Annotated in this window: 55 protein-coding genes and 2 pseudogenes (1 of these 57 only partly in view); 21 read left to right on the forward strand and 36 right to left on the reverse strand. The window is 69.9% G+C overall.

From position 1 onward, the window contains the following. Positions 1–129: 129 nt before the first annotated feature. Positions 130–567, forward strand: coding sequence for an Lrp/AsnC family transcriptional regulator (locus tag AC5P09_RS27375; RefSeq protein ID WP_493876472.1), 438 nt, complete (start codon positions 130–132; stop codon positions 565–567). Between the two features lie 70 nt (positions 568–637). On the opposite strand, the gene AC5P09_RS27380 is transcribed toward AC5P09_RS27375, so the two are convergent. Together AC5P09_RS27380 and AC5P09_RS27385 are read right to left on the reverse strand one after the other, a co-directional pair. Continuing rightward, entirely contained in the window at positions 638–934 is a 297-nt protein-coding gene (locus AC5P09_RS27380) for an MTH1187 family thiamine-binding protein (RefSeq protein ID WP_493876431.1), read from the reverse strand. After that, positions 931–1,275 (reverse strand): DUF3817 domain-containing protein, encoded by a 345-nt coding sequence (locus AC5P09_RS27385; RefSeq protein ID WP_266433701.1) that lies wholly within the window; start codon positions 1,273–1,275, stop codon positions 931–933. The genes AC5P09_RS27380 and AC5P09_RS27385 overlap by 4 nt, the downstream gene beginning before the upstream one ends. Positions 1,276–1,373: 98 nt before the next feature. Between AC5P09_RS27385 and AC5P09_RS27390 the strand changes: the two genes are divergently transcribed. The 5 genes from AC5P09_RS27390 to AC5P09_RS27410 all read left to right on the forward strand — a co-directional run bounded on the left by AC5P09_RS27390 (position 1,374) and on the right by AC5P09_RS27410 (position 4,258). After that, complete coding sequence (locus AC5P09_RS27390) at positions 1,374–1,514, forward strand: hypothetical protein (RefSeq protein ID WP_493876479.1); 141 nt, start codon at positions 1,374–1,376, stop codon at positions 1,512–1,514. A gap of 86 nt (positions 1,515–1,600) precedes the next feature. Continuing rightward, the gene (locus AC5P09_RS27395) at positions 1,601–2,233 is read left to right on the forward strand and encodes an AIM24 family protein (RefSeq protein WP_493876473.1); all 633 of its coding nucleotides are present in this window, start codon (positions 1,601–1,603) and stop codon (positions 2,231–2,233) included. A gap of 1 nt (position 2,234) precedes the next feature. Beyond that, the gene (locus AC5P09_RS27400) at positions 2,235–2,885 is read left to right on the forward strand and encodes an AIM24 family protein (protein ID WP_493876432.1); all 651 of its coding nucleotides are present in this window, start codon (positions 2,235–2,237) and stop codon (positions 2,883–2,885) included. Positions 2,886–2,887: 2 nt separating this feature from the next. Further along, the gene (locus AC5P09_RS27405; RefSeq protein WP_493876474.1) at positions 2,888–3,685 is read left to right on the forward strand and encodes an AIM24 family protein; all 798 of its coding nucleotides are present in this window, start codon (positions 2,888–2,890) and stop codon (positions 3,683–3,685) included. 96 nt (positions 3,686–3,781) lie between these two features. Continuing rightward, the gene (locus AC5P09_RS27410) at positions 3,782–4,258 is read left to right on the forward strand and encodes a MarR family winged helix-turn-helix transcriptional regulator (RefSeq protein ID WP_266433707.1); all 477 of its coding nucleotides are present in this window, start codon (positions 3,782–3,784) and stop codon (positions 4,256–4,258) included. A 52-nt stretch (positions 4,259–4,310) separates the two neighbouring features. Here the strand turns inward: AC5P09_RS27410 and AC5P09_RS27415 are convergent, their stop codons facing one another. Beyond that, complete coding sequence (locus AC5P09_RS27415; protein WP_493876433.1) at positions 4,311–5,750, reverse strand: sensor histidine kinase; 1,440 nt, start codon at positions 5,748–5,750, stop codon at positions 4,311–4,313. Next, complete coding sequence (locus AC5P09_RS27420) at positions 5,747–6,418, reverse strand: response regulator transcription factor (RefSeq protein WP_493876434.1); 672 nt, start codon at positions 6,416–6,418, stop codon at positions 5,747–5,749. The genes AC5P09_RS27415 and AC5P09_RS27420 overlap by 4 nt, the downstream gene beginning before the upstream one ends. 135 nt (positions 6,419–6,553) lie before the next feature. On the opposite strand from AC5P09_RS27420, the gene AC5P09_RS27425 reads away from it, so the two are divergent. Beyond that, on the forward strand, positions 6,554–7,204 hold the full coding sequence (locus AC5P09_RS27425) for a PepSY domain-containing protein (RefSeq protein ID WP_493876435.1): 651 nt from the start codon (positions 6,554–6,556) through the stop codon (positions 7,202–7,204). Between the two features lie 157 nt (positions 7,205–7,361). On the opposite strand, the gene AC5P09_RS27430 is transcribed toward AC5P09_RS27425, so the two are convergent. The 3 genes from AC5P09_RS27430 to AC5P09_RS27440 all read right to left on the reverse strand — a co-directional run bounded on the left by AC5P09_RS27430 (position 7,362) and on the right by AC5P09_RS27440 (position 10,942). Then, positions 7,362–8,570, reverse strand: coding sequence for an MFS transporter (locus AC5P09_RS27430; protein WP_493876436.1), 1,209 nt, complete (start codon positions 8,568–8,570; stop codon positions 7,362–7,364). 160 nt (positions 8,571–8,730) lie between these two features. Next, complete coding sequence (meaB, locus tag AC5P09_RS27435) at positions 8,731–9,687, reverse strand: methylmalonyl Co-A mutase-associated GTPase MeaB (RefSeq protein WP_493876437.1); 957 nt, start codon at positions 9,685–9,687, stop codon at positions 8,731–8,733. A 52-nt stretch (positions 9,688–9,739) separates the two neighbouring features. Beyond that, on the reverse strand, positions 9,740–10,942 hold the full coding sequence (locus tag AC5P09_RS27440) for an acetyl-CoA C-acetyltransferase (protein WP_493876438.1): 1,203 nt from the start codon (positions 10,940–10,942) through the stop codon (positions 9,740–9,742). Positions 10,943–11,093: 151 nt separating this feature from the next. Here AC5P09_RS27440 and mce point away from each other — a divergent pair, with 151 nt between their 5' ends. The 7 genes from mce to AC5P09_RS27475 all read left to right on the forward strand — a co-directional run bounded on the left by mce (position 11,094) and on the right by AC5P09_RS27475 (position 21,079). Continuing rightward, positions 11,094–11,534 (forward strand): methylmalonyl-CoA epimerase, encoded by a 441-nt coding sequence (mce, locus tag AC5P09_RS27445; RefSeq protein WP_266433721.1) that lies wholly within the window; start codon positions 11,094–11,096, stop codon positions 11,532–11,534. A gap of 233 nt (positions 11,535–11,767) precedes the next feature. Beyond that, positions 11,768–15,679, forward strand: coding sequence for a polarized growth protein Scy (gene scy / locus AC5P09_RS27450; protein WP_493876439.1), 3,912 nt, complete (start codon positions 11,768–11,770; stop codon positions 15,677–15,679). Between the two features lie 195 nt (positions 15,680–15,874). After that, positions 15,875–16,810: a coiled-coil domain-containing protein gene (locus AC5P09_RS27455; RefSeq protein WP_266433725.1), complete on the forward strand. Its 936-nt coding sequence runs from the start codon at positions 15,875–15,877 to the stop codon at positions 16,808–16,810. A gap of 151 nt (positions 16,811–16,961) precedes the next feature. Continuing rightward, positions 16,962–17,915, forward strand: coding sequence for an ABC transporter ATP-binding protein (locus AC5P09_RS27460; RefSeq protein ID WP_493876440.1), 954 nt, complete (start codon positions 16,962–16,964; stop codon positions 17,913–17,915). Positions 17,916–17,917: 2 nt separating this feature from the next. Then, positions 17,918–18,688: an ABC transporter permease gene (locus AC5P09_RS27465; protein ID WP_493876441.1), complete on the forward strand. Its 771-nt coding sequence runs from the start codon at positions 17,918–17,920 to the stop codon at positions 18,686–18,688. A 193-nt stretch (positions 18,689–18,881) separates the two neighbouring features. Next, positions 18,882–20,210 (forward strand): ABC transporter ATP-binding protein, encoded by a 1,329-nt coding sequence (locus AC5P09_RS27470; RefSeq protein ID WP_493876442.1) that lies wholly within the window; start codon positions 18,882–18,884, stop codon positions 20,208–20,210. Then, entirely contained in the window at positions 20,207–21,079 is an 873-nt protein-coding gene (locus tag AC5P09_RS27475) for an ABC transporter permease (RefSeq protein ID WP_493876443.1), read from the forward strand. Before AC5P09_RS27470 ends, AC5P09_RS27475 begins: the two co-directional genes overlap by 4 nt. 21 nt (positions 21,080–21,100) lie before the next feature. Here AC5P09_RS27475 and AC5P09_RS27480 read toward each other — a convergent pair whose 3' ends face one another. After that, on the reverse strand, positions 21,101–21,442 hold the full coding sequence (locus AC5P09_RS27480) for an Rv1322 family protein (protein WP_493876444.1): 342 nt from the start codon (positions 21,440–21,442) through the stop codon (positions 21,101–21,103). A gap of 222 nt (positions 21,443–21,664) precedes the next feature. Here AC5P09_RS27480 and AC5P09_RS27485 point away from each other — a divergent pair, with 222 nt between their 5' ends. Beyond that, on the forward strand, positions 21,665–22,693 hold the full coding sequence (locus tag AC5P09_RS27485; RefSeq protein WP_493876445.1) for an LLM class flavin-dependent oxidoreductase: 1,029 nt from the start codon (positions 21,665–21,667) through the stop codon (positions 22,691–22,693). A 98-nt stretch (positions 22,694–22,791) separates the two neighbouring features. On the opposite strand, the gene AC5P09_RS27490 is transcribed toward AC5P09_RS27485, so the two are convergent. After that, complete coding sequence (locus AC5P09_RS27490) at positions 22,792–23,184, reverse strand: SCO5389 family protein (protein WP_266433739.1); 393 nt, start codon at positions 23,182–23,184, stop codon at positions 22,792–22,794. 245 nt (positions 23,185–23,429) lie between these two features. Between AC5P09_RS27490 and nucS the strand changes: the two genes are divergently transcribed. Next, the gene (gene nucS, locus AC5P09_RS27495; RefSeq protein ID WP_493876446.1) at positions 23,430–24,101 is read left to right on the forward strand and encodes an endonuclease NucS; all 672 of its coding nucleotides are present in this window, start codon (positions 23,430–23,432) and stop codon (positions 24,099–24,101) included. An 89-nt stretch (positions 24,102–24,190) separates the two neighbouring features. Here nucS and AC5P09_RS27500 read toward each other — a convergent pair whose 3' ends face one another. The 5 genes and pseudogenes from AC5P09_RS27500 to AC5P09_RS27520 all read right to left on the reverse strand — a co-directional run bounded on the left by AC5P09_RS27500 (position 24,191) and on the right by AC5P09_RS27520 (position 30,281). Further along, positions 24,191–26,800: an ATP-binding protein gene (locus tag AC5P09_RS27500; RefSeq protein WP_493876447.1), complete on the reverse strand. Its 2,610-nt coding sequence runs from the start codon at positions 26,798–26,800 to the stop codon at positions 24,191–24,193. A 255-nt stretch (positions 26,801–27,055) separates the two neighbouring features. After that, positions 27,056–27,379, reverse strand: a complete 324-nt coding sequence (locus tag AC5P09_RS27505) for an STAS domain-containing protein (protein ID WP_266433745.1) — start codon at positions 27,377–27,379, stop codon at positions 27,056–27,058. A 151-nt stretch (positions 27,380–27,530) separates the two neighbouring features. Continuing rightward, on the reverse strand, positions 27,531–28,379 hold the full coding sequence (locus AC5P09_RS27510) for a 3-hydroxyacyl-CoA dehydrogenase family protein (protein WP_493876448.1): 849 nt from the start codon (positions 28,377–28,379) through the stop codon (positions 27,531–27,533). Positions 28,380–28,523: 144 nt separating this feature from the next. After that, positions 28,524–28,949: pseudogene (locus AC5P09_RS27515) on the reverse strand (TetR/AcrR family transcriptional regulator); the annotation flags it as partial. Between the two features lie 42 nt (positions 28,950–28,991). Beyond that, entirely contained in the window at positions 28,992–30,281 is a 1,290-nt protein-coding gene (locus AC5P09_RS27520; protein WP_493876449.1) for an RNA-guided endonuclease InsQ/TnpB family protein, read from the reverse strand. A 253-nt stretch (positions 30,282–30,534) separates the two neighbouring features. Between AC5P09_RS27520 and AC5P09_RS27525 the strand changes: the two are divergent. Both AC5P09_RS27525 and AC5P09_RS27530 read left to right on the forward strand, forming a co-directional pair. Further along, positions 30,535–30,669 (forward strand): annotated as a pseudogene (locus AC5P09_RS27525) (ABC transporter permease); the annotation flags it as partial. A 13-nt stretch (positions 30,670–30,682) separates the two neighbouring features. Next, positions 30,683–31,255 (forward strand): cob(I)yrinic acid a,c-diamide adenosyltransferase, encoded by a 573-nt coding sequence (locus AC5P09_RS27530; protein WP_493876450.1) that lies wholly within the window; start codon positions 30,683–30,685, stop codon positions 31,253–31,255. 112 nt (positions 31,256–31,367) lie between these two features. Here the strand turns inward: AC5P09_RS27530 and AC5P09_RS27535 are convergent, their stop codons facing one another. Together AC5P09_RS27535 and AC5P09_RS27540 are read right to left on the reverse strand one after the other, a co-directional pair. After that, positions 31,368–31,559 (reverse strand): DUF5708 family protein, encoded by a 192-nt coding sequence (locus AC5P09_RS27535; RefSeq protein ID WP_493876451.1) that lies wholly within the window; start codon positions 31,557–31,559, stop codon positions 31,368–31,370. Further along, positions 31,556–32,143 (reverse strand): hypothetical protein, encoded by a 588-nt coding sequence (locus AC5P09_RS27540; protein ID WP_493876452.1) that lies wholly within the window; start codon positions 32,141–32,143, stop codon positions 31,556–31,558. The genes AC5P09_RS27535 and AC5P09_RS27540 overlap by 4 nt, the downstream gene beginning before the upstream one ends. Positions 32,144–32,295: 152 nt before the next feature. Between AC5P09_RS27540 and AC5P09_RS27545 the strand changes: the two genes are divergently transcribed. The 3 genes from AC5P09_RS27545 (at position 32,296) to AC5P09_RS27555 (ending at position 36,058) form a co-directional block, all read left to right on the forward strand. Further along, on the forward strand, positions 32,296–33,471 hold the full coding sequence (locus AC5P09_RS27545; protein WP_493876453.1) for a sensor histidine kinase: 1,176 nt from the start codon (positions 32,296–32,298) through the stop codon (positions 33,469–33,471). Beyond that, entirely contained in the window at positions 33,468–34,118 is a 651-nt protein-coding gene (locus AC5P09_RS27550) for a response regulator (protein WP_493876454.1), read from the forward strand. The genes AC5P09_RS27545 and AC5P09_RS27550 overlap by 4 nt, the downstream gene beginning before the upstream one ends. A 116-nt stretch (positions 34,119–34,234) precedes the next feature. Further along, entirely contained in the window at positions 34,235–36,058 is a 1,824-nt protein-coding gene (locus AC5P09_RS27555; protein WP_493876455.1) for a glycosyl hydrolase family 18 protein, read from the forward strand. 5 nt (positions 36,059–36,063) lie between these two features. Here the strand turns inward: AC5P09_RS27555 and AC5P09_RS27560 are convergent, their stop codons facing one another. From AC5P09_RS27560 to rho, 20 genes are all read right to left on the reverse strand, one after another. After that, positions 36,064–36,510, reverse strand: coding sequence for a DUF2550 domain-containing protein (locus tag AC5P09_RS27560; protein WP_266433768.1), 447 nt, complete (start codon positions 36,508–36,510; stop codon positions 36,064–36,066). A gap of 142 nt (positions 36,511–36,652) precedes the next feature. Then, the gene (locus tag AC5P09_RS27565) at positions 36,653–37,027 is read right to left on the reverse strand and encodes a F0F1 ATP synthase subunit epsilon (protein WP_266433771.1); all 375 of its coding nucleotides are present in this window, start codon (positions 37,025–37,027) and stop codon (positions 36,653–36,655) included. A 116-nt stretch (positions 37,028–37,143) separates the two neighbouring features. Then, a complete protein-coding gene (gene atpD / locus AC5P09_RS27570) occupies positions 37,144–38,580 on the reverse strand; it encodes a F0F1 ATP synthase subunit beta (protein WP_493876456.1) in 1,437 nt (478 codons plus the stop codon). Continuing rightward, positions 38,580–39,497 carry a F0F1 ATP synthase subunit gamma gene (locus AC5P09_RS27575; RefSeq protein ID WP_493876457.1) on the reverse strand — a complete coding sequence of 306 codons (918 nt, stop codon included), beginning with the start codon at positions 39,495–39,497 and terminating at the stop codon, positions 38,580–38,582. Before AC5P09_RS27575 ends, atpD begins: the two co-directional genes overlap by 1 nt. A 20-nt stretch (positions 39,498–39,517) precedes the next feature. Further along, complete coding sequence (atpA, locus tag AC5P09_RS27580) at positions 39,518–41,110, reverse strand: F0F1 ATP synthase subunit alpha (RefSeq protein ID WP_493876458.1); 1,593 nt, start codon at positions 41,108–41,110, stop codon at positions 39,518–39,520. A gap of 123 nt (positions 41,111–41,233) precedes the next feature. Further along, complete coding sequence (locus tag AC5P09_RS27585; RefSeq protein ID WP_406495508.1) at positions 41,234–42,049, reverse strand: F0F1 ATP synthase subunit delta; 816 nt, start codon at positions 42,047–42,049, stop codon at positions 41,234–41,236. Continuing rightward, positions 42,046–42,597, reverse strand: coding sequence for a F0F1 ATP synthase subunit B (locus AC5P09_RS27590; RefSeq protein WP_266433783.1), 552 nt, complete (start codon positions 42,595–42,597; stop codon positions 42,046–42,048). Before AC5P09_RS27590 ends, AC5P09_RS27585 begins: the two co-directional genes overlap by 4 nt. A gap of 42 nt (positions 42,598–42,639) precedes the next feature. After that, a complete protein-coding gene (gene atpE, locus AC5P09_RS27595) occupies positions 42,640–42,864 on the reverse strand; it encodes an ATP synthase F0 subunit C (RefSeq protein ID WP_018521144.1) in 225 nt (74 codons plus the stop codon). A 78-nt stretch (positions 42,865–42,942) separates the two neighbouring features. Further along, complete coding sequence (gene atpB / locus AC5P09_RS27600) at positions 42,943–43,767, reverse strand: F0F1 ATP synthase subunit A (RefSeq protein ID WP_307677328.1); 825 nt, start codon at positions 43,765–43,767, stop codon at positions 42,943–42,945. A 225-nt stretch (positions 43,768–43,992) separates the two neighbouring features. Continuing rightward, positions 43,993–44,427, reverse strand: coding sequence for a Cg1360 family ATP-synthase-associated protein (locus AC5P09_RS27605; protein WP_266433786.1), 435 nt, complete (start codon positions 44,425–44,427; stop codon positions 43,993–43,995). Positions 44,428–44,726: 299 nt separating this feature from the next. Continuing rightward, positions 44,727–46,046, reverse strand: a complete 1,320-nt coding sequence (locus tag AC5P09_RS27610; RefSeq protein ID WP_493876459.1) for an MraY family glycosyltransferase — start codon at positions 46,044–46,046, stop codon at positions 44,727–44,729. A 129-nt stretch (positions 46,047–46,175) separates the two neighbouring features. Continuing rightward, complete coding sequence (gene glyA, locus AC5P09_RS27615; RefSeq protein ID WP_493876460.1) at positions 46,176–47,420, reverse strand: serine hydroxymethyltransferase; 1,245 nt, start codon at positions 47,418–47,420, stop codon at positions 46,176–46,178. A gap of 165 nt (positions 47,421–47,585) precedes the next feature. Continuing rightward, entirely contained in the window at positions 47,586–48,263 is a 678-nt protein-coding gene (locus tag AC5P09_RS27620) for an arsenate reductase/protein-tyrosine-phosphatase family protein (RefSeq protein WP_266433789.1), read from the reverse strand. After that, the gene (locus tag AC5P09_RS27625) at positions 48,260–48,907 is read right to left on the reverse strand and encodes an L-threonylcarbamoyladenylate synthase (RefSeq protein WP_069765550.1); all 648 of its coding nucleotides are present in this window, start codon (positions 48,905–48,907) and stop codon (positions 48,260–48,262) included. The genes AC5P09_RS27620 and AC5P09_RS27625 overlap by 4 nt, the downstream gene beginning before the upstream one ends. Before the next feature lie 52 nt (positions 48,908–48,959). Beyond that, positions 48,960–49,799 (reverse strand): peptide chain release factor N(5)-glutamine methyltransferase, encoded by an 840-nt coding sequence (gene prmC / locus AC5P09_RS27630; RefSeq protein ID WP_266433793.1) that lies wholly within the window; start codon positions 49,797–49,799, stop codon positions 48,960–48,962. An 82-nt stretch (positions 49,800–49,881) separates the two neighbouring features. Continuing rightward, the gene (gene prfA / locus AC5P09_RS27635; RefSeq protein ID WP_493876461.1) at positions 49,882–50,958 is read right to left on the reverse strand and encodes a peptide chain release factor 1; all 1,077 of its coding nucleotides are present in this window, start codon (positions 50,956–50,958) and stop codon (positions 49,882–49,884) included. Between the two features lie 107 nt (positions 50,959–51,065). Then, positions 51,066–51,287, reverse strand: a complete 222-nt coding sequence (gene rpmE, locus AC5P09_RS27640) for a 50S ribosomal protein L31 (protein WP_030042685.1) — start codon at positions 51,285–51,287, stop codon at positions 51,066–51,068. 151 nt (positions 51,288–51,438) lie between these two features. Then, complete coding sequence (locus AC5P09_RS27645; RefSeq protein ID WP_493876462.1) at positions 51,439–52,575, reverse strand: LCP family protein; 1,137 nt, start codon at positions 52,573–52,575, stop codon at positions 51,439–51,441. A gap of 206 nt (positions 52,576–52,781) precedes the next feature. Next, a complete protein-coding gene (locus AC5P09_RS27650; protein ID WP_493876475.1) occupies positions 52,782–54,581 on the reverse strand; it encodes a trypsin-like serine protease in 1,800 nt (599 codons plus the stop codon). Between the two features lie 139 nt (positions 54,582–54,720). Further along, positions 54,721–56,000, reverse strand: the 3' portion of a protein-coding gene (gene rho / locus AC5P09_RS27655; RefSeq protein ID WP_493876463.1) for a transcription termination factor Rho. It continues 802 nt past the right edge of the window; only the last 1,280 of its 2,082 coding nucleotides appear in the window; its start codon lies off the right edge, out of view; its stop codon occupies positions 54,721–54,723.

A 56,000-nucleotide genomic window follows, 5' to 3' on the forward strand; every position in this document is an offset into this window, starting at 1 on the left:
TCTGGATCTGGATCTGGATCTGGATCTGGATCTGGATCTGGATCTGGATCTGGATCTGGATCTGGATCTGGATCTGGTTCAACATAATAGAGAGATCACCGAATCAGGTATGGTCAGTGCATGAAATCAGTGGATGACATCGACCGTCGGCTGATCGCGCTGCTCCAGCGGGACGCCACCCGGTCGTACGCCGCGCTCGGCACGGCGGTCGGCCTGTCGGCGGGTGCCGCGCACGAGCGCGTGCGCAAGCTGCGCGAGCAGGGGGTCATCCGGGCCACGACGGTCGACGTCGATCCCGCGGCGCTCGACCGCGGGGTCCTCGCCTTCGTCCTGGTCGACTCGACGGCGTGGATGGGCGACCGGGCCGAGGACTTCGCCGCCGTACCGGAGATCCAGGAGGCGCACGTCATCGCGGGCAGCGCGGCCGTCCTGGTGAAGGTGCGCACCGCTACCACGGAACGGCTCCAGGACGTACTGCGCCGCCTGTACGCGATCGACGGGGTCAGCGGAACGCAGGCGACGGTGGTCCTGGAGACCTTCTTCGAGCGGCCGCTGAACGCCGGATAGCACCGGGCGACCTGGCCTGTCATGAGAAAACCCCGGTCCGCGCGGGACCGGGGTTTCTCCTGCTGTGGGACTACTGCTCGGCGAGGTGCCGCTCGACCGTCTCCACCTTGGAGGTGAGACCGTCCGTCACTCCGGGGCGGATGTCCGCCTTGAGGACCAGCGACACGCGCGGCGCCCGCGCCTCCACGGCGGCCACGGCTCGCTTGACGACGTCCATCACCGCGTCCCACTCGCCCTCGATCGAGGTGAACATCGCGTCCGTACGGTTGGGCAGGCCCGACTCCCGGACGACCTTCACGGCGTCGGCGACGTACTCCCCCACATCCTCGCCGACCCCCAGCGGCGTCACGGAGAAGGCGACGATCATGCCTTCACGGCCTTTTCCTGGCGGGCCCGGGAGGCGATGACCGCGTCCTCGGTCTCACGCCTGAGCTTGCGCTCGGCGAAGAAGCCGCCGGTGGGCAGCACGGAGAGGACGAAGTAGAGGGCGGCGGTCTTCAGGGGCCACTTCGTACGGTTCCAGGCGTCCGCCCAGAAGATCACGTACAGGATGAAGAGGACGCCGTGGATCATCCCCATCACGGGGACCGCGTTGAAGTCCGTCGTCCGCTTCAGCACCGAGCAGACGAGCAGGAGAAGGAACGAGATCGCCTCGGGGGCCGAGACCAGGCGGAGGCGGCGGAGGGCGGTGGCGGTCTTGATGTCCACGGGTCACCTTCGGTGGGAGAGACGTCGGACGGTTTGTGAATCCAGGCACAAACGTTCGCCCCATTGTGGCAAACGGCTGGGCGGCGGACGGCCGGGGGGTGGAAGCTGGTGCCGACGATCCGGGGAGCGCGTATGCAGTTCACCTCGGGCGGGCCGGCGTGCTGCCCTGGCGCAACGCGGGGCGGCAGGGCCAGATCTCCGCGACCGGGTTCGAGCAACTGGCCCTGATCGGCCCTTAGTGGCCCTTAGGGGCGCGATCAGGGTCTTTCTCCACCCACAGGCTCTGTTGGCGGAGCCTCCCGGCGGTTACCTTCGCTGCGTGGCGATGTTCCGACTTCAAGGCAGCAAGGTGCTCGCCGTCGACATGACCGGGGACGCCGTGAAGGCGAAGAACGGCTCGATGGTCGCATACGACGGGCAGATGGACTTCAAGAAGCTCAGCGGCGGCGGTGAGGGCATCCGGGGCATGGTGACCCGGCGGATCACCGGCGAGCAGATGACACTGATGGAGGTGAAGGGGCACGGCACGTGCTGGTTCGCGGACCGGGCCTCGGAGATCAACCTCGTCGCCCTCCAGGGGGACAAGCTGTACGTGGAGTCGAGCAACCTGCTCGCGACCGACTCCGGGCTGCGGACCGGCACGTCGTTCACGGGCACGCGCGGGGCCTCGCAGGGCAACGGGCTGTTCACGACGACGATCGAGGGCCACGGACAGGCCGCGATCATGTCGGACGGGCCGGCGGTCGTGCTGCGGGTCAGCGCGCAGTACCCGCTGACCGTCGACCCGGGCGCCTACATCGCGCACCAGGGCAACCTGCGGCAGTCCTTCCAGTCCGGTGTGACGTTCCGCACGCTCATGGGCGAGGGCGGCGGCGAGGCCTTCCAGCTCCGCTTCGAGGGCGACGGCCTGGTCTACGTCCAGCCGAGCGAGCGGAACACGATCGCGGGGGAGGTGTGACATGGCCTTCAGCGAGATCAACTCGAAGATGGTCGAGGCGACCGTCCAGCCCGGGCAGCGGCTGTTCAGTCAGCGCGGGGCGATGCTCGCCTACAAGGGCGAGGTGTCCTTCACGCCCAACGTCCAGGGCGGCCAGGGCGGCGTCATGTCGATGCTCGGCCGCCGGGCGGCGGGCGAGGCGGCGCCCCTGATGACCGTCGAGGGCAGCGGCACCGTGCTGTTCGGGCACGGCGGCCACCACGTCCAGGTCATCAACCTCACCGGCGACACCCTGTTCGTGGAGGCGGACCGCCTGCTCGCCTTCGAGGGCACCCTGGAGCAGGGCACCATGTTCATGGGCTCCCAGGGCGGCGTCATGGGCATGGTCCGCGGCCAGGTCAGCGGCCAGGGGCTGTTCACGACCACCCTCCGCGGGCACGGCTCGGTCGCGGTCATGGCGCACGGCGGCGTCATCGAGGTCCCCATCACCCCGCAGCGCCCGGTCCATGTCGACCCGCAGGCGTACGTCGCCCACCACGGCGACGTACGCAACAAGCTGTCCACCGCGCTGGGCTGGCGGGACATGGTGGGCCGCGGCTCCGGAGAGGCGTTCCAGCTGGAGCTCAGCGGCAACGGCGCGGTGTACGTCCAGGCCTCGGAGGAGAAGCTGTGAGCATGTACGGGGCTCCGGGCGGCGGCCCGACGGTCTACGACCCCATGACACTGCCGGTCGACGACAACGTCAACAACTACACCTTCTGCGTGGAGCTCAAAGGGAGCCAGTGGTTCCTGCAGAAGGGGAAGATGATCGCCTACTACGGCTCGATGGAGTTCAACGGCATCGGACACGGCCGGCTGGACCGCCTCGTGCGTACGTCGTTCCATTCGCCTCTGCACGCGAGCGACTGGGTCGTGGCGGAGGGCTCGGGCAAGATGCTCCTCGCCGACCGGGCCTTCGACGTGAACTCCTACGACCTCGAGAACGGCAATCTGACCATTCGCTCGGGCAACTTGCTCGCTTTTCAGCCAAGTCTCGCCCTCAAGCAGTCGATCGTGCCGGGTTTTCTGACACTCATCGGAAGCGGAAAGTTCGTGGCGGCCTCCAACGGGCCGGTGGTGTTCATGGAGCCTCCGATCCGGGTGGACCCGCAGGCGCTCGTCGGCTGGGCCGACTGCCCCTCTCCGTGCCATCACTACGACCACGGGTACATGACCGGCCTGATGGGCGGCCTACGTGCGATGACGGGCCTGGGCGGGGCCTCCGGGGAGGAGCACCAGTTCGAGTTCGTAGGGGCCGGCACGGTGCTGCTCCAGTCGTCGGAGGCGCTGATGGCGGAGCAGGCGACGGGGGCGGTTCCGCACGAGCCCGGGGTGCCCGGTGGCGGCGGGGTTCCCGCAGGCCCCGGACAGCAAGCCGGCGCACCGCGCCTTCCCGGACAGCTGGGGGACCTCCAGCGTCGCTTCGGGCTGTGAGCGGTAGTCTGCGGAGTGTGACGTCGAACGTGTGCGCGCCCGACATCACACCACCCTCACTAGTTCGCCTTTCAACCTTTTAGGTAGACTTCATTCATGGAGACCGAGACGGCCACGCGCTGGCTGACCGATGCGGAGCAGTGCGCCTGGCGCACCCACCTGGAGGTCAACAGGCTGTTGACGTACCAGCTCGAAAGGGACCTGCAGCCGTTCGGCCTGACAATGAACGACTACGAGATCCTGGTGAATCTGTCCGAGTCGGAGGGCGTACGGATGCGGATGAGCGACCTCGCGTCCGCCACCCTCCAGTCCAAGAGCCGCCTCTCCCACCAGATCACCCGCATGGAGAACGCGGACCTCGTGCGGCGCGAGAACTGCGAGTCGGACCGCCGCGGTCTGTACGCGGTGCTCACCGAGCACGGCATGGAGACGATGCAGAAGGTCGCGCCGCATCATGTGGCGTCTGTGCGGAGACACTTCATCGACCTGCTGCCCCCCGAGTCCCTGGTGGAACTCGAGAAGTCCCTGAGGCCCGTCGCGGACCACCTCCGGGGACAACGCGGCCGTCCGTGACCCGGACCCCGGCCGTCCACCGGCCCCCGGCAGTCCACCGGCCCCCGGCCGGCTAGACGAGCGGCAGGCGGAGTTCGAACAGAGCTCCGCCTTCCGGCGCTTTGCGGACCGTGAGCGTGCCGCCGTGGCGTACGGCGACGTCCCGGGCGATCGCGAGTCCGAGCCCGGCACCGCCGTCGTCGCGGCTGCGGGCGTCGTCGAGCCGTACGAACCGCTCGAAGATCCGCTCCCGGTCGCCGTCCGGCACCCCGTCACCGTCGTCGGCGACCCCGGCCACGGCCCACTCCCCCTCCCGCCGTACGGTCACCGTGACCGTCGAGCGGGCGTGCCGCCGCGCGTTGTCCAGCAGATTGGTGAGCACCCGCTCCAGCTGCCCCCGGGACCCGGCCACCGGCACCGCCTCGGGCGCCTCCACGCGCACGCCCGTCCGCCCCTCGGCCTCCTCCCGCGCCAGTGCCGCGAGGTCGAGCCGGGCACCGACGGCGGGCCGCTCCCCCGCGTCCAGCCGGGCGAGCAGCAGCAGATCGGTGGCGAGGCGCTGGAGTCGTACGGTGTCCTCGACCGCCCCTGAAACGTCCAGCAGCTCGGGGTGTGCGGCGCCCACTTCGAGCTGGGTGCGCAAGGACGCGATCGGGCTGCGCAGCTCGTGCGAGGCGTCGGCGACGAACCGGCGCTGGCGCTCCACGGAGGTCTCCAGGGCGGCCAGCGTCTCGTTCGTGGTGCGGGCCAGGCGGGCCACCTCGTCGTGTGTGTCCGGCACCGGGACCCGGCGGGCGAGGTCCTCGGAGGCGGTGATCGCGGCCATCTCGCTGCGGATGCCCTCCACCGGGTGCAGCGCGCGCCGGGTGACCAGCCAGGTCACGACCGCGACGACGGCGAGCAGCAGCGGGAAACCGATCAGCATGACGGTCAGCGCGGTGCGCACCGCGCTCTGCTCCGCGGACAGGGGGGCACCGGCGTAGACGGTGAGCGTGCCCTGTTTCTCGGTCTCCACCCGGACGGCGGCGAAGCGGTAGTCGGCACTGTGCTGGTCGATCGTCGCGGAGCCGTCGGTGAAGACGGTGTTCTCCTCGATCTTGCCGGGTTCGAGGGAGGCGTCGTCGTCCGCGTCGTCGTCGGCGTCCTCGTCGCCGCCGCCGTCCGTGGGCGTTGGCGTGGGCGTGGGCGTGGGTGCCTGCGGGCGCACGGCGCCGGTGCCGGTGCCGCTGATCCGCTCCAGGTCCTCGGTCGCGGCGACGAGCCTGCCGCGCTCGTCGACGACCTGGACGGGCTGGTCCTCGTCGTCCAAGGACAGCTGCTCGTACGTCTTCCCGCCGGCCAGGTGGGTGGCCACCGTCCGCGCGGAACGGTCCGCCGCCGTACCGGCCTGGTCGATCAGGTTGGAGCGCAGGGACAGCAGTACGGCGGTCCCGGCCGCGACCAGCGCCACCGCGACGACGAGGGTGGCGGCCAGGGTCGCCCGGGACCGTACAGAGCCGAACAGCCGTTTCATCGTTGCTCCGTCTCCAGCCGGTAGCCGACGCCGCGGACCGTCCGGATGAGCTCGGCGCGCAGCTTGCGGCGCAGGGTGCTGATGTACACCTCGACGATGTTCGGATCGCCCTCGTACGCGAAGTCCCAGACGTGCTCCAGCATCTGGGCCTTGGACACCACCTCGCCGGCCCGCACCGCGAGCTGCTCCAGGACGGCGAACTCCTTGGCGGTCAGCGCGATCTCGTCATCCGCGAGGAAGACGCGGCGGGCGGCGGTGTCGATCTTCAGGTCGCCGTGGATCTGCACGGGCGAGGCCCCGCCGCCCTGTGCGCGGCGCCGCAGCAGGGCCTTGATCCGGGCGACGAGAACGACGTACGAGAACGGCTTGGTCAGGTAGTCGTCGGCGCCCGTGTCCAGGCCCTCCGCCTCGTCGTACTCGCCGTCCTTGGCGGTGAGCATCAGGATCGGCACGTCGTGGCCCGCGGCGCGCAGAGCGGCGCAGACGCGGTAGCCGTTGAGGCCGGGCAGCATGATGTCCAGGATCACGAGGTCGTACGTCCCCTCGGTGGCCCGGTGCAGTCCCTCCCGCCCGTCGTGGACCACGTCCACGGCATACCCCTCGGCCGTCAGGCCCTTGGCGAGCGACAGGGCAAGCCGCTTCTCGTCCTCCACGATCAACAGGCGCATGCGTAAAGGTTCGCAAAGCCAAGCTGAAGATCTCTTCAGGGGGCTTCAGGTTCCTCTCAGCGTCGGTCGGCGATGGTTGTTGACGTCGAAAGCGAAGCAAAGCGACCGAAGCATCAGGATTCTGGAGGAAACCTCATGAAGCGCAACATCGTGATCGCCGCCGTTACGGCCGCCGCTCTGATCGGGGGCGGTACGGCCACGGCTCTCGCGGTGACGGGGGACGGTGCGGACGGTGAGGGGACGGCGACGGCGCGGCAGGCGGATGTCCGGGGGACCGGGAGCGGTGTCCAGGACGACGACGCGCGGGACGACGACGCGCGGGACGACGACGGGGCTCGGGTGTCCGGTGACGTGACGGCCGCCGAGGCCGTCGCCTCCGCACTGCGGCACTCGTCGGGTACCGCCGTCTCCGTCGAACTGGACGATCAGGACGACTCCGGGCCGGTCGTCTGGGACGTCGACGTGCTCGGCGGCGGCAACACCTGGCACAGCGTGCGCATCGACCCCGGCACCGGCAAGGTTCTCGGCTCCCACACCGAGCGTGAGGACGACACCGCCGAGGTGCGGGCCGCGCTGAAGGGGGCGACGGTGACGGCTGCGGAGGCGGCCGAGGCCGCGGCCGGCAAGGGCACCGTGACGTCGGTGGACCTGGACGAGGACGGCACGTCCAAGGCCTGGGAGGTCGAGACGTACAAGTCCGGCAACGCCGAGCAGGACTGGCGCGTCGACCTCACGACGGGCAAGGTCACGGCGGACGCGTCGGACGACGACGGCGACGACGACTGACGTGAGGTAAGGGCGCTGCCCTAAGAGTGGCCCTCGCCCTGCCGACTCGGTCGGACGAGAAGTGCCCCTGACCTCCGCCCCTGACCTGCGCCTCTCGACCGACCGAGACGGGTGGCCGGGTGCGCAAAGGCCGGAGGTCTGGGGGCGGAGCCCCCAGCTACGTCCGCGCCGGCGCCGGTGCGCTCACCCCCGCGATCACCGCCGCCCCCACCGACACCCCGCCCGCCACCACGAAGCACACCCCCAGCGGAAGTCGCTCCACCAGTACTCCCATCGTCGCCGCCCCGGCCGAACTCCCCGCGTTGACGGACGTGTTGACCCACGCCCCCGCCTGCGTCCGGAACCCGGCCGGGGCGGCGTCGTCGGCGATCAGGTACGCCGTCGTCAGGGCCGGTGCGACGAACAGCCCCGCACAGGCCGCCGCCCCGGCAAGCGTGGCCACGCCGGGCGCGAGACCAGCGGCGCCGAGCGTCACGCCCACGCCCGCAGCCAGGAACGAGAGCCGGCCCCGGGCCGGCGTACGCCAGTCCACCGTCCCGTTCAGCAGACCGCCCACCGCACTGCCCGCCGACAGCGCCGCGAGCACCCACGCGACGGTCTCGTCCCCGAGCTCCCGCTGCCCGGCGAAGGCGACGACGAGGAGGTCGACGGCGCTGAGGGACAGGCCCACACCGCCCGCGACGACGATCGGTGGCAACAGCTCCCGTCCCGGCGTCAGTGACGCGCCCCGGCCCTTGCGAACGGCCCCGCTCCCGCGCACCGAACGGACCGCCGGTGAGATCACGAAGGCCTGCGTCCCCACTGCCATGAGCAGCGCGCCCAGCACCACGCCCGCAGCAGGGGGCGCGAAGCCGACCAGCACGCCGACCAACAGCGGGCCGGTGACGTAGAGGAGTTCCTCCGCGACCCCGTCCAGGCTGTACGCGCGTTGCAGCAGGAGCCGGTCCTCGGCGAGTTCGCCCCACACCCTGCGCATGGTGGGACCAAGCGGCGGCGCGCAGGCGCCCGTGCCGGCGGCGATCAGGCCGAGCAGCAGCGGGGGCGCCCCGGGACGCCAGCAGGCCGCCGCCAGCGCGCAGAGCAGCCCCGCGTGCAGCAGGGCCATCGGCGGCAGGGCCCGGCGCGGGCCGTGGCGGTCGACCAGGGCCGCCCGGTACGGCGACAGGAAGACGACCGTGGCGCCGAACACGGCCATGACGACACCGGCGACGGCGTACGACCCGGTTGCCCGGGTCACGCTGAGCATCACGGCGATCGGGGCCATGCCGTACGACAGCCGGGCGGCGAGGGCGGCCGCGAAGGTGCGGCGGGCATGGGGAATGCGGAGTACCGCGGCATACGAGGGCCGCGGGGACACAGCGGACACGACAAAGTTCCTCTACTGGAGGCAGGGAAGGGACGCCGAAGTGCCGCGACGGCCACGGCGTGCTGCCGGGTGCGGTCGCGGGCTCGGGCGGGCCCTATGCCAAGAGAAGGAACATGTGGGTCAACGTACCAGCGGGGCCGGTGAGTTCACCGTGGGCCGGTCAGCCCTCCGTGAGCCCCGCCACCAGTTCGTCCGCGGCCCGGTAGGGGTCCAGCTCCCCGGCGACGATCTTCTCGGCGAGTGTGCTCAGCCGACGGTCGCCGTGCAGGTCGCCGATGCGCTCGCGCAGGGCGGTGACGGCGATGGCTTCCACCTCGTGGGCGGCGCGGGCGCGCCGGCGTTCGGCCAGGACGCCCTGCTCCTCCATCCAGGCGCGGTGCTTCTCCAGCGCCTCGACGACCTCGTCGATGCCCTCCGCGCGCGCGGCGACCGTCTTGACGATGGGCGGGCGCCAGTCGCCGGGGCCGCGGGACTCGCCGAGGCCGAGCATGTGGTTCAGCTCGCGGGCGGTGGCGTCCGCGCCGTCGCGGTCGGCCTTGTTGACGACGTACACGTCGCCGATCTCCAGGATGCCCGCCTTCGCCGCCTGGATTCCGTCCCCCATGCCGGGGGCCAGCAGCACCACCGACGTGTCCGCCTGGGAGGCGATCTCGACCTCCGACTGGCCGACCCCGACCGTCTCGACCAGGATCACATCGCAGCCCGCCGCGTCCAGGACACGGATCGCCTGCGGGGCGGCCCAGGCGAGACCGCCGAGGTGGCCGCGCGTGGCCATCGACCGGATGTAGACACCCGGGTCGGAGGCGTGCTCCGACATCCGGACCCGGTCGCCGAGCAGCGCGCCCCCGGAGAACGGGGACGACGGGTCGACGGCCAGGACGCCGACCCGCCTGCCCTGCTTGCGGTACGCGGTCACCAGGGCGGACGTGGACGTCGACTTGCCGACGCCCGGCGAACCCGTCAGGCCCACCACGTACGCCCCTCCGGTCAGCGGGGCCAGTGCCGCCATGACCTCCCTGAGCTGCGGGGACGCCCCCTCCACCAGGGAGATCAGCCGGGCCACGGCCCGCGGCCGGCCCTCCCTGGCCTGGGCGACCAGTGTGGAGACGTCCTGCATCACAGCTCCGTTCAGCGAGATCAGAGAGATCAGAGAGACACGTACAGCGAACTCAGGCCTTCGGCACCCGCACCACCAGCGCGTCACCCTGACCGCCGCCACCGCACAGCGCCGCCGCGCCCACGCCGCCGCCGCGCCGCTTGAGCTCCAGCGCCAGGTGCAGGACGAGGCGGGCGCCGGACATGCCGATCGGGTGGCCGAGGGCGATGGCGCCGCCGTTGACGTTCACCCTTTCCGGGGACACCTCGAGGTCCTTCATTGACTGGACCGCGACCGCCGCGAAGGCCTCGTTGATCTCGATCAGGTCGAGGTCGGCGACCTGAAGGCCCTCCTTCTTGAGGGCGTGCAGGATGGCGTTCGACGGCTGGGACTGGAGGGAGTTGTCCGGGCCCGCCACATTGCCGTGGGCGCCGATCTCGGCGATCCACTCCAGGCCGAGCTCCTGCGCCTTGGCCTTGCTCATCACCACGACCGCGGCCGCACCGTCGGAGATCTGCGAGGCCGACCCCGCGGTGATCGTGCCGTCCTTCGTGAACGCCGGGCGCAGCTTGCCGAGCGACTCGGCGGTGGTCTCCGCGCGGATGCCCTCGTCCTTGCTGAAGACGACCGGCTCGCCCTTGCGCTGCGGGATCTCCACGGGGGTGATCTCAGCCTCGAACAGGCCGTTCTTCTGGGCGGCGGCGGCGCGCTGGTGGGACAGGGCCGAGAACTCGTCCTGCTCGGGGCGCTGGATGCCGAGGCGGGTGTTGTGCTTCTCCGTCGACTCGCCCATGGCGATGTTCTCGAAGGCGTCGGTGAGACCGTCGTACGCCATGGCGTCGAGCATCTCGATCGCCCCGTACTTGAAGCCCTCGCGGGACTTCGGCAGCAGGTGGGGGGCGTTGGTCATGGACTCCTGGCCGCCGGCGACGACGATGTCGAACTCGCCGGCGCGGATGAGCTGGTCGGCGAGCGCGATGGCGTCGAGGCCGGACAGACACACCTTGTTGACGGTGAGCGCCGGGACGCTCATCGGGATGCCGGCCTTGACCGCGGCCTGGCGGGCCGGGATCTGCCCCGCCCCGGCCTGGAGCACCTGGCCCATGATCACGTACTGCACCTGGTCGCCGCCGATACCCGCACGGTCGAGGGCGGCCTTGATCGCGAAGCCGCCGAGGTCGGCTCCCGAGAAGGACTTCAGCGAGCCCAGCAGCCGTCCCATGGGCGTGCGGGCGCCCGCGACGATCACCGAGGTCGTGCTGTTCGATCCAGTCATGAGCTGCGATCCCCTTATCCGGCCTGCACTGGCCGAGGAGTGAACGAGGGTTTACTTCGAATGTACTGAGCGGTAGTCCACGCCGTCATCGGGCTGTCAGTGTGATCGCGCGCACGTTGCGTAACCACCTCCGTCGCGCTGCACTGAAACCATGCTGACGCGAATCGACCACATCGGGATCGCCTGTTTCGACCTCGACAAGACCGTCGAGTTCTATCGGGCCACGTACGGCTTCGAGGTGTTCCACTCCGAGGTCAACGAGGAGCAGGGCGTACGCGAGGCCATGCTCAAGATCAACGATACGTCCGACGGCGGAGCTTCGTACCTGCAGCTCCTGGAGCCGACCCGGGAGGATTCCGCCGTGGGCAAGTGGCTCGCGAAGAACGGGGAGGGCGTACATCACATCGCCTTCGGTACGGCGGACGTGGACGCGGATGCCGCGGCCATCGGGCAGAAGGGCGTACGCGTTCTGTACGAAGAGCCGCGAATCGGTTCCATGGGGTCACGGATCACCTTCCTGCACCCCAAGGATTGCCACGGCGTACTGACAGAACTGGTCACTTCGGCGTCTGTTGAGTCACCTGAGCACTGACCCCCGTACATATGGGCCGGTAGGGTTGGGGGCGGTCGCCGCTCCACCCAGGGCGACCAGGGTCCTGCCATGACGGCGGGACCTGGCCGGGGTCCGGGTTTCGGGGGACGAGCGTCGGGGCAGCAGCCCGTGCTCCGCCGTTGATCTGACACCATTCCCCGGGAGCCCCGTTCGGCAGACGGCCGGGGCTCGTACCGAGAGACTTGCGACCAGGGGACGGATGGGACCGCGCAGTGCGGGGCTACGAGAGCCAGGAGCGGGAACCGGCGGCTGACGTCGACCACCTCACTCGTTTCGAAGCCGAGATGAAGCGGCTGAAGACCGAGCGGGAAAAGGCGATCCAGCACGCCGAGGACCTCGGCTACCAGGTCGAGGTGCTGCGCGCCAAGTTGCACGAGGCGCGGCGCACCATCATGTCCCGGCCCGCCTTCGACGGCGGCGACATCGGCTACCAGGCCGAGCAGTTGCTGCGCAACGCGCAGGTCCAGGCCGACCAGTTGCGCCTGGAGGCCGAACGCGAGCTGAGCCAGGCCCGGGCGCAGACCCAGCGCATCCTCCAGGAGCACGCCGAGCAGGCCGCACGGCTCCAGGCGGAGCTGCACCAGGAGGCGGTCACCCGCCGCCAGCAGCTCGACCAGGAGCTCGCCGAGCGCCGGCAGACCGTCGAGTCGCACGTCAACGAGAACGTGGCCTGGGCGGAGCAGCTGCGCGCCCGGACCGAGCAGCAGGCGCGCCGGCTCCTGGACGAGTCCCGTGCCGAGGCCGAGCAGGCCATGGCGGCGGCCCGCGCGGAGGCCGAGCGGGTGACCTCCGAGGCCCGTCAGCGGCTGCAGAGCGAGGCCGAGTCGGCCCGCGCCGAGGCCGAGCAGCTGCTGCGCCGCGCCCGCGCGGACGCCGAGCGGCTGCTGAACGCCGCCTCCACGCAGGCCCAGGAGGCCACCGAGCACGCCGAGCAGCTGCGTACCTCCACCAGCTCGGAGTCGGAGGCGGCCCGCCGCGAGGCCCTGGAGCTGAGCCGGACCGCCGAGCAGCGCATCGCGGAGGCCGACACGGCCCTGCGGGAGGCGCGCGCCGAGGCGGAGAAGGTGGTCGCCGACGCCAAGGCGGCCGCCGAGAAGGCGCTGTCGAGCGCGGAGTCGACCAACGAGCAGCGCACGCGTACCGCGAAGGAGCAGGTCGCCCGGCTGGTCAGCGAGGCCACCAAGGAGGCCGAGGCCACCAGGTCGGACGCCGAGCAGATCGTCGCGGACGCCCGCGCCGAGGCCGAGAAGCTGCTCGACGAGGCCGCCGAGAAGGCCCGCACCCTCACGGCCGAGGAGAGCGCGACCCAGCTGTCGAAGGCGGCCAAGACGGCCGAGGACGTCCTCAACAAGGCGCAGGAGGACGCGCGCAGCACCACCAAGGCCGCCGCCGAGGAGGCCGAGCGGATCCGCAGCGAGGCCGAGGCCGAGGCGGACCGGCTGCGCGCCGAGGCGCACGACATCGCCGAGCAGCTCAAGGGCGCGGCGAAGGACGACACCAAGGAGTACCGCGCCAAGACGGTCGAGCTGCAGGAGGAGGCCCGCCGGCTGCGCGGCGAGGCCGAGCAGCTGCGCTCCGACGCCGTCGCCGAGGGCGAGAAGATCCGCGCGGAGGCCCGCAAGGAGGCCGTCCAGCAGATCGAGGAGGCGGCCAGGACCGCCGAGGAACTGCTGGCGAAGACCCGGCAGGACGCGGACGAGCTGCGCCAGAAGGCCACCACGGACAGCGAGAAGGTCCGTACGGAGGCCATCGAGCGGGCGACGACCCTGCGCCGGCAGGCCGAGGAGACCCTGGAGCGCACCCGCAAGGAGGCCGAGCGGCACCGCGCGGAGGTCGTCGAGCAGTCCGAGGGCATCAAGGCGGACGCCGAGCGGGCCGCGCGCGAGCTGCACGAGGCGACCGAGCGGGCCATAGAGGCCCGCCGCGCGGACGCCGCCGAGGAACTGACCCGGCTGCACACCGAGGCCGAGGAACGTCTCGCCGCCGCCGAGCAGGCGCTCACGGACGCCCGTGAGGAGGCCGTGCGGCTCCGCCGCGAGGCCGCCGAGGAGATCGACCGGCTGCGCGCCGAGGCCGCCGAGCGGATCCGTACGCTCCAGCAGCAGGCCGAGACGGAGGCCGAGCGGCTGCGCACCGAGGCCGCCTCGGACGCCTCCGCCTCCCGCGCGGAGGGCGAGGCCATCGCCGTACGCCTGCGGTCGGAGGCCGCGGCCGAGGCCGAGCGGCTGAAGTCGGAGGCGCAGGACACCGCCGACCGCGTGCGGGCGGAGGCGCAGGCCGCCGCCGAGCGGCTGGCGACGGAGGCGTCTCAGGCGCTGGCCGCCGCGCAGGAGGAGGCCAACCGGCGTCGCCGCGAGGCCGAGGAGTACCTCGGCACGGCACGGCAGGAGGCCGACCAGGAGCGCCAGCGCGCCCGCGAGCAGAGCGAGGAACTGCTGGCCTCGGCGCGCAAGCGCGTCGAGGAGGCGCAGACCGAGGCCGTACGCCTGATCGAGGAAGCCGACCGGCGGGCCACCGAGATGGTGTCGGCCGCCGAGCAGCACGCCCAGCAGGTACGGGACTCGGTCGCCGGGCTGCACGAGCAGGCCCAGGAGGAGATCGCCGGGCTGCGTTCGGCCGCCGAGCACGCGGCGGACCGTACGCGCCGCGAGGCCCAGGAGGAGTCGGACCGGGTCCGCGCCGACGCCTACGCCGAGCGGGAGCGGGCCGGCGAGGACGCGAGCCGGGTCCGTCGCGAGGCGACCGAGGAGACGGACGCCGCCAAGGCGCTCGCCGAGCGCACGGTTTCGGACGCGATCGCGGAGTCGGAGCGGCTGCGGTCGGACGCGGCCGAGTACGCCCAGCGGGCGCGTACGGAGGCGTCGGACGCCATCGCCGAGGCCGACCAGGCGGCCTCGCGTACCCGGGCGGACGCCCGCGAGGACGCCAACCGCATCCGGTCGGACGCGGCGAATCAGGCCGACACCCTCATCACGGAGGCGCGCAACGAGGCCGAGCGGCTCACCACCGAGACGATCACGGACACCGACCGGCTGCGCCAGGAGACGGTCGCCGAGGCGGAGCGGCTCAGGTCGGAGACGGTCGCGGAGGCCGAGCGGGTACGGTCCGAGGCGCTCGCCCAGGCCGAGCAGCTGCTCGGGGAGGCCACCGGCGAGGCGGAGCGGCTGCGCGCAGAGGCCGCCGACACGGTCGGGGCGGCCCAGCAGCACGCCGAGCGGATCCGCAGCGAATCGGAGCGGGTCAAGGCCGAGGCGCTGTCGGAGGCCGAGCGGGTCACCACGGCCGCGCGCGAAGAGGCCGAGCGCACGCTCGACGAGTCCCGCAAGGAAGCCAACAAGCGGCGTTCCGAGGCGGCGGAGCAGGTCGACAAGCTCATCACGGAGACCGCCGCGGAGGCCGACAAGCTGCTCACCGAGGCGCAGCAGCAGGCGCAGAAGGCCACCGCGGACGCGGAGGCCCAGGCCGACAGCATGGTCGGCGCCGCCCGCACCGAGGCCGACCGGCTGGTGTCCGAGGCGACGGTCGAGGGCAACGCCCGGGTGGAGAAGGCCCGTACGGACGCGGACGAACTGCTCGTCGGCGCCCGCCGGGACGCCACCGCGATAAGGGAGCGGGCCGAGGAGCTGCGCGACCGCATCACGACCGAGATCGAGAACCTGCACGAGCGGGCCCGCCGCGAGGCCGCCGAGACGATGAAGTCGACCGGCGACCGCTGCGACGCGCTCATCAAGGCCTCCGAGGAACAGCTGCAGAAGGCGCAGGCGAAGGCCAAGGAGCTGGTGTCGGAGGCCAACTCCGAGGCCGGCAAGGTGCGCATCGCCGCCGTCAAGAAGGCCGAGGGGCTCCTGAAGGAGGCCGAGCAGAAGAAGGCGGCGCTCGTGCGGGAGGCCGAGGAGCTCAAGGCCGAGGCGATCCGCGAGGCCAAGCGCACGGTCGAGGAGGGCAAGCGCGAGCTGGAGATCCTGGTGCGTCGCCGCGAGGACATCAACGCCGAGATCTCCCGTGTCCAGGACGTCCTGGAGGCGTTGGAATCCTTCGAGGCCCCCACGAGTGGCAAGGACGGCGTCAAGGCGGGTGCCACGGTCGGCGCCCCTCGATCGGGTGGCAAGTCGTCGGACAGCTAGAACACGGTGGGAACAAAGGATCAAATATCGGCGGCTTCTGGGGCCTTTGACCAAGTCTTTGGCAAGTGGTCCGCGAGTTAGCCACCCAAAAGGGGTGTCATTCTCCAGATCAAACACGCATCCGCTCGATGACACACCGCTTCGGCCCCTAGGATTCCCCCTATCACCTCACCGGTCTCATTCGACAGGAACCCCATGAGCGACACTTCCCCCTACGGCTTCGAGCTTGTGCGGCGTGGGTACGACCGCGCTCAGGTGGACGAACGCATCTCGAAGCTCGTCTCCGACCGTGACAGCGCTCTGGCCCGTATCACTGCTCTGGAAAAGCGCATCGAGGAGCTTCACCTCGAGACGCAGAACGCCCAGGCACAGGTGACCGACGCCGAGCCGTCGTACGCCGGCCTCGGCGCGCGTGTCGAGAAGATCCTCCGCCTCGCCGAGGAAGAGGCCAAGGATCTGCGCGAGGAGGCCCGGCGCGCTGCCGAGCAGCACCGCGAACTCGCCGAATCCGCGGCCCAGCAGGTTCGCAACGACGCAGAATCGTTCGCTGCGGAGCGCAAGTCCAAGGCCGAGGACGAGGGCGTCCGGATCGTCGAGAAGGCCAAGAGCGACGCTTCGCAGCTGCGTTCGGAGGCTCAGAAGGACGCGCAGTCGAAGCGCGAGGAGGCCGACGCCCTCTTCGAGGAGACCCGCGCCAAGGCCGCGCAGGCCGCCGCCGACTTCGAGACGAACCTCGCCAAGCGCCGCGAGCAGTCCGAGCGTGACCTGGCGTCGCGTCAGCAGAAGGCGGAGAAGCGCCTCGCGGAGATCGAGCACCGCGCGGAGCAGCTGCGCCTGGAGGCGGAGAAGCTGCGCACGGACGCCGAGCGCCGCGCCCGCCAGACCGTCGAGACAGCGCAGCGCCAGGCCGAGGACATCGTGGCCGACGCCAACGCCAAGGCGGACCGGATCCGTTCGGAATCCGAGCGGGAGCTGGCGGCTCTCACCAACCGCCGCGACTCCATCAACGCCCAGCTGACGAACGTGCGCGAGATGCTCGCCACGCTCACGGGCGCCGCGGTGGCCGCCGCCGGCACGCCGGCCGACGACGAGCCGATCTCCCGGGGTGTCCCGGCTCAGCAGTCCCGGTAAGCGTGTGACGTAGTACGGCTGTGACGTAGTAAGGCCAAGGCCCGCATCCTCCGCGAGGGGGGTGCGGGCTTTCGCCTTTCTTGCCCCGCTCGTCGGTCTCCGTTTGCCCACACGATTGGCATCCGCCGAACCCCGCCCCTAGCGTGGTCGCATGATCGAGCTCGAGGGACTGACCAAGCGGTACGGCGAGAAGGTGGCGGTCAACAACCTGACCTTCACCGTCAGACCGGGCATCGTGACAGGCTTCCTCGGGCCCAACGGCGCCGGCAAGTCGACCACCATGCGGATGATGCTGGGGCTCGACCGGCCGACGGCCGGGGACGTCCGTATCGACGGCAAGCACTACGACCAGCTGAAGGACCCGTTCACGTACATCGGCGCCCTGCTGGACGCGAAGGCGATGCACGGCGGGCGCAGCGCCTTCAACCACCTGCTGTGCCTCGCGCAGAGCAACGGCATCCCGAAGAAGCGGGTGCACGAGGTGTTGGACACCGTCGGGCTCACGGCCGTGGCGAAGAAGAAGGCCAAGGGCTTCTCGCTCGGCATGGGGCAGCGGCTCGGCATCGCGGGGGCGCTGCTGGGCGATCCGCGGATCCTGATGTTCGACGAGCCGGTCAACGGCCTCGACCCCGAGGGCATCCACTGGATCCGCAACCTGATGAAGTCGCTGGCGGCGCAGGGCCGTACGGTCTTCGTCTCCTCCCACCTGATGAGCGAGATGGCGCTGACCGCCGACCACCTGGTCGTCATCGGGCAGGGGCGGCTGCTCGCCGACACCTCCATGGCCGACTTCATCGCGCGGAACTCGCGGTCGTACGTCCGGATCCGCTCGCCGCACCGCGAGCGGCTGCTGGACGTGCTGCACAGCGCCGGCATCACCGCCGTGGAGACCGGCAACGGCACGCTGGAGGTCGACGGCTCCAAGCCCGAGTACATCGGCGAACTGGCCGCCCAGTACCAGATCGTGCTGCACGAGCTGAGCCCTCAGCAGGCCTCTCTGGAGGAGGCGTTCATGCAGCTGACCGCGGAGTCGGTCGAGTACCACGCACACGCCGACACGCCCGCCGCGCCACCGCAGTGGGGCGACGGCTGGAAGGGGAACTGACGATGGCGGCGATCCAGGTCGTCCGGTCCGAGTGGACCAAGATCCGGTCGGTGGCCTCCACCGTGTGGACGCTCTCCCTGGCGGTGGTCGTCACCATCGCCCTCGGCATGCTGATCTCGGCGCTGTCGAGGAACGAGTTCGACACCATGAACCGCGACGACCGGCTCTCCTTCGACCCGACGTTCATCAGCTTCGCGGGCATGAGCCTCGGTCAGCTCGCGATGATCGTGTTCGGGGTGCTCGTCGTGTCGAACGAGTACAGCACCGGCATGATCCGCACCTCGCTGGCCGCCGTACCGCAGCGCGGCACCTTCCTCTTCAGCAAGATCGCGGTCGCGACCGCGCTCTCGCTGGCCGTCGGCCTGGCCACCAGCTTCGTCGCCTTCTTCCTGGGGCAGGCGATGCTGGGCACCCACAAGGCGGAGATCGGCGACTCCGGCGTGCTGCGCGCGGTCATCGGCGGCGGCCTCTACATGACCCTCATCGCGATGTTCTCGATGGGCGTCGCCGCGATGCTGCGCTCGCCGATGCTGTCGCTGGGCATCCTGATGCCGTTCTTCTTCCTGATCTCCAACATCCTCGGCAACGTCGACGCGACGAAGAAGATCGGCCGCTATCTGCCCGACCAGGCCGGCAGCAAGATCATGCAGGTGGTCACCCCGATCGACGACGACACTCCGTACGGCCCCTGGGGCGGCCTCGGGATCATGGCGCTGTGGGTGCTCGCCGCGCTCATCGGCGGTTATGTCCTGTTGAAGAAGCGGGACGCGTAGGGCCTGGCCGGCGGATCAGGTCGCAGGGAATCAACGGCGCCCGATCGACGCGTCTGCGACCTGATCCGCCGGCCAGGCCCTGGGCTCTGGGCTTTGCTTTGATTTGAGCGGAACCGTCAGCGCCCCGATAAGCTCCTAACCCTTACGGGGGGCGTGTGCCCCGCTGTCCTGAACCTTGCGATGGGTGCGGAGCATGATCGAGGCAGTCGGCCTGACCAAGCGCTACGGCGACAAGACCGCTGTGTACAACCTTTCCTTCCAGGTGCGGCCCGGTGCCGTCACCGGATTCCTCGGGCCCAACGGCTCGGGCAAGTCGACGACGATGCGGATGATCCTCGGCCTGGACAACCCCACCTCGGGGCAGGTGACGATCGGCGGCTATCCGTACCGCAGGCTGCCGAACGCGCCGCGGCAGGTCGGCGCGCTGCTCGACGCCAAGGCCGTGCACGGCGGCCGGGCCGCCCGCAACCACCTGCTCTGCCTGGCCCAGCTGTCCGGCATCCCGGCCCGGCGGGTCGACGAGGTGCTCGGTGTGGTCGGCCTCCAGGACGTGGCCAGGAAGCGCTCCAAGGGCTTCTCGCTCGGCATGGGGCAGCGGCTCGGCATCGCCGCAGCGCTGCTCGGCGACCCGCAGGTGCTGCTGTTCGACGAGCCGGTCAACGGGCTCGACCCCGAGGGCATCCTGTGGGTGCGCAACCTCATGAAGGCGCTCGCGGCGGAGGGCCGTACGGTCTTCGTCTCCTCGCACCTCATGAGCGAGATGGCGGTGACCGCCGATCACCTGATCGTGATCGGGCGCGGGCAGCTGCTCGCCGACATGAACATCAAGGACTTCATCTCGGCCAACTCGGCCGACTTCGCGCGCGTCCGTACGCCGGAGACCGACCCGCAGCTGCGCGAGAAGCTGTCGTCCGCGCTCACCGAGGCGGGCGCGCACGTGATGCCGGAGCAGGACGGCGCGCTGCGGGTGACGGGACTGCCGCTGCCGCGCATCAGCGACATCGCGCACGACACCGACGTACGCCTGTGGGAGCTGTCGCCGCACCAGGCCTCGCTGGAGGAGGCGTACATGCGGATGACGCAGGGCGCCGTCGACTACCGCTCGACCATCGACCAGAAGACCGGGCTCCAGCAGCCGCTGCCGCCGGGCGCGCAGCCGCCGATGCCGGTACCGGGGCAGGGCCAGCCGGGCTGGTACGCCCCGCCGCCGCCCCAGCAGGGCGGGCAGCCGTTCTCCATGCCGCAGGGGCAGCAGCAGATGCCCCAGGGACAGCCGCCTGCGGGCCCGTACGGCGCTCCGGGCGCCGCCCCGGGCCCCGGCGCCGGTGCGCCCAACCCGTACGCCCCGCAGGCCCCCTACGCTCCCCAGGCACCGCAAGCCCCGCAGGCACCCCAGGCACCCCAGGCACCGCAAGGACCGCCCTCGGCCGCCGCGCAGCCCGCCGCGCCTGCCCCGGGAGCCCCTGCCCCCGCCTCCTCCGCCCCTGCCGCCGACCCGAACAAGCCCGAGGACGCCCGATGAGCACCCCGCAGCCCCAGATGCCGCAGGCCGCGCCCACCACCTGGCAGGCGTCGTCCGGACCGTCGTACCCCACGTACACCTCGCCGATCCCGGTGGTGCGCACGCACCTCGGGCACGCGATCGCCTCCGAGTGGACGAAGATCCGGTCGGTGCGCTCCACGATGTGGACGCTCGGCGTGTTCGTGCTGCTCGTCATCGGCATCGGGCTCGCGACCGGCGCGCTGGTCGCCGCGAACTCGGGCGAGGAGAGCCTGGCGGGCGAGAACCCGCTGTCGTTCGGCTTCTTCGGGCTGCTCCTCGGCAGCATGTGCGTCATCACGCTCGGCGTGATGACCACGGCCTCGGAGTACGGCACCGGCATGATCCGGACCACCATGGTGGCGTGCCCCTCGCGCGGCCGGGTCCTCGCCGCGAAGGCGATCGTGTTCTTCTCGGTCGCGTTCGTGGTGACGCTGGTGTCGGCCCTGCTGGTCGCCCTGGCGGACGTCGCCATGCTGGAAGGCGCCAAGGAGCCCTCCGCCCAGGAGTGGCTGAAGGGCACGGTCGGCATCTCGTTCTACATCGCGCTGCTCGGCCTGCTCTCGCTGGTGGTCGGCTCGATCATCCGGCACTCGGCGGGCGCGATCACCATCATGATCGGCCTGGTGCTGGCCCCGCTGGTCATCGCGCTGTTCATGTTCTCGGCCTCGCTGGAGGACCTGCGCCAGGCCCTGTTCGAGTACTCCATCCCGAACCAGCTCAGCGTCTTCTACTCCAACTCCCTCACCGAGACGGGCCCGTCCGGCTGGGACCCGCTGTGGATCGCCCTCGGCGTCACGGCCGCCGCGTTCGCCGGCGCCTTCGCGCTGCTGGAGAAGCGGGACGTGTAGTCCACACCGACAACGGGGCTCTCAGAACCTCGGCGCGTTACGGGACCGCTGCACCCGCGTGGTGCGGCGGTCCTTCGCGTTCCAGCACGCCTTGTGCCAGTGGCGGCGCTCGTCGACGCCCGAGTGCGCGGGCCAGGCCACGACGTGCGGAATGCCGTCCGGGATCAGCTGCTCGCAGCCCGGGCAGCGGTACGCCTTCCCCTGGGCACTCGCCCCGGCCACATGACGCACGCTCCACTGGTCGCCCTGCCAGTCCTCGGCGGACTGGAAGCCGCCGTAGCGGCCGGAACGGTCGTCCTCGGCGCTCCGGCCGGACGAGCCTGACGAACCAGCTCCCTTGGGTCGGTTGCGACGCGGGGACACGGGACACCTCACGGGGCTATACAGGGAGCACGGGCTGTGTCCAGCCTACGCGGCACGGACGGGGGTACGCGTAGGGAACCAACCCCCACAAGTCCCCCTCCACCGCGCCCCATTCTGCAGACAATCCGCAAATCTCTTCGCCAGGCCGTGTCCTCGGCACGTGTCAGACGGTTATGCCGGGTGGGGGAGCTCCGCGTCGGAGCCAAGGAAGCAGGAAATGCGATGCACGTAGGAAGTTTCGTGTTGGCGGCCCAGTTCCCGGGGCAGGGCCAGGGGGAGGCGCTGCACCGCGCGGTCCGCTCGGCCGAGGTCGCGGAGGAGGCCGGCCTGGACGCGGTCTGGCTGGCCGAGCACCACTTCGTGCCGTACGGCACTTGTCCGTCCGCGGTCACGCTGGCGGCTTTACTGCTCGGCCGCACCCGCCGCATCCGGGTCGGCACCGCCGTCAGCGTGCTGCCCACCACCCACCCCGTGGCGCTCGGCGAACAGGCCGCGCTGCTGCATCTGACGAGTGGCGGGCGGTTCTCGCTGGGCGTGGGGCGCGGCGGACCGTGGGTCGACCTGGAGGTGTTCGGCGCGGGCCTCGAAGCGTACGAGTCGGGGTTCCCGGAATCACTCGATCTGCTGGTGCGCTGGCTGCGCGAACCCTCGGTCGCGGCCGCCGGCGAGCGGTTCACCTTCCGCGAGGTCCCTGTCGTACCGAGGCCGTCGGAGGCGCTGACGGAGGCCTCGGGCCCCGAGGTCGTCGTCGCGTGCACCTCCCCGGCGAGCGTGCGGCTGGCCGCCGAGCGCGGGCTGCCGATGCTGCTCGGGATGCACGTGGGGGACGAGGAGAAGGCCGAGATGGTCGCCCTGTGGCGCAGGCTCGCGCGTGCGGCGGGGCGTCCGCCGGAGGAGGTCCTCGGCGCGGGCCATGTGTCGGCCGGCGTCTGCCAGATCGCGGACCGGCGTACGGACGCGGTGGAGACGCTGACGAAGGCGATGCCGGGCTGGCTGAAGCAGGGTCTCGGCGCCCATGTCACGGTGGACGGCCGCGAGCGTTCGATGCGCGACCCGCTGGCGTACACCGAACTGCTCTGCGGACTGCACCCGGTGGGCACCTCGCGACTGTGCGCCGACCGGCTGGCGGCGACCAGCGAGCGGACCGGCGTCACCCGGTTCGCCCTGCTCACGGAGGGCTCGGGAGACCTGGCGGCCACCGAGGAGAACATCCGGCGGCTGGGTGCCGAAGTCATCCCGCAGCTCGGCTGAACCGGACCGTCGTCAACCGGCCTGTCCGGCGGGGAGCTTGCCGCCCCGGTACGAATGCACCTCCCGCGTACGGAGCGGCAAGCAAGCGGCTCACCGCGTCAGCAGTCCCGCAGTTCCGGAGACTGGTTCAGCAGCTGGTTGCGTGCCGAGGTGAAGCGGGCCAGCGTCTCGTCGACGGAGGAGTCCAACGGGAACACCGCCACCCGGTGGCAGTTCTGGAACGCCAGCCGTACCCCGAAGTGCCGTTGCAGCGCGCCGCGTATCGCGTCACTCGCAAGCGCACGCAGCAGCTGACCGCGTGCCTGCTCGTCCGGCGGGGGCGTCTGGTTGTCGGCGAACGCTCCGCCGTCGACCTTCAGCTGGGCCACCAGGGAGCTGATCATCTCCCATGCGTAGGGCAGGGAGGTCCGGACGCAGTCGACGAAGGCAGCTTCGTCGACCTCGCCTCGCTCGGCCTGTTCGAGTAGGGCCGGTGAGACGTCGAGCGACATGGGTTCTCCTCTCGCACCCCCGGTCAACAGGGGTTGCCGGACAGATAAAGGGAGCTCGCGATACCGAGCACGCTGCGTACACAACTCGCGACCTCCCGTTTACTACGGTAAGCAACGGACGGTGACGGCACCAGGAGAATGCGTACATGCGGAGACCTCATTAGGCACACAATCGGCCACAACCGAACAGGTATGTTCCGGGCCGAATCGCGTGCACTGGGGCCCGTCGAGTAGCGTTGCCGACCATGCGTCTCGTCATCGCCCGGTGCTCCGTCGACTACGCCGGCCGGCTCACCGCCCACCTCCCCTCCGCCCCCCGTCTCATCCTGGTGAAGGCGGACGGCAGCGTCTCGATTCACGCGGACGACCGGGCCTACAAGCCCCTGAACTGGATGTCGCCGCCCTGCACGCTGAAGGAGGGTTCCGGCGAGGAGGAAGGCGTCTGGACCGTCATCAACAAGGCGGGCGAGAAGCTCATCATCACGATGGAGGAAGTTCTCCACGACTCCTCGCACGAACTGGGCGTGGATCCCGGCCTGATCAAGGACGGCGTGGAAGCACACCTTCAAGAGCTCCTCGCCGACCGCATCGACACCCTCGGCGAGGGCTACACGCTCATCCGCCGCGAGTACATGACGGCCATCGGCCCGGTCGACATCCTGTGCCGGGACGCGGCCGGCCAGACCGTCGCGGTGGAGATCAAGCGGCGCGGCGAGATCGACGGAGTCGAGCAACTCACCCGCTACCTCGAGCTGTTGAACCGCGATCCCCATCTCGCCCCGGTCCGCGGCGTCTTCGCCGCCCAGGAGATCAAGCCGCAGGCCCGCGTCCTCGCCACGGACCGCGGCATCGGCTGCACGATCCTCGACTACAACGCCCTGCGGGGGATCGAGGACGACAAGCTGCGGTTGTTCTGACGGTCATTCCTCTACGACGTGAAGGGCCCGGTCCGTTTCCTCGGACCGGGCCCTTCCGCGCTGTGCCTGTGTCTGTGCCTGTACGGGCGTCAGATCACCGACCCCGAACTGCTCGGCGTGCCCGCCTCGCTGGACTGCGGGGCGCCGGCGGAGCTGCTGGACTCCACCGGTGAGGATGCCGGGCCGCTGGCCGAGTCGGAGGTCGACGGGGCGGTCGTGGGGTCCGTCGGCGTCGGCGTCGGGGACGTCGAAGTCGTAGGCGTCGGTGACGTTGAAGTCGTAGGCGTCGGTGTCGGCGATGTCGGTGTCGACGTCGGCGGCTTGGACGAGGACGGCGGCGGAGTCGTCGGCTTGGACGGCGTCGACGATCCGCTGCTCGATCCCTGCGTCCCGCTCGGCCGGTCGGACGGCTCGGCCGCTTCCGTGGGCGTCGGGTCGTCGGAGGTGCCGTACGTGCCGTCGGGGCCCGGGTCCGTCGGCCGGCTGGTCGCCGCGCCGGTGTCGCCGGAGCCGTCGTCGTTCTTCGGCACGTCCGCGCCCAGGCTGCCGTCGTTCAGGCCCTGGCTGGCCGACGGGTTGACGCCGACCTGGTCGGACGGGTTGTTGGCGTCGTTCTCGGAGGTCGCGCCGAGCGTCACCACCGTGCCGAGCACGGCCACGAGGAGCGCGCCCGCCCCGGCCGCCACGAGGTTGCGCTTGGCGAGGCCCTTGAGGCCGCCCCGGGCCTTGTGCGACGACGGGGACGACCCGGCGGCCCCGTTGGACCGGGGCGCGGAGGACGACGGGGACGACGCCTGGTAGGTGACCAGTGTGGAGCTGTCCGCGGGCCGCTGAAGCTGCGGAAACGCCGTCGGGACGCCGCCGGGAGGCGACTGCGACTCCTCGTACCGGGCGTCCGGCACCTCCTCCCCCGCCATCGCGGCGAGGCCGGGCACGGTGCCCGAGCGGTCGGCGACCAGGGCGAGGGCGCGGCGTCCGGCGACGGCGCCGCGCTTGTCGGCGAGGGCACCGCGCAGGCCGATGGACGACTCCAGTTCGGCACGCGCCCGGTCGAGCTGTCCCCCGCAGAGCGCGAGGATGCCCAACTCGTGATGGAAATAGGCCTGTTCCGACACGTCCCCGGCGAGCCGGGAGGCCTCCGCCCCGGAACGCAGCGCCCGCTCCCAGGCACTCCAGTGCCCGCCCGCGGCGAACGCCGGTGCCGCCGTGCGGGCCAGCAGCACGGTGACGCTCTCCTCGTCCTCGGCGGGCGGGGTCGTCCCCGGCACGAGCAGTCCGAGGGCGGCGAGCACGGCGTCCGCCTCGGCGCACACCCGCTCCGGGGTGACCGAGGGGTGTCCGGCCCACCAGGCGTAGTGCCGGGCGGCCGTGCGAGCCTGGGCCTCGATGTCGTCGCCGTATCCGGCGGCCTCCAGCTGGGTCTGGACGCCGGCGGCGAGGCGGTAGCGGGAGCCAACCGGGGAGACCAGTCCGCAGGAGGCCAGTTCACCGAGGGCGGCGTCCGCGTGGGTGTCGCCGACGAGGGCGGGCAGGTGCGCCTGGTGCGGCACCTCGCCGCCGAGCGCTACGGCGAACCGCAGGGTGGCGCGCGCCGAGTCGCTGAGCCTGGCGGCGAGCAGCGGGGCGGGCGCGGCGGCCTCGCCGAGCGCGGGCAGGGGTACGTGCTCGCGCTCGTCCGGGTCGGTGGACGAGTCCGAGGACGTGTCGAAGGGCGCGTCGAACGGTGCGTCGAAGGGCGCGTCGACCGGTGTGGCGTCCGCGAAGACGCCGAACTCGTCGACGGCACCGGCTCCGGCCCGCTGCCGCTCGCGCTGCCGCAGCAGCGCCCCGGCCTGCACGAACCGCAGGGGAAGGCCCTCGGATTCAAACCAGAGGTCTCCGGCCCAGTTGGCCTCCTCCTCCGTGAGGACGCGCCCGATGGCACGCTCCAGGAGCTCCACACCGTCGGCGCGCTCCAGGCCGCCGAGGAAGACCTCTTCGAGCGCGGAGTCGGCGGACGGGGCGGGCACGTCGGGCGTGGCCGCGACCAGGAAGGCGCACTCGGGCGTGGCGTCCAGCAGCTCGTCCAGGGCGGCGCCGCCGAACTCGACGTCGTCGAGGACGACGACCGCGCCGATCTCACGGACGTAGGAGAGCAGGTCGTCCCGGTCCGGGCGGTGCAGGGGCGCGTTGTGGACGGCGTAGAAGAGGTCGTAGAGCAGATCGCTCGACGTGCGGTGGAAGCCGCTGAGGCGGACGACGCCATCGGGGGCGAGGTCCGCGCAGTCCTCGGCGACCACGTCGAGGAGGCTGGTGCGGCCGGAGCCGGCCGGGCCGGTGAGGCGTACGGAGCGGCCGCGGGCGAGCAGCCGTACCAGCCGCTCGCGCTCCTCCTGGCGGGCCAGGAGCGGCAGCTCGGGCTGGGCCGGCCCGGGCGGGACCGGCGGCCCGGCCGCGCGGGCGACCTCGGCGCGTTCGGCCGGACCGAGCTTCTCGGGACGGCCGGGGCGCTCGCCCGGCGGGCAGGCCTCCATCTCGCTGCCGTCGACGGGGTTGACGGTGAGCAGGTAGTCGCCCACGACGAGCTGCACGGTGCGGGCGAGTGCGGGCGTGTGCTGTGCGAAATCGGATGCGAGGGGATCCCTCGGCGGACGTCGGCCGGCCGCATGGGCGTCACCGTCGTGGCCGTACTCCTCGGGCTCCCGGCTGTTCGGGTCCATAGGTTTCAAGCCCCCCAAAAGCGTCGTGTGCCAGATCCGGCCCCTCCCGGCCTGTTGCACACCGCGCTGTCGCTTCTGGTCCGGGCCCGCTAGAGGGAAATCAGCAGCGGGCGACCGAACCCTAAACCTTCGCACAGTATCTACGACAGCCCGGGGTCCCGCGCCGTCCGAGACGTCACAGTCTCGTGAGGATTGCGCGCGTCGTGTGGTTCGCAGCCGGAACGTCCGGCCGCCTGGCCCCGTCAGTACCGGGCGTCACACCCGGGGCAGTGCCTCCACACCGATGCCGCCCTCGATGGCGAGGATCCGGTGCAGTCTGGTGGCGACCAGCAGGCGCTGCATCTGCAGCGGTACGCCGCGCAGCACGAGCCGTCGCCCGCAGCGGCCGGCGCGCCGGTGTGCCCCCATGATCACCCCGAGGCCGGTGGCGTCCCAGGAGTCCAGCTCGGACAGGTCCAGCACGAGATCGCCGACTCCGTCGTCGACGGCCGTGTGCAGGACCGTACGGGCGTCCGCCGCGCTGCGGACGTCGAGGCGGCCCCCGACGACCAGCTCGGCGTGGTCGCCCCTGATGTACATATGCGCTCCCCGTGCGTCGTCTTGTGCTCCGCGGAAGTGAAAGGCCGGTGATGCAACCTCTGACTGCGTTGGGCGGTCAGAGGTTGCCGTCTGTAAGCGAACCGATACCGAATTCACCCATGGGTGTGATGCCCCAGGGGCGTGTGCGGTTTCAGTGCTTGTAGAAGCCCTGCCCGCTCTTGCGCCCGATGTCACCGGCGTCAACCATCCGGCGCATCAGCTCCGGCGGGGCGAACTTCTCGTCCTGGGATTCGGTGTAGATGTTGCTGGTGGCGTGCAGGAGGATGTCGACGCCGGTGAGGTCCGCCGTGGCGAGCGGTCCCATGGCGTGGCCGAAGCCCAGCTTGCAGGCGAGGTCGATGTCCTCGGCGGTGGCCACGCCCGACTCGTACAGCTTGGCGGCCTCGACGACGAGCGCCGAGATGAGACGGGTCGTCACGAACCCGGCCACGTCCCGGTTGACGACGATGCACGTCTTGCCGACGGACTCGGCGAACTCCCGCGCGGTCGCGAGGGTCTCGTCGCTCGTCTTGTAGCCGCGCACCAGCTCGCAGAGCTGCATCATCGGGACCGGCGAGAAGAAGTGCGTACCGACGACCCGCTCCGGGCGCTCCGTCACGGCCGCGATCTTGGTGATCGGGATGGCGGAGGTGTTGGAGGCGAGGACGGCGTCGTCGCGGACGATCTTGTCGAGGGCACGGAAGATCTCGTGCTTGACTTCGAGCTTCTCGAAGACGGCCTCGACGACGATGTCGGCGTCGGCGACGGCGTCCAGGTCGGTGGTCGCGGTGATCCGGGCGAGGGCGGCGTCGGCGTCGTGCGCCTCGAGCCTGCCCTTGCTCACGAACTTGTCGTACGAAGCCTTGATGCCGTCGGTGCCGCGTTTGAGCGCCTCGTCGGTGACATCGCGCAGGACGACGTCCCAGCCCGCCTGCGCGGAGACCTGGGCGATCCCGGAACCCATCAGGCCGGCGCCGATGACGGCAAGCTTCCGTGCCACTGTGCGACTCCCCTTTGACTGCACACAAGCGCTCACACGCTGTTCAAATTGCCTCTCCGGCGGACCCTAGCGAAGGTGAGGGGCTGTGTGACCGGTAAGTAATGCGCGTCACGTCTCATCTGACGGACATCACACCGGCCCGGCTCAGCGCTCGCCCCGGACGGCGTAGTTGAGCACCTTCTCGCTCAACAGCTCCTCCATGTGGTCGAGAAGCACGAGCACCTCTCGTGACACTTCGTCCGGATTGCGCCCGGCGACCATCTCGCGGCCGACGGAGACGAAGACGGTCTGGTGGATCCAGCAGATCTGACCGGCGATCAGGTCGGCAGCGAGTCGCAGTCAGCCGCACCGGTCTCCTCGCGCAGCGTTCCCTGCAGGTTGAGCAGAGCATCCTGGCCGACCGCCCTAATCCGGGAGCGCAGCGGGCGAGTCGCGGACAACCCGCGGCCGTCGGCTCGCCCCCTGCCCTGCCAGCGCGAGAGCCGGTCGATCACGCCGTTGGAGCGGTCGAGGCAAAATCCCCTCTGCCGGGGAGTAGACGTTCACGGTGTTGACCAGGACGGTCACGGCGAAGCCGCCTTGCCGTTCCGCTATCTGTTGACATCCTCCCCCTCAAGAGAGGGGGATTCCAACCCGGATGAGTTGAGGTTCACGGGTGCTCGCACGGCTGGTGACCGTCTTCACCCCTCCGGCACCGGCTGTGTGCCGGGGACGGGGAATCCCGCCCTGTCCTGCCGCGACGTTGTGTGCTGCGTTCTCATCGGCATTGCACGTGAACCCGCAAGACACGCAGACGAACTCGGCTTGGTTCTTGCGCGAGTCCTTCTCGATCCATCCGCAGGCACTGCACCGCAGTGAGGTGTACGGCGCGGGTACGTCCTCGACCCGCCCGGGAGCCTTCTCGCCGGTGCGCTGGCGAAGCAGGCCCCAGCCCTGGGCGAGGATCGCCCGGTTCAGTCCGGCTTTCTGCCTGACCCGCCGACCCGGCTGCTCGACCGTTCCCCTGGCGGAGGCCGTCATGGCGGTGATGTTCAGCTTCTCGAACCGGATCAGACCGTAGGAGCGGGCCAGTATCGTCGAGGTCTTCTCGCACCAGTCCTTGCGCCGGTCGGCCTCACGGGCCTTGAGCCTGGCAACCTTGGCGTACTCGGTCCTCTTCCGGTCGCTGTCCTTGGGGGCGCGGGCCGCGCGCCGCTGGTACTTGCGGACCTGCGCCCGCTCTCGAACGGTGAGCTGCGGGCAGTTCAGCCTCCGCCCGTCCGACAGAGCGGCCGTGATCTTCACACCACGGTCGATGCCAATGACCTCGTCGGTCCCAGGCGCCTCGATCGGATCGGGAAGAACGGCGAATGCGATGTGCCACTGGTTGTTGCGGAAGGTGACACGGAAGGTCTTCGCCTGCGGCAGCTCGGCGCGGGTAAACCGGAAGCGGACCCAGCCGCAGCCCGGAACCTTCACCTGCGCCCAGCGCCGGTTCAGCTTCTGTACCACCACTGACCGGCCCATGACCTGCCTGCCGGTCTTCGTGTTCAGCCTCGGCGACCCGTCGGCCTGGAGCTCCGGGATGCGGTCGGTGCCAATCACGCGGAAGCCCTCGTGGACACGCTTCTTCCGCCAGGTCGGCTCTCCGAATCCGGAGGCGAAACGCGCGGTCTTCGCCCTGGAGAAATCCTTCAGCGCCTGCTGCTGCACATCCGCGTTCCCGGCCGCCAGCCACGCGTTCTCCCTGCGTGCCTCGGTGAGCTGGCGGCACTGCTCGGCGAACCCCGGGGCGGGTTGCCGGCCAGGCATCCAGTGCGCGTGCTGCTCGACGGCCAGGTTCCACACGTACCGTGCGTGCGCACAGTGCTGGAGCATGATGTCCGCCTGCTCACACGTCGGATAGATACGGAAACGCGACATGCCGCCAACCTAGGCTCCAGGACTCGCTCCCCTCTTCGAATCTGGTCAGGCTCACCCGAACGAGCGACCGATTCCCGACCCAACCCCACCGACCGGCGCTCGCACGACTCCGCGTTTCCGCCCTGGTCGTGCCGACCCTCGGCCCGTTCTTTCCGGCATACCGAGTCGCCCGGAAGGGGATCCGGCTCACCCTGCCCTGCTACCTGGGGCGGGGCATTCACCCCGGCCTTGATGAGCCATGCCAGAAAGCCACGTAGACGCCATGCGGGAGGCCTACGAAGGCTCGTACACCTCGACGGCCATGCTGTACGGCGTCCTGGTGGCCGCCGGCCTCGTCGCGCTGTCCGTGACGGTGGGCACACGGGTCTTCCGGACGTCGGGCGCGTAACTACTCTGACCTCATGGTCAAGCTGACGCGCATCTACACCAGGACCGGCGACAAGGGCACCACCGCCCTCGGCGACATGAGCAGGGTCGCCAAGACCGACCCGCGGATCTCCGCGTACGCGGACGCCAACGAGGCGAACGCGGTGCTCGGCACGGCGATCGCGCTGGGCAACCTGGACGAGGAGATCGTCAAGGTCCTCACCCGCGTCCAGAACGACCTGTTCGACGTGGGTGCGGACCTGTCGACGCCGGTGGTCGAGAACCCCGAGTTCCCGCCCCTGCGGGTCGAGCAGTTCTACATCGACAAACTGGAGGCGGACTGCGACCGCTTCAACGAGCAGCTCGAGAAGCTCCGCTCCTTCATCCTCCCCGGCGGCACCCCGGGCGCGGCCCTCCTCCACCAGGCCTGCACGGTCGTACGGCGGGCCGAACGGTCGACCTGGGCGGCGATGGAGGTACACGGCGAGGTGATGAACCCCCTCACCGCGACCTACCTCAACCGGCTGTCCGACCTGCTGTTCATCCTGGCGCGGACGGCGAACAAGGACGTGGGTGACGTCCTGTGGGTGCCGGGCGGCGAACGCTGAGGCAACCCGCCCGGCCGGGGGTCCGGGGGTTGCCCCCCGGAACATGCAGCATCCTGGCGCGGACGGCGAACAAGGACGTGGGAGACGTCCTGTGGATGCCCGGCGGTGAACGCTAGCGCGAGCGGCGGCGTGCCGTCCGGTACAGCCCCATGGCGACGAGCACGCCCCCGACGCACATCATCACCACGCCGACCTTCGTCAGGGTGACGACCGGGACCTCCACTCCCCCGGTGAACAGCCACAGCACCAGGCCGGCCGCGAAGGTGCCGGCGCCTTCCAGCAGGTTCTTCGTCGCCTGGCTCATCGGTGGGCACTCTCCTTCGGGGAGGTGAACCGCCGCTCGTCCTCGGTCCCGGCCGGCGCCTTCTTCGGCCAGATCAGGTAGGCCAGCGCGACCAGGCCGTGAATGCCGGCGGCCCTGAGCGCGGCCCCCTGGAAGGATCGCAGGGACGAGACGTCGCCGGAGTCGCCGACGTACCAGACCGCCCCCTGGAGCAGGGCGCACGCCACCGCCGCGGCCAGGAGCGTACGCAGCCACAGGCGGCCCTCGTGCCGGGCCCGCGGCATGCCGTACCGCGGGGGGCCCACGGGCTTCGGCGCGCCGCCCAGGCGGTGCGCGGCGTGGCCGTCGAGCCAGCGGATCGTGTAGTGGCCGTAGGCGACGGTGAAACCGATGTAGAGCGCGGCCAGGCCGTGCTCCCAGCTCGGTTCGGCGCCGTTCTTGAGGTCGATCGCCGTGACGACGAACAGGACCAGCTCCAGGACCGGCTCGCACAGCAGCAGCACCACGCTCGTCCGGCGCCGCTTCAGCAGGTAGCGGACGGCCAGGCCGAGCGCCAGCAGCACCCAGAAGCCGACCTCGCAGGCGATGATCAACGCGACGATCACGGTTCGCTCCTCTCGGTCGCCCTTCCAGGCTCCCGGCGCGATCCGGCGGAATCGTCGTCGGCGGTGACGAAGTCGCGGTACATCGAAAGATGCAGTTCGGGACCCTTCCCGGGAATCAGGCGTCGGGCAGGTGGGCCGTGTTGGATGGAGTCATGGCCCTGCGACTGCCCCGCCCGCACCGCTTCGACGTGTGTGTCGCCGTCACCGGACTGCTGTGCGGTGTGCTGGTCTGGGCGCTCGGCCTGTACTCCAATCCCGGGCGGGCCCTCCCCGGAGCGTGGGTGCTGGCGCCGCTCGCTGTCATGTCGGTCCTGGAGCTGATGCGCCGGACCAGGCCCCAGCTGGCGGTGTCCATCGGGACCGTCATGCTGATCGCCGACCAGTTCACCCGCGGCAACCTCGTCACGGTCACGATGTACACGGACCTGATGTACGCGGCCGCCCTCTACGGCAGCCCGTCGGCCGCGCGCCGCCTGCCCGTCACCACCGGCCTGGTCACCGTGGCCGTGACCATCGGGTTCGTGGCCTGGTGGCGGGTGCCGGAGGCGCTGCTGATCGGGTTCGTGACCGGCGTGGTGTCGTTCGCCCCGGCCGCCACCGGCGCACTCGTCCGCTCCCACCGCGACGCCGCCGAGACGGCCCGGCTGCGGGCCGAACAGACCGCGCTGCTCGCCGAGATGGACCGCTCCCAGGCGGTCGTCGCCGAGCGCTCCCGGATGGCCCGCGAACTGCACGACATGGTCGCGGGCCATCTCTCCGCGATCGCCATCCACTCCACGGCCGCGCTCTCCCTGGACGACCCCGCGACCTCCCGGGACGCGCTCGGCGTCATCCGCGAGAACAGCGTCGAGGGACTGGCCGAGATGCGGCGGCTCATCGGCATCCTGCGCGACAGCAGCGGCGACCTGGAACCGGCCGCGGCCCCGACGCTCGACGGCCTCGGCTCCCTCGTCGACGGCGCCCGCGCCAACGGCCTCGACGTCACCCTCGACACCACGTACGGCCCGCTGCCCACGCCGGTCGAGCTCGCCGCGTACCGCATCGTCCAGGAGTCCCTCACCAACGCCCTCAAGCACGCCTGCCCCGGTCGCGTCACCGTCGCGCTGGCCCAACAGGACGGCTCGCTCACCGTCGCGATCACCAGCCCGTACGGCGACCGGGACGGGCCGCGCGCACCGGGCTCGGGCGCCGGGCTGGTCGGCATGCGGGAGCGGACGGAGCTGCTGGGCGGCACGTTCGAGGCCGGTCCCGAGGGCCCGTTGTGGACCGTACGCGCCACGCTGCCCGTCACCGAAGTCACCGAAGTCACCGAAGGAGACTCCGTATGAGCCGACCCGTCCGGGTCCTCGTCGCCGAGGACCAGTCCGCCGTCCGCGCCGGACTCGTCCTCATCCTGCGCAGCGCCCCCGACCTCGAGGTGGTCGGCGAGGCCGCGGACGGCGAGCAGGCGGTGGCACTGGCCCGCGAACTACGGCCCGACCTGGTCCTGATGGACATTCAGATGCCGCGCCTGGACGGGGTGTCAGCGACCCGGCAGGTCGTCGCGGAGGGCCTCACCGACGTGCTCGTGCTGACCACCTTCGACCTGGACGAGTACGTCTTCGGCGCACTGCGGGCGGGAGCCGCCGGGTTCCTCCTGAAGAACACGGAGGCGAAGGACCTCATCGAAGCCGTCCGCACGGTGGCCCGCGGCGAGGGCCTCATCGCCCCGGCCGTCACCCGGCGCCTGATCGCCGAGTTCGCGGCGAAGCCGGTACGGGCGCCGGGAGCCGACCCGGCGGTCCTCGACACCCTCACCCGCCGCGAACGCGAAGTGCTGTCCTGCCTCGGCGAGGGCCTGTCCAACGCGGACATCGCGAGCCGCCTCGACATGGCCGAGGCCACGGTGAAGACGCACGTCAGCCGACTGCTGGGCAAGCTGGAGCTGCGCAGCCGGGTCCAAGCCGCCGTACTGGCGCAGGAGTTGGGGATCTGACCCAGTAACACGACTAGTGGTCCAGACCTATTGACCGATGGTCCAGACCTTTCTATTCTCGCGGCACCGTGGGCGTGAAGGCTCAGTCGCGCCCCCAACCCCCGAGGAGGCGCAGCATGCGCTTCAGACACAGAGCCGCGGCAGCGTTCGCGACACTGATGCTCCCCTTCGCCGGCCTGGTCGGCCTCGCGAGCCCCGCCCAGGCCGCGACGTCCGCCACCGCCACCTACACCAAGGCCTCCGACTGGGGCACCGGATTCGAGGGCAAGTGGACGGTGAAGAACACCGGCACCACGTCCCTCAGCTCCTGGACCGTCGAGTGGGACTTCCCCTCCGGTACGTCCGTCACCTCCGCCTGGGACGCTGACGTCACCTCGTCCGGCACCCACTGGACCGCCAAGAACAAGTCCTGGAACGGCACCCTCGCCCCCGGCGCCTCCGTCTCCTTCGGCTTCAACGGCACCGGCTCCGGCTCCCCCGCGGGCTGCAAGCTCAACGGCGGCAGCTGTGACGGCACCACCGTCCCCGGCGACGCACCGCCCTCCGCCCCCGGCACCCCCACCGCCTCCGGCATCACCAACACCTCGGTGAAACTCACCTGGAGCGCGGCCACCGACGACAAGGGCGTCAAGAACTACGACGTCCTGCGCGACGGTGCGAAGATCGCCACCGTGACGACGACCTCGTACACGAACACCGGCCTGACCGCCGGCACCGCCTACTCCTACTCCGTCCAGGCCCGCGACACCGCCGACCAGACGGGCCCGGTCAGCGGCGCGGTCGCCGTGCGCACCACCGGCGGCACCACCGACCCGCCGCCCACCGGCAACAAGGTCAAGCTCGGCTACTTCACCGAGTGGGGTGTCTACGGCCGCAACTACCACGTCAAGAACCTGGTGACCTCGGGCTCGGCCGCGAAGATCACGCACATCAACTACGCGTTCGGCAACGTCAAGGACGGCAAGTGCGTCGTCGACGACACCTACGCCGCCTACGACAAGGCGTACACCGCCGACCAGTCCGTCAGCGGCACCGCCGACACCTGGGACCAGCCGCTGCGCGGCAACTTCAACCAGCTCCGCCAGTTCAAGGCCAAGTACCCGCACATCAAGGTGCTGTACTCGTTCGGCGGCTGGACCTACTCCGGCGGCTTCGCGCAGGCCGCGGCCAACCCCGCCGCCTTCGCCGCCTCCTGCAAGGCCGTCGTCGAGGACCCGCGCTGGGCCGACGTGTTCGACGGCATCGACATCGACTGGGAGTACCCCAACGCCTGCGGCCTGACCTGTGACACGTCAGGGCCCGCGGCCTTCAAGAACCTGATGCAGGGCCTGCGTTCGTCGTTCGGCTCGAACTACCTGGTCACCGCCGCCATCACTGCCGACGGCTCGGCCGGCGGCAAGATCGACGCGGCCGACTACGGAGGCGCCGCCCAGTACCTGGACTGGTACAACGTGATGACGTACGACTACTTCGGCGCCTTCGACGCGGACGGCCCCACCGCCCCGCACTCGCCGCTCACCTCGTACTCCGGCATCCCGACCGCGGGCTTCAACTCCGCCGACGCGATCGCCAAGCTGAAGGCGAAGGGCGTCCCGTCCGCCAAGCTCCTGCTCGGCATCGGCTTCTACGGCCGCGGCTGGACCGGCGTCACCCAGTCCGCCCCCGGCGGCACGGCGACCGGCGCGGCCCCCGGCACCTACGAGGCGGGCATCGAGGACTACAAGGTCCTCAAGACGTCCTGCCCCGCCACCGGCACCATCGCGGGCACGGCGTACGCGCACTGCGGCAGCAACTGGTGGTCCTACGACACTCCCACGACGATCGCCGGAAAGATGACCTGGGCCAAGAACCAGGGCCTTGGCGGCGCGTTCTTCTGGGAGTTCAGCGGTGACACCGCGGGCGGCGAGCTGGTGAGCGCCATCAACAACGGCCTGCAGTAGAGCCGTCAGGCCACATTGACGCGCTGACCGGGCGGGGCTGCCTCCAGCCACGCGAGGAAACCGGTCAGCGCGTCTTCGCTCATGGCGAGTTCGAGACGCGTGCCCCGGTGCAGACAGGTGAGGATGATCGCGTCGGAGAGCAGCGCCAGCTCCTCCTCGCCCTCGGGGAGGCGACGGCCGGCCACCTCGATCGAGGAACGCTCCAGGACGCGGCGCGGGCGGTAGGCGTAGGAGAAGACGCGGTACCACTCGACACGGTCACTGTTGTAGCGGGCGACGCCGTAGCTCCAGCCCTTGCCGCTGGTGTCCGTTTTCTCGGGGACGTCCCAGCGCAGGGAACAGTCGAACGTGCCGCCTGAGCGCTGGATGAGTCTGCGGCGCAGCCCGAAGACGAACAGCCCCAGGACCACCAGGGCCACGACGATTCCGCACACAGTCAGAGCGAGGACCATCGACACCGACCTCCTCGTCTCCTAAGTACCCGAAATAGGTAACGGAACGGAAAAAACATCCATATCTGCCTCAGCCGCGGTCGGCTCCGGATTGCTCCGGTGCCGGCCGCGGCTGAGTGACGTCATCGCATCCGCGCTGGGTTCAGCGCGCCGCCGCCGCACGCAGTCGTACGTCCGCACGACGCTCGGCGTGGGCGTCGCCCTCCGCCTTCGCGCGCTCGAGCTCGCGCTCCGCGCGCTGGACGTCGATCTCGTCCGAGAGCTCGGCGATCTCGGCCAGCAGCGACAGCTTGTTGTCGGCGAACGAGATGAAACCGCCGTGCACCGCGGCGACGACCGTTCCACCGTCACTCGTACGGATGGTCACCGGGCCCGACTCCAGCACACCGAGCAGCGGCTGGTGACCGGGCATGACGCCGATGTCGCCGGACGTGGTGCGCGCGACGACCAGGGTGGCCTCGCCGGACCAGACCTCTCGGTCGGCCGCGACCAGCGCGACGTGCAGCTCAGCAGCCAAGGTGGCTCCTCGGGTCACCACCCGGCGGTTCTGCCGGGTGTTGGTTACAAGTCTAGTAGGCGTGGCTGAGGGGGCGGGACGCGCCCGCCCCCTCAGACGAACTCAATGGTCCGAGTTCAGGAGACGCCGAGCTCCTTGGCGTTCTTCTTGAGGTCCTCAAGACCACCGCACATGAAGAACGCCTGCTCCGGGAAGTGGTCGTACTCGCCGTCGCAGATCGCGTTGAAGGCCCTGATCGACTCCTCCAGCGGAACGTCCGACCCGTCGACGCCCGTGAACTGCTTGGCGGCGTGGGTGTTCTGGGACAGGAAGCGCTCCACGCGACGGGCACGGTGGACAACGAGCTTGTCCTCCTCGCCCAGCTCGTCGATACCGAGGATCGCGATGATGTCCTGGAGGTCCTTGTACTTCTGCAGGATCGTCTTGACGCGCATGGCGCAGTCGTAGTGCTCCTGCGCGATGTAGCGCGGGTCCAGGATCCGGGACGTGGAGTCCAGCGGGTCCACGGCCGGGTAGATGCCCTTCTCGGAGATCGGACGGGACAGAACCGTCGTCGCGTCGAGGTGGGCGAAGGTGGTGGCCGGGGCCGGGTCGGTCAGGTCGTCCGCGGGGACGTAGATCGCCTGCATCGAGGTGATCGAGTGACCACGCGTCGAGGTGATCCGCTCCTGGAGCTGGCCCATCTCGTCGGCCAGGTTCGGCTGGTAACCCACCGCGGACGGCATACGGCCGAGCAGGGTGGACACCTCGGAACCGGCCTGGGTGAAGCGGAAGATGTTGTCGATGAAGAACAGCACGTCCTGCTTCTGCACATCGCGGAAGTACTCCGCCATGGTCAGGCCGGCCAGGGCCACGCGCAGACGGGTGCCCGGGGGCTCGTCCATCTGACCGAAGACAAGGGCGGTCTTGTCCAGAACGCCGGACTCTTCCATCTCCGCGATGAGGTCGTTGCCCTCACGGGTGCGCTCGCCGACGCCCGCGAAGACGGAGACGCCCTCGTGGAGGTTGGCGACACGCATGATCATTTCCTGGATCAGCACGGTCTTGCCGACACCGGCACCACCGAACAGACCGATCTTTCCACCCTTGACGTACGGGGTGAGAAGGTCGACGACCTTCAGGCCGGTCTCGAACATCTCGGTCTTGGACTCGAGCTGGTCGAACGCGGGCGCCTTGCGGTGGATGGACCAGCGGTCGCCCTCGTACTGCTCGTCGCTGTTCAGCACCTCACCGAGGGTGTTGAACACCTTGCCCTTGGTGAAGTCGCCGACCGGGACACTGATGCCCGAGCCGGTGTCGGTCACCGTGGCCTGGCGGACCAGGCCGTCGGTGGGCTGCATCGAGATGGTGCGGACCAGGCCGTCACCCAGGTGCTGGGCGACCTCCAGGGTCAGCAGCTTCTTCTCGCCGGCGTTGGCCGGGTCGGCCACCTCGACGTGAAGGGCGTTGTAGATCTCCGGCATGGCGTCGACGGGGAATTCCACGTCGACGACCGGGCCGATGACCCGGGCGACGCGGCCCGTGGCAACGGCCGTCTCAACTGTCGTCGTCATTACCTGTCACTCCCCGCGGTCGCGTCGGCCAGGGCTGCGGAGCCACCGACGATCTCGCTGATTTCCTGGGTGATTTCGGCCTGGCGGGCCGCGTTGGCAAGTCGGGAGAGGCTGGTGATCAGGTCTCCCGCGTTGTCGGTGGCCGACTTCATCGCGCGGCGGGTGGCGGCGTGCTTGGAGGCGGCCGACTGGAGCAGCGCGTTGTAGATACGGCTCTCGACGTACCGCGGCAGGAGGGCGTCGAGGACGTCCTCCGCCGACGGCTCGAAGTCGTACAGCGGAAGGATCTCGCCCTTGGCGTGCGACTCCTCCTTGACCTCTTCTAGACGCAGCGGCAGCAGGCGGCTGTCGAGCGCCGTCTGCGTCATCATCGAGACGAACTCGGTGTAGACGATGTGGAGTTCGTCCACGCCGCCGTCCACCGTCTCCTTCTCGATGGCCTCGATGAGCGGAACCGCGACCTTCTTCGCGTCCGCGTACGAGGGCTGGTCGGTGAAGCCCGACCACGACTCCGCGACCTTGCGCTCACGGAAGTTGTAGTGGGCCAGACCGCGGCGGCCGACGATGTACATGTCGACCTCCTTGCCCTCGGCCTCGAGACGGGCGGTCAGCTGCTCCGCCGCCTTGATGGCGTTGGAGTTGAAGGCGCCCGCCAGTCCACGGTCGCTCGTGAGGAGCAGCACCGCGGAACGGGTCGCCGTCTCCGCCTCCGTGGTCAGCGGATGCCTGGTGTTCGACCCGGTTCCGACCGCCGTGACCGCGCGGGTGAGCTCGGTCGCGTACGGCGTGGAGGCCGCCACCTTGCGCTGCGCCTTGACGACGCGCGAGGCGGCGATCATCTCCATCGCCTTGGTGATCTTCTTGGTCGCGGTGACGGATTTGATGCGACGCTTGTAGACCCGGAGCTGGGCTCCCATGAGTCAGGTCCCTTCCGTCGTCACTTGCCCGCAGCGGCAGGGGTGTCCTCGCCGAGCAGCTTGCCGTCCGACGTCTCGAACTGCTTCTTGAAGTCGGTGATGGCGTCGGCGATGGCCTGCAGGGTGTCGTCCGAGAGCTTGCCACCCTCCTTGATGGAGGTCATGAGGCCCTGCTCCTTGCGGTGCAGGTACTCCAGGAGCTCCTTCTCGAAGCGGCGGATGTCGGCGACCGGAACGTCGTCCATCTTGCCGGTGGTACCGGCCCAGACGGAGACGACCTGGTCCTCGGTCGACATCGGCTGGTACTGGGGCTGCTTCAGCAGCTCGACCATGCGCTGACCGCGCTCCAGCTGCGCCTTCGACGCGGCGTCCAGATCGGAACCGAAGGCGGCGAACGCCTCCAGCTCACGGAACTGGGCGAGGTCGACGCGCAGACGACCGGAAACCTGCTTCATCGCCTTGTGCTGCGCGGAACCACCGACTCGGGAGACGGAGATACCGACGTTCAGCGCGGGGCGCTGACCGGCGTTGAAGAGGTCCGACTCCAGGAAGCACTGGCCGTCGGTGATGGAGATGACGTTGGTCGGGATGAACGCCGAGACGTCGTTGGCCTTCGTCTCGACGATCGGCAGACCGGTCATCGAACCGGCACCCATCTCGTCGGAGAGCTTGGCGCAGCGCTCCAGCAGACGGGAGTGCAGGTAGAAGACGTCACCCGGGTAGGCCTCACGGCCCGGCGGGCGGCGCAGCAGCAGGGACACGGCGCGGTAGGCGTCGGCCTGCTTCGAGAGGTCGTCGAAGATGATCAGGACGTGCTTGCCCTCGTACATCCACTGCTGGCCGATGGCCGAGCCGGTGTACGGGGCCAGGTACTTGAAGCCGGCCGGGTCGGACGCCGGGGCGGCGACGATGGTCGTGTACTCCAGCGCGCCGGCCTCGTCCAGGGCGCCCCGCACGGAGGCGATGGTCGAGCCCTTCTGGCCGATGGCGACGTAGACGCAGCGGACCTGCTTCTTCGGGTCGCCCGAGCGCCAGTTGTCGCGCTGGTTGATGATCGTGTCGACGGCCAGGGCGGTCTTGCCGGTCTGACGGTCACCGATGATCAGCTGACGCTGACCACGGCCGATCGGGGTCATCGCGTCGACGGCCTTGTAGCCGGTCTCCATCGGCTCGTGGACCGACTTACGGGCCATGACGCCCGGGGCCTGCAGCTCCAGGGCGCGTCGGCCGCTGGTCTCGATCTCACCGAGGCCGTCGATCGGGTTGCCGAGCGGGTCGACAACGCGGCCGAGGTAGCCCTCGCCCACGGCGACCGAGAGGACCTCGCCGGTACGGGTGACCGGCTGCCCCTCCTCGACGCCGCTGAACTCGCCGAGGATGACGCAACCGATCTCGCGCTCTTCCAGGTTGAGCGCGAGGCCGAGGGTGCCGTCCTCGAACTTCAGCAGTTCGTTGGCCATGGCCGAGGGCAGGCCCTCGACCTTCGCGATGCCGTCGCCGGCAAGGGTGACCGTACCGACCTCCTCGCGCGAGGCCGCGTCCGGCTTGTACGACTGGACGAAGTTCTCCAGCGCGTCCCGGATCTCCTCCGGCCGGATCGTGAGCTCCGCCATCTGGGTTCCCTGCTCTCCTTGTTGGGCCCGAAGTTTCACTTTGGGGTCTGGGGGCGACCCCCAGGATTCTTCTGCACGGCCCAACACGGGCCGTAATAAGTACGTACTGCTATGAAGTTGCTGCTAGCTCGCCATGCGGCGGCCGGCGTCCTCGATGCGGTCCGCGATGGAGCCGTTGATGACCTCGTCACCGACCTGCACCCGGATCCCGCCGAGGACCTCGGGGTCCACGTCGAGGTTGAGGTGCATCGTGCGGCCGTAGAGCTTCGCGAGGGCGGCACCCAGGCGCTGCTTCTGCGGGTCGCTCAGCGGTACCGCCGAGGTGACGACGGCCACCATGCGGTTCCGGCGCTCGGCGGCGAGCTTGGACAGGGACTCCAGTCCCGCTTCCAGGCTACGTCCCCGGGGCGCGGTCACAAGGCGCGTCACCAGACGCTCGGTGGTCGCGGCGGTCCGGCTGCCGAGCAGGCTGCGGAGCAGCTCGCCCTTGGCCGAGGCCGGAGCCTTGCGGTCGGTCAGCGCGGCGCGCAGCGCGGTGCTCGAAGAGACGATCCGGCCGAACCGGAACAGCTCGTCCTCGACGCTGTCGAGCGTGCCCGCCTTCTGCGCGGCCGTGAGGTCGGCGAGGGCGGCCAGCTGCTCCAGCGCGTCGACCAGGTCGCGCGACTGTGACCAGCGGGAACGCACCAGACCGGACACCAGGTCGACGGCCTGGCCGCCGACCTGGGAACCGAGCAGGCGCTGGGCCAGTTCGGCCTTGGCCTCGCCGGACTGCGACGGGTCGGTCAGGACCCGGCGCAGCGACACCTCGCGGTGCAGCAGCGCGGTGACGGCGGCCAGCTCGTCGGCGAGCGAGCCGGCGTCCACGGACGTGGAGTCCGTCAGCGCGTCGAGACGCTCGCGTGCGGCTGCCAGGGCCCCGCGGCTCGCTCCGTTCATCGGCTGGCCTCGGCCTTCTCCTCAAGCTCACCGAGGAAGCGGTCGATCACACGGCTCTGCCGGGCGTGGTCCTCGAGGGACTCGCCGACGAGCTTGCCGGCCAGTTCGGTCGCGAGCGTGCCGACGTCCTGGCGCAGCGCGGACGCGGCGGCCTTGCGGTCGGCCTCGAGCTGGGAGTGACCGGCGGCGACGATCTCCTCGCGCTGCCGCTGGCCTTCCGCACGCATCTCGGCGATGAGCGCGGCACCCTGCTCCTGCGCCTCCTGGCGCAGCCGCGCTGCCTCGTGGCGTGCCTCGGCGAGCTGGGCCTTGTACTGCTCAAGGACGCTCTGGGCCTCGGTCTGTGCGGCCTCGGCCTTCTCGATACCGCCCTCGATGGCCTCGCGACGCTCTTCCAGAACCTTGTTGATGGTCGGGAGGAGCTTCTTGGCGAGGAAGCCGAAGACGATGACGAAAGCGATGAGGCCGATGACAACTTCCGGCCACGGCGGGATGAGGGGGTTCTCCTTCTCACCCTCAGCCGCCAGGAAAACCAGGGCGGATGTCACATCAGTGCCTTTCGTCGAAAGGGTCGGTCGTCAGGGTTCGTCTTAGTAGACGAACGGCATGACGAGACCGATCAGGGCGAGCGCCTCACAGAAGGCGAAGCCCAGGATCTGGTTGGCGCGGATCAGGCCGGCCGCCTCGGGCTGGCGGGCAAGAGCCTGCGTGCCATTACCGAAGATGATGCCGACGCCGACGCCGGGGCCGATGGCCGCAAGACCGTAACCGACGGAGCCAAGGTCACCGGTGACAGCAGCGAGGGTCTGGGACATGCCAGTTCTTCCTTCTCTTTACGGACCGGTGGGGGTTGGCCACCGGACGACTCTGGGGTGTTCGAAAAGCGGCGGTGCTCAGTGGTGCTCGGCGAGCGCGCCCTGGATGAAGGTGCAGGTCAGGAGGACGAAGACGTACGCCTGAACTGCCTGGATGAAGAGCTCGAAGGCCGTCATCACGATGACCATCACGAACGAGACGGCGGAGTAGGCGATGCCGATGCCGTTCAGCATGTACCAGCTGGCGATGGTGAACAGCAGCAGCAGGGTGTGGCCGGCGAACATGTTCGCGAACAGTCGCACCGCGTGCGTGAACGGGCGGACCAGCAGGTTCGAGAAGAACTCGATGGTCATGGCGAGCGGGAGCACCGGGCCCAGCGACTTGTCGTAGCCGGTGAAGTTCTTGAAGGCGCCCACGAAGCCGTGCCGCTTGAAGGTCAGGGAGACCCAGGTGATGTAGACGATCAGGGCCAGGATCGCCGGGTAGGCGATGATCGACGTCACCGGGAAGGCGGCGACCGGGATGATCGACCAGAGGTTCATCATCCAGATGAAGAAGAAGAGCGAGACGGCGAGCGGGACGTACTTCTCGCCCTCCTTCTTGCCGATCGTCTCGTAGACGATGCCGCGGCGTACGAAGTCGTAGCCGGCCTCGGCGACCATCTGGAGCTTGCCGGGGACCAGCTTCGGCCTGGCGAAGGCGGCCCAGAAGAAGCCCACGATGATGACGGAGCCCAAAAGCGCCAGCAGCATCGGCTTGTTGAAGTAGAGGCCGTTGCCGTCGGCGTCGCCCAAGAGCGGCTCGAACAGGAACGAGTGCAGGCCCGGAGCCGGGAAGCCACAACCGTCGAACAGGTGGCAGTCGGTCTCGAAGGCGAGCGTCTGCGTCGGGTCAGCACTCACCGCGGGCTCCTTCAGCGTGGCGCATAGGTACGGCAACCTCGTTGTGTCGGCGCGGCGCGCAGCCGCGGTTCGGCACGGGACTGGTGTTTCGGATATGGGGGCGGCTGGGGGGCATCTCGCCTCGCGATTGAGCAGGCGTCAGCTCAGATGCCCGCGCCCGCGATGCCGCAGTTGGCACCGGACGATAGCAGCATCTCTGTAGCGCCCTTATCCCGGCCCTACCCCTCACGACGAGTGCCCCGTCTTTTCGGGCTTGTCGCCCGAAGACTCGGGCTCGACGTAGAGGATCTTGGACTTCATGTGCGCGCGCGTCTGGGCGGCGATCCACACGAGGGTGCCGACGACGAGCGTGATCGCGAAGGCCCGGGCGTTGAACAGAGTCGTGTTCTTGAAGGCCGCGAGGAAGATGAAGAGCAGCAGGATCTGTGCCGCGTACAGCATCAGGCCCATCGCCTGGAACAGGTGCGGAAGCGATTTGGCAGTGCGCTGCAGAACGTAGAGACCGATTCCCATGAACAGGATCACGATCAGTGTCGCGACGCCCGCCCCGATCGCTCCCTTGCCACCGGCGACCACACCACTGACGACGGCGGCTACAGCGCCGACGGCTGCTGTGGGCACAGCGGCCTGGAGCAGGATCCGGACGTCGTTGGACGGCATGGCGGCAACTCCGCTTTCACAGGGGGGCAGGGGTGTCGTCATGGACGAGCGTAGTCCCGGGCTGAGGGGATACCTCACGCCAAGGGACCGTCGCACTGCGGTCCTTCGGCTCTATCCGGGGTTCTCGTGAACCGTATCACAAACTATTTGATGCGGTCTTTACCAAGTGGCGTGCTCGGTGTCACACATGAGAGTGACAGTGCCCGTCTGTGCGAGACTCAGGGCGACTTGTCTGGTATTGGGGAACTTTGCTTCCCCACGAGTTGGCAATGCTCTAGTCAGATTCTTACCTTGTCCCGTCAGCGGGACGTCTCGGCCTTCCGCCTCTCCAGGGGACGCGAACGCGCGCCGAGGGCGGTCGCCCCATTGACGCCGGCCACCCCCGCGGCCACGGGAGCGCGGCTCTCCTCCTCCACCGCGGGCGTCGGCACGGGCTCCTCGACGACCGCCCGGCGCCGCCGGTAACGCGGCGGCACGAAGTGCTCGGCCCAGCGCGGGGCGCGCGGGGTGAAGCGGGGCAGCAGGAGCAGCGCGAGGCCGATGGCGCTGAGGAAGACGACGCCGAGCACGATCCACATGGACGCCGAGTTCACCGAGTAGGCGAGCGCGCCGAAGGCGATCAGCGCCGACCAGAAGTACATGATCAACACCGCCCGGCTGTGCGAGTGGCCGACCTCCAGCAGGCGGTGGTGCAGGTGCCCCCGGTCCGCCGCGAACGGCGACTGGCCGCGCCAGGTGCGGCGCACGATCGCGAGGATCAGGTCGGCGGCCGGGATCGCGATGATCGTCAGCGGCAGCAGCAGCGGGATGTAGACGGGCACCGTCTGGTGCACGGCCGCCTTCTCGGAGCCGGCGAACAGTTTCAGCGCGTCCGGGTCGACCTGCCCGGTGATGGAGATGGCGCCGGCCGCCAGCACCAGGCCGATGAGCATCGACCCGGAGTCGCCCATGAAGATCCGCGCGGGATGCATGTTGTGCGGCAGGAAGCCCAGGCACATGCCCATCAGGATCGCCGCGAACAGCGTGGCGGGGGCGGCGGCCTCGATGCCGTACGAGACCCAGACCCGGTAGGCGTAGAGGAAGAACGCGGCCGCGGCGATGCACACCATGCCGGCCGCGAGACCGTCGAGGCCGTCGACGAAGTTGACCGCGTTGATGGTGATGACGACGAGCGCCACCGTCAGCAGGGTGCCCTGCCACTGGGTCAGCGCGACCGAGCCGACGCTGGGGATGGGCAGCCACAGGATCGTCAGACCCTGCATGACCATCACGCCCGCGGCGATCATCTGGCCGCCCAGCTTGATCAGGGCATCGATCTCGAACTTGTCGTCCAGGACGCCGATCAGCCAGATCAGGGCGGCTCCGGACAGCAGCGCCCGAGGCTCGTTGGACTTGGAGAAGACCTCGTTGAGGTTTTCGAGGTGGTCGGCGACCAGCAGCCCCGCGCACAGGCCGAAGAACATGGCGATCCCGCCGAGCCGCGGAGTCGGTTCCCGGTGCACGTCACGGGCCCTGATCTCCGGCATCGCTCCGGCGACGATCGCGAACTTCCGTACCGGCCCTGTCAGCAGATACGTCACCGCGGCCGTCACGCAGAGCGTCAGCAGGTATTCACGCACAGGCTTCCCCACAGGTCTCGCTGGCCATCTCAGCCCCACACACTAGCGACGCACGCATACGGTTGGGGACTTCCGGGTAGCGACGATGGTTGCACGTGTGGCTGTGTACGGATCAGCGCCTACCCCGGTTCAGCCGGGATACGGCGGAAATCCCCCGGCCAGCTCCCGCACTTCTTCACGCGCCTTCTGGCTCTCCACCTCACCCCTGAGCACTCCTGCGAACACTACGGCGATCCGCACCATCTCCGCCTCCCCCATGCCCTGCGTGGTCACAGCCGCGGTGCCGAACCGCAGGCCACGGGCGTCCGCGTGCGGCAGCGCACAGCAGTCGAGCACCATTCCGGCCGCCGCGAGCCGGCCGCGCGCGGTGCGTCCGTCGACGCCGAGCGGCGCCGGATCGGCCGTCACCAGGTGGGTGTCGGTCCCGCCGGTGGTGACGACGAGTCCCTCGGCGGCGAGCGTGGCCGCCAGCACCCGGGCGTTGGCGACCACCTGATGGGCGTACGCCGTGAAGGCCGGTGTTGCCGCCTCGCCGAACGCGACGGCCTTGGCGGCGATGGTGTGCATCTGGGCACCGCCCTGGGTGAAGGGGAACACCGCCCGGTCGACCCGCTCCGCGAGCTCGGCGCCGCACAGGATCATGCCGCCGCGCGGGCCGCGCAGCACCTTGTGGGTGGTGGCGCACACGACGTCGGCGTACGGCACCGGGTTCGGCGCCGCTCCCCCGGCGACCAGCCCGATGGGGTGGGCGGCGTCGGCGATGAGATACGCGCCGACCTCGTCGGCGACCTCCCGGAAGTAGGCGTAGTCGATGTGCCGGGGGTAGGCGATGGAGCCGCACACGATCGCCTTGGGCCGGTGGGTACGGGCCAGCGTGCGCACCTGGTCGTGGTCGATCAGCCCGGTCTCCGCATCCACCCCGTACCCGACGAAGTCGAACCAGCGGCCGGAGAAGTTGGCGGGCGAGCCGTGCGTGAGGTGACCGCCGTAGGGCAGGCCGAGGGCGAGCACGGTGTCGCCGGGGCGCAGCAGGGCGGCATACGCGGCGAGCACGGCCGACGAGCCCGAATGGGCCTGCACGTTGGCGTGCTCGGCGCCGAACAGCGCCTTCGCCCGCTCCACGGCGATCCGCTCGGCGAGGTCGACGATCTCGCAGCCGCCGTGGTACCGGGCCCCCGGATAGCCCTCCGCGTACTTGTTCGCGAGGCGCGAGCCGAGGGCGGCCAGCACGGCCGGCGAGGAGAAGTTCTCGGCCGCGATCAGCTGGAGCGTGGTCGACTGCCGGTCGGCTTCCCCGAGCAGGATCTCGGCCAGCTCGGGGTCCTGCCGCCGCAGGACATCGACGGCGGACTCGGGGGCATGGGTGACCGACATGGCGGACTCCGGGAGTCGACGGTGACGTAGGTCCAATGTAGGCCCGGGACGCCGTCTCAGCCCGTCCGGTGTTTGAGGACGAGGCCCGTTCAGGGCCGAAGGGGGGTCTGGGGGGCGCAGCCCCAGGGACGGGACGGGAAGTGGCGGCGGGGGCGAAACACCGCGTCACGTGCGCGCGGGCACCCCGGTCAACGCCGTCACCACCGGATCCAGCGCCTCGTTTATCTCGTCCCCGATCGAGCGGAAGAACGTCAGCGGCGCGCCGTACGGGTCGTAGACCTCGTCCGCCTCGGCCGTCGGGGCCAGGAGCCACCCGCGTAGAGCCGCTGCCGCGCGGACCAGGGCGCGGGCGCGGGCCACCATGCCGTCCTCCAGGGGCGGCAGGGTCGCGGGGTCGATCGCCTTCACCAGGCGGGTGAACTCCTTCAGAGTGAAGGTGCGCAGGCCCGCCGAGTGGCCCATGGAGATGACCTGGGCGCGGTGGTCGCGGGTCGCGGTGAGGACCAGGTCGGCTCTGATGACGTGTTCGTCGAGCAGTTCGCGGCCGGTGAAGCCGGAGGCGTCCGCGCCGAAGTCGGCCAGCACGGTCTCCGCGTTGGCCTCCATGGGTGCGCCCTCATGGCCCCAGGTGCCGGCGCTCTCCACGATCACCCCGCCCCACAGGGGGTCGCCGAGCCGCTCCGCCAGGGCATGACGGGTCAGCCGCTCGGTGATCGGCGAGCGGCACACGTTGCCGGTGCTGACGTGGAGGATGCGGAAGCTGTCGAGCGGGAGGCCCTGTTCGAACAGGCTCCCCGTCCCTTCCCCGTTGCCTATGCCACGCCCCGCGTCAGGGGCCGTCAATTCGCCACCTCGAGGTCGGGTACGACCTTGCGCAGCTCGTCCGCGGAGATGGCCCCCGCGCGCAGCAGCAGCGGTACCTCGCGGGTGACGTCGACGATCGAGGACGGCACGTTGCCGGGGGTCGGGCCGCCGTCCAGGTACACGGAGACCGAGTCGCCGAGCATCTCCTGCGCCGCGTCACAGTCCTCCGGCGCCGGGTGGCCCGTCAGGTTCGCGGAGGAGACGGCCATCGGGCCGACCTCGGTGAGCAGCTCGATGGCGACCGGGTGCAGCGGCATGCGCACGGCGACGGTGCCACGGGTGTCCCCCAGGTCCCACTGGAGGGACGGCTGGTGCTTGGCGACGAGCGTGAGCGCGCCCGGCCAGAAGGCGTCGACCAGCTCCCAGGCCAGCTCGGAGAAGTCCGTGACCAGGCCGTGCAGGGTGTTCGGGGAGCCGATGAGGACAGGCGTGGGCATGTTGCGGCCGCGGCCCTTGGCCTCGAGGAGATCGGACACCGCTTCCGAGGAGAACGCGTCGGCGCCGATGCCGTACACCGTGTCCGTCGGCAGCACCACGAGCTCGCCACGGCGGACGGCGGACGCGGCCTCGCGCAGACCGGTCGTGCGGTCGGTCGCGTCGTTGGTGTCGTATCGCCGTGCCATATCTAGCGGGCCTCCTCGTACACGTACTTCTGGAAAAGGGTCTGCGGGGTGCTCACGGCGTCGCCTTGCGGGCGGTCGCGAAGCGCGGGCGGTTGTTGAGGTCGGGGTGGTCGGCCGCGTCGGCCCAGCCCCGCTCCTCGGTGAAGATCCACGGCACCTGGCCGCCCTGGGTGTCGGCGTGCTCGATGACGACGACACCGCCGGGGCGCAGAAGCCGGTGTGCGGTGCGTTCGATGCCGCGGATCAGGTCGAGGCCGTCCTCGCCCGAGAACAGGGCGAGTTCGGGGTCGTAGTCCCGTGCCTCGGGAGCGACGTACTCCCATTCGGTGAGCGGGATGTACGGCGGGTTGGAGATGACCAGGTCGACCTGGCCGTCGAGGTCGGGGAAGGCGTCCAGGGCGTTGCCCTGACGCAGGTCGACCCTGGACCCCGCCATGTTCTTGCGGGTCCACTTGAGGGCGTCCTCGGACAGCTCCACGGCGTGCACACGGGAGCGCGGGACCTCCTGGGCGAGGGCGAGCGCGATCGCGCCGGACCCGGTGCACAGGTCGACGATCAGCGGCTCGACGACGTCCATCGCGCGTACGGCGTCTATGGCCCAGCCGACCACGGACTCCGTCTCGGGACGGGGCACGAACACCCCTGGCCCGACCTGGAGTTCCAGGTACCGGAAGAAGGCCCGCCCGGTGATGTGCTGCAGCGGCTCGCGCTGTTCACGCCGGGCGATGACCTCCCAGTAGCGGGCGTCGAAGTCGGAGTCCTTCACGGAGTGCAGCTCGCCCCGCTTCACGCCGTGCACGAACGCGGCGAGCTCCTCCGCGTCGTTGCGCGGCGAGGGCACGCCGGCGTCGGCCAGCCGCTGGGTGGCCTGGGCCACCTCGGCGAGCAGCACGCCTCGGGGGTTTGGGGGTCGCCCCCCAAATGATTGCTGCACGCAGGTCCTCCGTGTCGTACTCGGTCGTACGTGTGGTGTCTTACGCGGCCGCCAGCTTCGCTGCCGAGTCCGCGTCGACGCAGGCCTGGATCACCGCGTCGAGTTCGCCGTCCAGGACCTGGTCCAGGTTGTAGGCCTTGAAGCCGACGCGGTGGTCCGAGATGCGGTTCTCCGGGAAGTTGTACGTACGGATCTTCTCGGAGCGGTCGACGGTGCGGACCTGACTGCGGCGGGCGTCGGCGGCCTCCCGCTCCGCCTCCTCCTGCGCCGCGGCAAGCAGCCTGGAGCGCAGGATACGCATCGCCTGCTCCTTGTTCTGCAGCTGGCTCTTCTCGTTCTGGCAGGAGGCGACGACTCCGGTGGGAATGTGCGTGATGCGCACGGCGGAGTCGGTGGTGTTGACGGACTGGCCGCCGGGGCCGGAGGACCGGTAGACGTCGATACGGAGGTCGTTGGGGTTGATCTCCACCTCCACCTCCTCCGCCTCGGGGGTCACGAGGACACCGGCCGCGGAGGTGTGGATACGGCCCTGCGACTCGGTCGCCGGCACCCGCTGCACGCGGTGCACGCCGCCCTCGTACTTCATCCGCGCCCACACGCCCTGCCCGGGCTCGGTCGCGCCCTGGCCGCCCTTGGTCTTCACGGCGACCTGGACGTCCTTGTAGCCGCCCAGTTCGGACTCGGTGGCGTCGATGATCTCGGTCTTCCAGCCGACCCGCTCGGCGTACCGCAGGTACATGCGCAGCAGGTCGCCGGCGAACAGGGCGGACTCGTCGCCGCCCGCGCCCGCCTTGATCTCGAGGATGACGTCCTTGTCGTCGCTGGGGTCGCGCGGGACGAGGAGAAGGCGCAGCTTCTCCGTCAGTTCCTCGCGCTGCTTCTCCAGCTCCTTGACCTCGGCGGCGAAGTCGGGATCGACGGCGGCGTACTCGCGCCCGGTCTCGATGTCGTCGCCGGTCTGCTTCCAGGAGCGGTACGTGGCGACGATCGGGGTGAGCTCGGCGTACCGCTTGTTCAGCTTGCGCGCGTTGGCCTGGTCGGCGTGGACCGAGGGGTCGGCCAGCTTCTTCTCCAGGTCGGCGTGCTCACCGAGGAGTTCCTCGACGGCCTCGAACATCTTTCGGCTCCTGTGCTGCTGGGAAAGGGGGTAGGCGGGCGACCAAAAACGCCGGTCCCGGTGCGCCGGTGAAGGGGCGCGACCGTGGACCGGCGATATGGGGCTCGCTACTTCTTGGAGCCGGCAGCCTTGCCGAAGCGGGCCTCGAAGCGGGCCACACGGCCACCGGTGTCGAGGATCTTCTGCTTGCCCGTGTAGAACGGGTGGCACTCGGAGCAGACCTCGGCACGGATGGTGCCGGAGTCGATGGTGCTGCGAGTGGTGAACGACGCGCCACAGGTGCAGCTGACCTGCGTCTCGACGTACTCGGGGTGGATGTCGCGCTTCAAGGGTGTCTCCTAGTTTCGGGAGGGCGCCGGGTCGCAGCCGCGGGATGCGGAGGCGTGAACCGGAGCCGACGTACCAGTCTGCCAGGACTGGGGCCATCCCCCAAAACCGGGGGTTACGGTGATCTATTCCCGCGGGGCTCGTCAGGCAGGCTCAGGACGAGGTCACGACGCCGTCGGCGTCTCCCGTGGCCGTGCCCGTGGTGGCCGACTTCGGGATCACCCTGTCGTTCTCCAGGGCCGTCCACACCTGCTTGGCCTTGGCCTCCTCGACGATGACCCGGTTCGGGTCCGCCGGGTCGTACTGGACCGGCATCGTGACCATGTGCATGTTGGCGGCGCTGATGCCCTTGAGGCCGGTGGCGAAGGACATGAGCTTGTTGATCGAGCCCAGGTCGGAGTCGGTCGTGACGGCCTTGGTGGCGGTGTTGGCGAGGTCGTACAGCTTGGTGCCGCCGCCGAACAGGTCGATGGCCTTGACCTGGTTGATCAGCGCCTTGATGAAGGCCTGCTGGAGCTGGATGCGGCCGAGGTCGGAGCCGTCGCCGACGCCGTGCCGGGTGCGGACCAGGCCGAGGGCCTGCTCGCCGGTGAGGGTGTGCGTGCCGGCCTTCAGGTCCAGGTGGCTGTCGTCGTCCTTGATGTCCTTGGTCGTGGTGACCTTGACGCCACCGAGCTCGTCGATGATCTTCTCGAAGCCGCTGAAGTCGACCTCGAGGTAGTGGTCCATGCGGATGCCGGTGAGGGACTCGACGGTCTTCACCGCACAGGCGGCGCCCCCGGTCGAGTACGCGGAGTTGAACATCACCTCGGACGCGGCGTCGTGCGTCTCGCCCTTGGTGTCGGTGCACTCGGGGCGGTCGATGATGGTGTCGCGCGGTATGGAGACGACGCTGGCCTTCTTGTGGCCCTCGTAGACGTGCACGACCATCGCGGTGTCGGAGCGGGCGCTGCCGTCGTCGGTGCCGCCGCCGAGCTTCTTGTTGGAGCCGGAGCGGGTGTCCGAGCCGAGGACGAGGATGTTCTCGGAGCCGTTGTCGACCTTGGTCGGCCGGTCGGTGCCGAGGGCCGAGTCGATGTCGACGCTCTTGATGTTGCCGTTGAGCTGGAAGTACACGTAGCCCGCGCCGGTGCCGCCGAGGACGACGATGCCCGCCGCGACCCAGGCCATGACGAGAACGCCCTTGCGGCGCTGGCCTCGGGGCTTGCGGCGGCTGCCCTTGGCTCGGTGGCGGCCCCTGGTACCGGACTCGTCCGGTATGCCGGACTCCGGCGTGCTCTCGGCTGACATCTGCTCCTCGAATCCCGTCCGGTCGGTTACCCCCTGTTTTCAGGGTCAGGCGTGGTCGTGGAAAGACCCGACCGCACCGCTGTCGCTCCGCCTGGTCAGACGGCGAAACTCGGGAAAGGGTTGCACAACGCACTGTGGCCACCCTGTGAAGCGGTGGCCACAGCGCGTAACGGACTATCCGGGGCGAACGCCACTCACCAGCGGTTTCAGCCGAAGATGTCGTACTGCTTGAAATCGGTCCCCACGGAGACCCTTGTGGCAAAGATCTCGCTCGTCGCCTTGCCGGTGCCCTTGTACAGGTAGAGCGTGCCGCCGGGCGTACGGGCCAGGAAGTCGGCCTTGCCGTCGCCGGTGACGTCACCGACCGCGTCGAAGGCGTTGTACGTCGTGGTGCTCCAGGTGCGCACCTTGACCCGGGCGGAGAAGGCTCCGCTGCCGGACTTGCCGGTGCCCTTGTAGAGGTAGACGTAGCCGTTGCTCTTGCCGCGGGCGATCAGGTCGGTCTTGCCGTCCCCGGTGAAGTCCCCGTGGCCGAGCAGGGCGTTGTACTGGTTCCAGCCGGAGCCGAACTTCACACGGGCCGCGAAGGTGCCGTTGCCCTTGCCCGGGTAGATCCACAGGACGCCGGCGGAGTCGACCGAGAGCATGTCGGGCAGGTAGTCGCCGGTGACGTCGCCGGGGCTCAGGACGCGGGTGCGGGTCTTCCAGTTGTCGAAGATCTGCTTGGGGTCGGCCCAGCTCTCGGTGGCCGGGACGTAGCGCCACCAGTAGACGTCGCCGGTCGTGCTCTGGCGGTACACGAAGTCCTGGTAGCCGTCCCGGTTGAGGTCGGTCTGCAGGACGACGTTGACGCCGCTCCAGTTGCCCCAGGACTGCCGGGCGCCGAAGGCGCTGCCCGTGGAGTCCTTCTCGTAGCCGGTCTTGGTGGAGGCGTTGCGCACCCACAGGTCGGCCTTGTGGTCGAAGCTCAGGTTGGTGTCGTCGACGCGCGGATAGGCGGCGCCGACGTACGTGCTGACCTTGGCGAAGACGCTGTAGGCGCCCTTCGCCACACAGTTGGCCACGCCCCAGGAGACGACGCCCACGATCCGGTTGTTCACGACCAGCGGGCCGCCGGAGTCGCCGTTGCAGGCGGACGTCGTACCGGTGTCGCTGCCGCTGGCGGGGTTGCCCGCGCAGACCATGTGGCCCTTGACGAAGTCGGTGCCGTAGTAGCCGGCGCAGGTGGCGTCGGACCTGATCGGCAGCGTCGCCGTCTTCAGCGTCTCGGAGATGTCCTGGGTGGTGGAGCTGGTACGGCCCCAGCCGTAGAGCTTGGCACTGGTGCCGGTGGCGTACGAGGCGGTGTCGTTGGACGTCGTCATGCGGATCGGCGTCGCCCTGACGGGACTTGCCAGGGTGAGCACCGCGATGTCGTTGTCGATGGTCCGCGCGCTGTACGAGGGGTGGTTCCACTGCCGCAGGACACCGCTGACGGTGCCGCCGTGCAGGTCGCCCTCCGAGGGCAGCTGGGAGGTGCCGGTGACGACGGCGCCACCGGCGTGCCAGTCGTAGCCCTTCACGCAGTGCGCAGCGGTGAGGATCTTCGTGGGCGCGATGACGGCGCCGCCGCAGAAGAAGCCGGTGTCGTCGCTCTCGTCGGCGGTGCCCTGGTCGTCGGTGTACCAGAGCTGCGCCATCCACGGGGCCGTGGTGATGGTGGTCGTCGTACCGCCGATGACCTTCGGGTCGACGGTGGACGTGCCGGTGCTCGCGCTCAGCGAGGTCTTGGCCGTCGTACCGCCCGGGGTGTCGTCACCCGCCATGGCGTCGGCGATCCGCTGCTGCAGCTCGGCGAGCGAGGGCTGCGCGACCGCGGTCCTGACCGGCGGTTTCGGCGTGACGGCGGTGGCGGCACCGGCGGACGAGGTCAGCAGCGCGGCGGCCACGGCGGCGACCACACCGGCCGCGCCCACGGGCAGGGCGATCCGTATCCGACGTCTGTGTCGGCCGCCGCCCGCGGACATGGGTGTACCCACGTAAGTCCCCCCTCGGGATCATGAGTTCGCGGTCGAAAAGTTGACCGAAGAGCGCGATCTTACCCCGGCCACATACAGCACAAAGGGCCACCCCTTTCTCAGGGGTGGCCCTTTGTGGAAGGTGACGTCAGTCGCCGTTGCCGGGCGTCGGCGTCGTCTTCTGGATCTGGAGCAGGAACTCCGCGTTCGACTTCGTCTGCCTCATCTTGTCGAGAAGCAGCTCGATCGCCTGCTGCTGGTCGAGCGCGTGCAGCACCCGGCGCAGCTTCCAGGTGATGGCGAGCTCGTCGCTGCCGAGCAGGAGCTCTTCCTTACGGGTGCCGGACGCGTCGACGTCCACCGCCGGGAAGACCCGCTTGTCGGCGAGCTTCCGGTCGAGCTTGAGCTCGGCGTTGCCGGTGCCCTTGAACTCCTCGAAGATGACCTCGTCCATGCGGGACCCGGTGTCCACCAGGGCGGTGGCGAGGATGGTCAGCGAGCCGCCGTCCTCGATGTTGCGGGCCGCACCGAAGAAGCGCTTCGGCGGGTACAGGGCGGTCGAGTCGACACCACCGGACAGGATGCGGCCGGAGGCCGGGGCCGCCAGGTTGTACGCACGGCCCAGACGCGTGATCGAGTCGAGCAGCACGACCACGTCGTGCCCCAGCTCCACCAGACGCTTGGCGCGCTCGATGGCGAGCTCGGCGACCGTGGTGTGGTCCTCGGCCGGGCGGTCGAAGGTCGAGGAGATGACCTCGCCCTTGACCGACCGCTGCATGTCGGTGACCTCTTCCGGACGCTCGTCGACCAGGACGACCATCAGGTGGCACTCGGGGTTGTTGTGCGTGATCGCGTTGGCGATCGCCTGCATGATCATGGTCTTGCCGGTCTTCGGCGGGGCCACGATCAGACCGCGCTGGCCCTTACCGATCGGCGCGACGAGGTCGATGATGCGGGTGGTGAGGATGCCCGGGTCCGTCTCCAGACGGAGGCGTTCCTGCGGGTACAGCGGCGTCAGCTTGTTGAACTCCGGCCGCCCGCGCCCGGATTCGGGCGCCATGCCGTTCTGGGAGTCCAGGCGGACCAGCGCGTTGAACTTCTCGCGGCGCTCGCCTTCCTTGGGCTGGCGCACCGCACCGGTGACGTGGTCACCCTTGCGCAGGCCGTTCTTGCGGACCTGGGCGAGGGAGACGTACACGTCGTTGGGACCCGGCAGGTAGCCCGACGTACGGATGAAGGCGTAGTTGTCGAGGATGTCGAGGATGCCCGCGACCGGGATCAGGACGTCGTCGTCGGCGAGCTGCGGCTCGGGGCCGCCCATCTCGTCACGTCCGCGACGGCCACGGCGGTCGCGGTAGCGTCCGCGACGGCCACGGCGGCCGCCCTCGAAGTCGTCGTCGTCCTGCGGACCGTTGTCACGCTGGCGGT

Source organism: Streptomyces sp. a15 (genome assembly GCF_059026085.1).

Excerpts from the sequence above, each read along its gene's own strand:
- AC5P09_RS27530 (WP_493876450.1), top strand. The coding sequence starts at position 30,683 with ATGGTCAAGCTGACGCGCATCTACACCAGGACCGGCGACAAGGGCACC.
- AC5P09_RS27535 (WP_493876451.1), bottom strand. The coding sequence starts at position 31,559 with ATGAGCCAGGCGACGAAGAACCTGCTGGAAGGCGCCGGCACCTTCGCG.
- AC5P09_RS27380 (WP_493876431.1), bottom strand. The coding sequence starts at position 934 with ATGATCGTCGCCTTCTCCGTGACGCCGCTGGGGGTCGGCGAGGATGTG.
- AC5P09_RS27545 (WP_493876453.1), top strand. The coding sequence starts at position 32,296 with ATGGCCCTGCGACTGCCCCGCCCGCACCGCTTCGACGTGTGTGTCGCC.
- AC5P09_RS27500 (WP_493876447.1), bottom strand. The coding sequence starts at position 26,800 with ATGGACCCGAACAGCCGGGAGCCCGAGGAGTACGGCCACGACGGTGAC.
- AC5P09_RS27395 (WP_493876473.1), top strand. The coding sequence starts at position 1,601 with ATGTTCCGACTTCAAGGCAGCAAGGTGCTCGCCGTCGACATGACCGGG.
- atpE (WP_018521144.1), bottom strand. The coding sequence starts at position 42,864 with ATGTCCCAGACCCTCGCTGCTGTCACCGGTGACCTTGGCTCCGTCGGT.
- AC5P09_RS27575 (WP_493876457.1), bottom strand. The coding sequence starts at position 39,497 with ATGGGAGCCCAGCTCCGGGTCTACAAGCGTCGCATCAAATCCGTCACC.
- AC5P09_RS27475 (WP_493876443.1), top strand. The coding sequence starts at position 20,207 with ATGAGCACCCCGCAGCCCCAGATGCCGCAGGCCGCGCCCACCACCTGG.
- AC5P09_RS27550 (WP_493876454.1), top strand. The coding sequence starts at position 33,468 with ATGAGCCGACCCGTCCGGGTCCTCGTCGCCGAGGACCAGTCCGCCGTC.
- AC5P09_RS27650 (WP_493876475.1), bottom strand. The coding sequence starts at position 54,581 with ATGTCCGCGGGCGGCGGCCGACACAGACGTCGGATACGGATCGCCCTG.
- AC5P09_RS27555 (WP_493876455.1), top strand. The coding sequence starts at position 34,235 with ATGCGCTTCAGACACAGAGCCGCGGCAGCGTTCGCGACACTGATGCTC.
- AC5P09_RS27505 (WP_266433745.1), bottom strand. The coding sequence starts at position 27,379 with ATGTACATCAGGGGCGACCACGCCGAGCTGGTCGTCGGGGGCCGCCTC.
- AC5P09_RS27410 (WP_266433707.1), top strand. The coding sequence starts at position 3,782 with ATGGAGACCGAGACGGCCACGCGCTGGCTGACCGATGCGGAGCAGTGC.
- prfA (WP_493876461.1), bottom strand. The coding sequence starts at position 50,958 with ATGTTCGAGGCCGTCGAGGAACTCCTCGGTGAGCACGCCGACCTGGAG.
- AC5P09_RS27605 (WP_266433786.1), bottom strand. The coding sequence starts at position 44,427 with ATGCCGTCCAACGACGTCCGGATCCTGCTCCAGGCCGCTGTGCCCACA.
- AC5P09_RS27645 (WP_493876462.1), bottom strand. The coding sequence starts at position 52,575 with ATGTCAGCCGAGAGCACGCCGGAGTCCGGCATACCGGACGAGTCCGGT.
- meaB (WP_493876437.1), bottom strand. The coding sequence starts at position 9,687 with ATGCAGGACGTCTCCACACTGGTCGCCCAGGCCAGGGAGGGCCGGCCG.
- atpD (WP_493876456.1), bottom strand. The coding sequence starts at position 38,580 with ATGACGACGACAGTTGAGACGGCCGTTGCCACGGGCCGCGTCGCCCGG.
- mce (WP_266433721.1), top strand. The coding sequence starts at position 11,094 with ATGCTGACGCGAATCGACCACATCGGGATCGCCTGTTTCGACCTCGAC.
- AC5P09_RS27520 (WP_493876449.1), bottom strand. The coding sequence starts at position 30,281 with ATGTCGCGTTTCCGTATCTATCCGACGTGTGAGCAGGCGGACATCATG.
- nucS (WP_493876446.1), top strand. The coding sequence starts at position 23,430 with ATGCGTCTCGTCATCGCCCGGTGCTCCGTCGACTACGCCGGCCGGCTC.
- AC5P09_RS27460 (WP_493876440.1), top strand. The coding sequence starts at position 16,962 with ATGATCGAGCTCGAGGGACTGACCAAGCGGTACGGCGAGAAGGTGGCG.
- AC5P09_RS27455 (WP_266433725.1), top strand. The coding sequence starts at position 15,875 with ATGAGCGACACTTCCCCCTACGGCTTCGAGCTTGTGCGGCGTGGGTAC.
- AC5P09_RS27625 (WP_069765550.1), bottom strand. The coding sequence starts at position 48,907 with ATGGCACGGCGATACGACACCAACGACGCGACCGACCGCACGACCGGT.
- AC5P09_RS27405 (WP_493876474.1), top strand. The coding sequence starts at position 2,888 with ATGTACGGGGCTCCGGGCGGCGGCCCGACGGTCTACGACCCCATGACA.
- AC5P09_RS27560 (WP_266433768.1), bottom strand. The coding sequence starts at position 36,510 with ATGGTCCTCGCTCTGACTGTGTGCGGAATCGTCGTGGCCCTGGTGGTC.
- AC5P09_RS27440 (WP_493876438.1), bottom strand. The coding sequence starts at position 10,942 with ATGACTGGATCGAACAGCACGACCTCGGTGATCGTCGCGGGCGCCCGC.
- AC5P09_RS27425 (WP_493876435.1), top strand. The coding sequence starts at position 6,554 with ATGAAGCGCAACATCGTGATCGCCGCCGTTACGGCCGCCGCTCTGATC.
- glyA (WP_493876460.1), bottom strand. The coding sequence starts at position 47,420 with ATGTCGGTCACCCATGCCCCCGAGTCCGCCGTCGATGTCCTGCGGCGG.
- AC5P09_RS27585 (WP_406495508.1), bottom strand. The coding sequence starts at position 42,049 with ATGAACGGAGCGAGCCGCGGGGCCCTGGCAGCCGCACGCGAGCGTCTC.
- AC5P09_RS27400 (WP_493876432.1), top strand. The coding sequence starts at position 2,235 with ATGGCCTTCAGCGAGATCAACTCGAAGATGGTCGAGGCGACCGTCCAG.
- AC5P09_RS27490 (WP_266433739.1), bottom strand. The coding sequence starts at position 23,184 with ATGTCGCTCGACGTCTCACCGGCCCTACTCGAACAGGCCGAGCGAGGC.
- AC5P09_RS27485 (WP_493876445.1), top strand. The coding sequence starts at position 21,665 with ATGCACGTAGGAAGTTTCGTGTTGGCGGCCCAGTTCCCGGGGCAGGGC.
- atpA (WP_493876458.1), bottom strand. The coding sequence starts at position 41,110 with ATGGCGGAGCTCACGATCCGGCCGGAGGAGATCCGGGACGCGCTGGAG.
- AC5P09_RS27465 (WP_493876441.1), top strand. The coding sequence starts at position 17,918 with ATGGCGGCGATCCAGGTCGTCCGGTCCGAGTGGACCAAGATCCGGTCG.
- AC5P09_RS27420 (WP_493876434.1), bottom strand. The coding sequence starts at position 6,418 with ATGCGCCTGTTGATCGTGGAGGACGAGAAGCGGCTTGCCCTGTCGCTC.
- AC5P09_RS27470 (WP_493876442.1), top strand. The coding sequence starts at position 18,882 with ATGATCGAGGCAGTCGGCCTGACCAAGCGCTACGGCGACAAGACCGCT.
- AC5P09_RS27415 (WP_493876433.1), bottom strand. The coding sequence starts at position 5,750 with ATGAAACGGCTGTTCGGCTCTGTACGGTCCCGGGCGACCCTGGCCGCC.